This window comes from Planococcus maritimus (assembly GCF_001687625.2).
Lineage (GTDB): Bacteria > Bacillota > Bacilli > Bacillales_A > Planococcaceae > Planococcus > Planococcus maritimus.
Window position 1 is genome coordinate 2,000,681 of sequence record NZ_CP016538.2, and the last position, 57,147, is coordinate 2,057,827.

Genomic DNA, 57,147 nt, shown 5'->3' on the forward strand with positions numbered 1-57,147 from the left:
ACTGGCCCGCTGATCAAAATGGTGTCAGCGCCGAGTTCCGCTGCCGCTTGTGCCATGGCATAGCCCATTTTGCCGCTCGAAAAGTTTGTTAAAAACCTCACCGGGTCAATCCGTTCGCGCGTCGGCCCTGCCGTCACGACGACTTTCTTGCCTTTTAGCGGTTTGTTTTTCGTGAAATGTCCGGCCACCAGTTCCGTAATTTTTTCCGGTTCCTCTAAACGCCCTTTGCCGACGTAACCGCAAGCCAAAAAGCCTTCAGACGGCTCAATGAAACGGATGCCATCGTGATGAAGCCGGTCGATATTGCGTTTGACTGCCGGATGATCATACATATGGACATTCATTGCAGGCGCAACCCAAATTGGCGCAGTCGTCGCAAGCAGGACGGTCGATACCATATCATCTCCTAAGCCATTCGCCATTTTTGCGATCATGTTAGCGGTCGCGGGTGCAACGATGACGAGATCTGCCCAGTCCGCCAAATCGATATGGGCGATGACGGAAGAATCTTTCTCATCGAAAGTGTCAAAATAAACATCGTTTCTGGACATCACCTGAAACGACAAAGGCTGGACAAATTGCCTTGCCGATTCTGTCATGATGACTTTCACGTCCGCCCCTGCCTGGGACAATTTGCTGACGAGGGCGACCGCTTTGTAGACAGCGATTCCGCCGCTTACACATAATAGGATTTTTCGATTTGCCAACACCGTAAAACACCCTTTCTAAACAACAAACTCCCAAAGAACAGGTTCGCTCTGGGAGTCGTTAATTGAGATCATAAGTTAAATTTCGTCTTCGTAAATCGCGGATGCATCTTGCTGGACTGGCGTCAATACGCCTTCTGCAATCTCTTCAAGCGCTTTTCCAACCGCTTTATGAGATGTATAGGAAGCCAGTTTCTCATCGCCATGTTCGTGTAATTGGCGGGCTCTCTTGGAAGCCAAAGCTACCAACGAGTATTTTGAATCAATGCGGCTTTTTAGTTTATCAACGGATGGGTATAACATCAGGCATTCTCCTTTAGCATATCTAAGTATCTTCTTTCGACGCGTTCGCGCCTGCAATGTTCTGCGATGATGATAGCGTTGATGCGATCGCACGCATGTTCGACTTCATCGTTTTCGACGACATAATCGTACAAGTTCATCATCTCTAGCTCTTTTCTGGCGGCATGGATTCGGGAAGCGATCACTTCATCCGATTCCGTGCCACGTCCGACCAAGCGCTCTTCTAGTTCCGAGAGGCTCGGGGGGCCAGGAAGATGAACAAGCCATCCGGCACTTTATCGCGCACTTGCGCTGCCCCTTGCACTTCTATCTCGAGAAATACATCACGGCCGGCATCACGCATTTTGTTAACGTATTCGAGCGGCGTTCCGTAATAATTCCCGACATACTCGGCATATTCGAGCAATTGTCCTTGGTCGATCAGTTCTTCAAACTCATGACGGGTCTTGAAGAAATAATCGACTTCGTCCACTTCGCCTTCACGCGGTGAGCGTGTAGTCATTGAAATGGAATATTCATAATTTGTGTCCGGCTGCTGGAACAGCTCTTTTCGCACCGTGCCCTTGCCGACGCCCGAAGGCCCAGAAAGCACGATGAGCAGTCCACGATGTTTTCTCATTTTATCCCTCGCTTGCCTCATCATCATTTTCTTCAATCCGCGCAAGTGCTGTCTCGATCGACAGCGCGGAAATGACCACGTGATCGCTATCCATGACAAAGATCGACTTGGTCTTCTTGCCGCCTGTCGCATCAACGAGCAAGCCTTTGCTGCGCGCCTCTTGCATCAAGCGCTTGGAAGGCGCCGAGTCCGGCTGAATCATTGAGACGATGCGGTCCACTGACACCGCATTGCCCGATCCAATAGATATGAACTTCGGCTTTCTTTTCATCTTCCTCACCGCCATCGATGCTCAAGTTATATGTTCTCGCTTAAAACTAACTGTCTTATTATATCATATTCTTCCGTGAAAATGATAAGATGGAACAAAACGATTTGAAAGAGGGATTTTTCATGGCATTTGATGGATTATTTACGAAAGCGATGACGAGCGAATTGCAACAGCTCCTCACCGGAAGGATTTCAAAAGTTCATCAGCCTAATCAGCTCGAACTGCTCCTCCACATACGCGCACAAGGAAAAAATCATAAATTGCTCATCTCGATTCACCCGTCCTATTCACGGATTCATTTGACCAACATGACGAACGTCAATCCTTCGGAACCGCCGATGTTCTGCATGTTGCTCCGCAAGCATATCGAAGGCGGCGTCATCACCGCCGTCGAGCAGCATGGCTCTGACCGTTTGATTATCTTGCGCATCCGCGCCCGTAATGAAATCGGCGATGAGATCGAACGCGAACTCCACGTTGAGATGATGGGCCGCCATTCGAACATTATCTTAGTCGACGCCGAGCGTGACATGATTCTCGACAGCCTCAAGCATTTGCCGCCGAGCGTCAACTCCTACCGGACGATTTTACCGGGACAGGATTATAAGTTCCCACCATCTCAAGACAAACAAGATCCATTCGCAGAGGACGCCGACTTCAGCGGGCTGACCGACAAGGAAATCGTTTCACGGTTTGCGGGCTTTTCCCCGCTGACGGCAAAAGAGCTGAACTACCGTCTTGAACAAGACCCCGATAGTGCCACTGCCTTTTTGCAGGAATTCACAGCTGAGAAACCAAAAGGCTTTTACGTGGAACAGCAAGGGAAAAGCTATTTTTCCGCCACCCAATTGACGCATCTCGGACAAGACAATATGAATTTTGACAATTTGTCTGAGCTGCTCGACCGGATTTATTATGCTAAAGCTGAGCGCGACCGTGTCAAACAGCAAGCAGGTGATTTGGAACGCTGGCTGCAAAACGAAATTGCCAAACTGAAACTGAAGCTGAAAAAACTCCAAAAAGAGCAGGACCAGGCGCAAAAACGCGATCAATTGCAATTAAACGGCGAATTAATCATGGCCAATCTTCACACCATTAAAAAAGGGATGAAGCAAGCGGAAGTCGTCAATTATTATAATGAAGAAACCGTGACGATCACGCTCGACCCGCGCAAGACACCAATTGAGAACTCTCAAAAATATTACTCGCGGTACCAAAAAGCCAAGACGGCCGTCGTCAAAACACACGAGCAAATCGAGAAAACCGAAGAAGACATCCGTTACTTCGAATTGCTCATGCAGCAAGTGCAACAAGCCGGACTTTCCGACATCGAAGAAATTCGCGAAGAATTAGCGGAACAAGGCTATATGAAAGCACAGAAATCAAAGAAAAAGAAAAAACCGCAAAAACCGAATGTCGAACATTATGTGTCGAGTACCGGCATTCCGATTTCGGTTGGTAAAAACAATAAACAAAATGATTACGTGACATTCAAAGTTGCTTCGAAATCCGATACATGGCTGCATACGAAAGACATACCGGGCTCGCATGTCATCATCCATTCACAAGACCCGGATGAAGACACCGTTTTAGAAGCTGCAAGTATCGCCGCCTATTTCAGTAAAGCGCGTGAATCCGCTTCTGTCCCGGTCGATTACACAGATGTTCGCCAAGTGAAAAAGCCAAGTGGCGCGAAACCCGGATTCGTCATTTATTTTGAACAAAAAACCGTATACGTAACCCCTGATGAAGACCTTGTATTGAAACTGAAAAAATAGTTTCTTAAACACTTGCACCGGCACTTAGCCGATGCAAGTGTTTTTTAACATAATACAGTTTACATAATAATATTATTTTTTGACAAAAACCGTAAACCATTGCCGCAAGATAAAGTTAATGCTATCTTTTTATAGGACATATTTTGAGGAGGCCAATCATTGACTATATTCACGAAACGACCATATATGACGGCTGCACTGCTCGGCACAGCCGCACTCACCTTATCTGCTTGCGGAGAGGAAGAGACAAATGAAACGGAACAATCTTCAGAATGGGATCGCATTCAAGAGGAAGGTGTCTTGACCGTCGGCACATCCGGCACTCTACTGGCTACTTCCTACCGCGATGAGGAAAGCGGCGAATTGACCGGTTTTGAAGTGGAAGTGGTGCGCGAGCTTGGCGACCGCCTCGACCTTGAAATCGAATTCCGCGAACTTGGGTTTGATGAAATGTTGACGAGTGTCAGCACTGGGCAGCTCGATATGGCAGCGAATGATATCGAAGTGACAGAAGACATGACCGATCAATTCCTGTTCTCCACACCGATCAAGTATTCCTACGGCACAGCTGTCGTTCGCGAAGACGACCTGTCCGGAATCGAATCGCTCGAGGATTTGGAAGGCAAAAAAGCAGCTGGCGTGTCGACCTCCGTCTATATGCAGATTGCCCGGGACTACGGTGCAAAAGAAGTCACCTATGATAACGCGACCAATGAGATTTATTTACGCGACGTGTCGATCGGCCGCACCGACGTCATTTTGAACGATTATTATTTGTCGAAGTTCGGTGTCGCCGCCTTCCCGGAATTGAATATCACCATTCATCCAGATATTCAATACTTGCCATCTGAAGTCGGCCTGGTCGTCAATCAGGATAATGGAGCACTTCTCGAGCAAGTGAATGACACGCTTGGAGAAATGCTGTCAGACGGCACCATCAGCGAAATTTCAGCTGAATTCTTCGATGGGGCGGATGTTTCCGTCGAACCCGATATCGAAGAGGAAAATTAAAGGAGGCCCACAATTATGAGTGATATCGAATGGGGCTATTGTTCGACCCGGAGCTCGCCATCAATTCCTTGCCTTATGTGCTTGAAGGCATTTGGCTGACTCTATTGATCTCGATGGGAAGTATGCTTGGTGGACTGGTCATCGGCTTTTTCATGGCACTTGCACGCACTTCTAAACAGCCACTGCTTCATTTGCCGGCGCGCCTTTATATTTCTTTCATGCGTGGTGTGCCAATTTTGGTCATCTTGTTTTTATTGTACTTTGCACTTCCTGTCATCGGCCTCGAATTTACGGCCTTGCAGGCAGCAATGATCGGCTTTACCATCAATAGCGCCGCTTACATCGCAGAAGTGTTCCGCTCAGCTCTTGCTTCTGTCGATAAAGGCCAATGGGAATCGTCCACCGCACTTGGTCTCAGCTACTGGCAGACGATGCGGCGGATTATCCTTCCGCAGTCGGTGCGTATTGCCGTTCCGCCTTTGTCGAACGTTTACCTGGACCTCATTAAAGCCTCGTCGCTTGCTGCAATGATTACGGTTCCAGAGATTTTCCAAAAAGCGCGGATTGTCGGTGCCCGGGAATACGATTTATTGACTTTGTTGATTCTGGTCGCACTCATTTACTGGGCTATCTGCACAGTCATGACCGTGCTTCAGAACTATCTGGAAAAACGCTATGCTGAATACTTATAAAACTAAAACCGCACCGGAAATCTATCCGGTGCGGTTTTATTATTCAAAGGCCTCGTCTTCCATATACATGACTTCCCATAAATGTCCGTCCGGATCGAGGAAGCTCCAGGAATACATGAATTTATTATCCATCGGCTCGTTTGCGGAACTGCCTCCTGCTGCCATCGCTTTTTCCACCCATTCATCCACCTCTTCGCGGCTCGACGCTGACAACGCGATGATCGTCTCCGAGCTTGTCGATGTGTCGGCAATGTCTTTGTGAGTGAAGCTCTTGAAAAAGTCTTCCACCAGCAGCATGGCGTACATATTTTGTCCAATAATCATGCACGTGGCGTTATTATCCGTCATGCGTTCATCAAAATCAAAACCCATCTCGCCGAAAAACTTCATCGATCTCTCCAAATTCTTAACCGGCAAATTAACGAAAATCTGGTTCGCTTGAATGGCCATGTCTCCGCTTCCCTTCTTTTTCGTTTCTCGTTCACTCTTCTATTCGTTGAATGAACTGAAAATCCTGCCTAAGGTTTCAGTTTCTTCAACCCTCTTCCATAAAATTCGGCCATCTCTTGTTCGGGCACGAGCGCCCCCCTGTCAGCCAAACAATATGCGTCGCTTTTTCTGCATTGATGCCATGTTCTTCAGCGTAGTTTGTCGCCGCCATCATGAACGGCCCGGCAAACCCGGCTGCTGCGGACGGCTCAATTTTAATCTCTTCGCTATCTTTCAGCATGGCAAGCAGTGGAAACAATTCCTTATCCTCTATCGTCGCAATGCCCGAAATCAATTGTTCGGAACTTGTAGAGGCAAAACTTGATGCTCTGCCTACTGCCAGTCCATCCGCTTCCGTTCTGTTGTCGATACCGATGTCTTGCACGCAGATGTCGCTCTTTAAACCGGTCATAAGTCCAAGCAAAACTGCTGGTGAATGTGTAGGCTCGATGAACACCGGGTGGACATGATCGCCGAACATATGGCGCAGTCCGAATGCTATTCCGCCTGGGGCTCCCCCGACACCACAAGGCAAGTAAACGAATAATGGATGTTCCTTGTCGACAAGTATTCCCTGTTGTTTCAATTGATCTTTCAGCCGAATCGCTGCGCCGCTGTAACCTAGAAACAATTCGCGGGATTTTTCGTCATCGACAAAATAGCCATTTGGCAGCTGCAGTGTTTCTTCGCGACCTGCCGTGACCGCTTCGCTGAAATCTCCAGTGAATTCGACAACGCGTACTCCTTTACTTCGGAGCAAGGATTTTTTCCATTCTTTCGCATCCGCCGACATATAAACCGAAACCTTAAAGCCGAGTTCAGCGCTGATGATGCCGATGCTTAGCCCCAAATTCCCGGTCGAGCCGACGCCGATAGAATAGTTTCCAAAGAAGTTTTTGGCGCCGGTCGTTGCAAACCACTCATAGCTATCTTCTTGAGTAAGGTGTCTCTCTTCTAGCGCCAGGTGTTCTGCATGACGCAGCACTTCGAAAAATCCGCCACGCGCTTTGACCGACCCTGCAACCGGCAGCTCGTTGTCGCATTTAACATATAAGTTTCCGGCTAGCCCCTTACCATAATAACTTTCCAATTGCTTTTGCATGTGCGATACTTCCCGCAATTCCGACTCAATGATGCCGCCCGTTTCAATGGTCTCTGGAAATACCTTCGTCAAGAAAGGGGCAAAGCGCATCCACAATTGCTCGGCCTCTTCCAAATCATCGATTGTCACCGGCAAGCCTTGGACTTGATCCATTTCTCTGCGTTTTGGATTCAGCCAGACCACTGGCTTCAAGGCGAGCAAATCCGCTAAAAGCGGATACTTTTCAGTCCATTCATTGATTTCTTGTTGCGTAACACTCATGTCCTACCGCCTCCTTGTCGTTAGTTGTACCATACCCTTTTTCACTTTCTTTACTTAATGATAAAGCGGAAAAAACCTACGCACATCGACATGATGTGCGTAGGTTTTTTAGGAAGTCAATGCGCCGGCTTTCAGCTTTTCGTGCCATTCGCTGAGCATCGGCAAATCTTCTGCCGCAATGGCCCCGTTTTCCTCCGCTTGTTCAACGAGTGCTGAGAAATCCGTCAAGGTGTGGAACGTAAATCCGGCATCCGCTATCGCTTGCTGTGCTTGAGGCAGTCCATAAGTGAAGATTGCGGCAATACCTGCCACTTCAAAGCCGGCATCTTGCAACGCCTGTGCTGCTTGCAATACCGAACCGCCTTTGGAGATCAAGTCTTCAATGACGACCGCTTTTTGGCCTGGTTGGATTTTGCCTTCAATTAGATTCGATTGCCCGTGTCCCTTTGGCTTCGAACGCACATAAACCATCGGTAAATCCAGGCGTTCTGCGACCCAGGCGGCGTGAGGGATCCCGGCTGTCGCCGTTCCCGCGATCACTTGCGCGTCCGGATATTCGCGACGAATGGTTTCTGCGAGCCCATCTGCGATCGCTTTGCGGACAGCTGGATAAGACATTGTCAATCGATTGTCGCAATAAATTGGCGATTTAACGCCGGATGCCCACGTGAACGGATCGTTCGGGCGCAGTTCGACTGCTCCGATAGATAGTAATTGTTGTGCGATTTGTTTTTTCATGAACGACCGCTCCATTCTCCGTTGATGTAATCATAGCTCTTTTGCGGGTTTTCCGATCGAGTAATGGCTCTTCCAACAACAATGTGTGTAGAGCCTTGTATTTTCGCATCACTCGGTGTCGCAATACGCTTTTGGTCATGGGATTCAGCTGCAGCTGGCCGGATCCCCGGCGTCACACGAAGAAAATCTTCGCCGCATACTTCGCCGATCGCTTTCGCTTCATGTACCGAGCACACGACACCATCGAGCCCTGCCTGTTTCGCGAGTTTCGCGTAATGCAGAACGGAGTCTTCCAAGCTCACTGAAATTAATTGTTCTTTCTGCATTTGCTCTTCGCTCGTCGAGGTCAATTGTGTCACCGCGATTAACTTTGTCCCACTGCCGGCAAGTCCTCGTTTTGCAGCTTGCATCATGGCAAGACCGCCAGCCGCATGGACATTGACCATGTCGACGCCCAATTCAGCAATGCGGCGCATCGCCGATTCGACGGTATTTGGGATGTCGTGCAATTTTAAATCCAGGAATAAATCATGGCCATCTCGATTCAAAGTCCGAATGAGTTCTGGGCCTTCTTGATAGAACAATTCCATACCGACTTTCAAAAATAATGGTTCCGTAAACTCCGACAGAAATTCTTCCACATCGAGCTTTGACGGGAAGTCGAGTGCAATAATCGGTTTAGAGGTCATAAGCGGTGGCTCCTTCCGGTAAGTTCATGGACAGATTCATAGCCAAGTTCGTGCAATCGTTCCGGCAATTTTTCGATCAGTTCAGGACAGACGAACGGATTGACGAAATTTGCCGTTCCGACTGCTACCGCATTCGCTCCTGCCGATAAAAAGTCGATGACGTCATCCACTTCCGCGACGCCGCCCATGCCGATGATCGGCAAATCCGTATGGCGTCTCACTTCATAAACCATACGAAGAGCGACCGGTTTAATCGCAGGTCCTGACAAACCGCCGGTAATATTGGCGATCACCGGGCGTCCCGTTTTGGGGTCAAGCCGCATGCCAAGCAAGGTGTTGATCATCGTGATGCCATCTGCGCCGCCTTCTTCGACTGCTTTAGCTAGCTGGACAACATCGGTGACGTTTGGCGACAGTTTTACGTAGACCGGCACGTCCGATACGTCTTTGACCATACGCGTCAATTCTTGTGCCACTTTCGGATCCGTTCCGAATGTGATGCCGCCTTGTTTGACGTTCGGGCAGGAAATATTTAATTCCAGCGCATGGACATTCGGTGCTCTAGAAATGGTTCTTGCGACTTCTACATAATCCTCTGCCAGTGAACCGGCCACATTGGCGATGATCGGCACATCGAATTGTTCGAGCCAAGGCAATTGTTCATCGACGACTTTTTCAAGTCCAGGATTTTGCAGACCAATCGCATTGAGCATGCCGGATGAAGTTTCCGCAACGCGCGGCGTCGGATTTCCAAGGCGCATCTCAGCGGTCGTTGCTTTAATCATGATCGATCCGAGTTTCGATAAATCGTAGAGCTTTGCGTATTCCTGTCCGAATCCGAAGCAGCCGGATGCGGGCATAATAGGATTTTTTAAATCAAGGCCTGGCAATTTCACGCTTAAATCCATCATGAAATCACCACCCCTGCTGGAAATACAGGCCCGTCGGAACATACTTTAATGTAATCCGTTTCGCTTTTTGTCGTCCGGCAGACACAGGCAAAGCATGCCCCGATGCCGCAGCCCATGCGCTGTTCATAAGATAAAAACCCTTTTTTCTCTGGGTACGCCCATTGCACCGCTTCAAGCATCGGCGTTGGCCCGCAGGAATAATAGGTATCGAAATCATGTGGCAAGCCGTTCAAAATATGCGTCACAAAGCCTTCTGTCCCGTGCGAGCCGTCAACGGTCGCAATATGCGTATCGCCGAGTGCGCGAAATTTGTCTTCATAAAATACCGCTTCACGGCTTTCAAATCCGAGGATGTGGACCGTTTCCACACCTCTCGCGTTCAGTTGCAATGCCAGTTCGTACAGCGGAGGCACGCCGATTCCCCCGCCGATCAAATAAGCTTTTTCTCCAGCTTGATCAACCGGAAAGCCATGCCCGAGCGGCCCCAGGACGTCGAGTGTATCGCGCTCTGTTTTTTGGGATAATAAGTTGGTCCCGCGCCCTTCTGAACGGTAGATCATCGTGAAGCTCGACGCTTCTTTGTCGATTTTCGCTACCGATATTGGCCGGCGCAGCAGCGGTTCAAAGCTATCTGCCACACGCACATGGACAAACTGTCCCGGTTCGTTCATTTCCTCAACCAGTGTGCCCGTGACCGTGAGCTCGAAAATGTTCTTGGCGATTTCAGTTTGGGAGACAATGGCCATTTTCTCCTGTTTGATCATACACCTGCCCCCATTTCCTCTGCCTGGAAAGTCATCGATTCGATGACTCTGAGCATCGCTTCCGCTGTATCCAGCGATGTTAAGCACGGCACGCCGTTTTCGACTGATTCTCGGCGGATGCGGAAGCCGTCGCGTTCTGGCTGTTTGCCTTTGGTCAATGTGTTGATGACGATCTGTGCGTCGCCGCTTTGGATAACATCGAGTAAGGTACGTCCTTCAGCACCAATTTTCCCAACTTCCGCGACGGCAATGCCTGCTTCAGTGAACACTTGTGCCGTTCCACCAGTTGCCATTATTTGGTAGCCGATATCCCGGAAGCGCTTCGCGAGCCCAACTGCTTCCTCTTTGTCTTTATCTGCTACTGTCAGCAGTACAGTACCGTGATCTTTCACTTCCATACCAGCTGCAGCCAATCCTTTGTACAGCGCTTTTTCGAGCGTGACGTCTTTGCCCATTACTTCGCCGGTCGATTTCATCTCGGGCCCGAGCGTAATGTCGACGCGGCGCAGTTTCGCGAACGAGAATACCGGCACCTTGACGAATACGCCTTTTTTCAGCGGCGCTAAGCCTGTTGTGTAGCCTTGCTCGACAATGCTTTGTCCGAGTATTGCTTTCGTTGCGATATTCGCCATCGGAATGCCGGTGATTTTGCTGAGGAACGGCACCGTGCGGCTTGAGCGCGGGTTGACTTCGATGACGAATACTTCGCCTTTCGAGATGACGTACTGGATGTTCAATAAGCCGACGATGTTCAAGCCTTTGGCGAGCCGTGTAGTATAATCCGTCAAAGTGTCGATTTGCTGCTGCGAAATGTTTTGCGGCGGATAGACAGCAATCGAGTCACCAGAATGCACCCCTGCCCGTTCAATATGTTCCATGATTCCAGGAATCAAGACATTCTCGCCGTCGCAGATCGCATCGACTTCAATTTCTTCGCCTGTTAAATAGCGGTCGACTAGTACCGGATGTTCAGGGCTTGCTTCGACAGCGTGTTCCATGTAGTGGATCAAGTCGCTTTCGTTGTAGACGATTTCCATCGCGCGTCCTCCGAGTACATAAGACGGACGAACGAGCACCGGATAGCCGATGTCGGATGCGATGACTACCGCTTCTTGTGTCGACACGGCCGTCTTGCCGAGTGGCTGCGGGATGCCGATTTCATGAAGCGCCGCTTCGAATTTATTGCGGTTTTCCGCGCGGTCGATGTCTTCAAGCGTCGTGCCCAGAATCTTCACACCGTTTTTCTCGAGCTTATCTGCCAAATTGATCGCTGTCTGTCCGCCAAACTGGACGACAACGCCTTTTGGTTGTTCGAGGTCGACGATGTGCATGACGTCTTCAATCGTCAGCGGTTCGAAGTAGAGCTTGTCGGAAATGGAGAAGTCAGTTGACACTGTCTCCGGGTTATTGTTGATGATAATTGCCTCGTAGCCGGCTTCTTTGATCGCCCAGACGGAGTGGACAGTTGCGTAATCAAATTCGACGCCTTGTCCGATGCGGATCGGTCCAGAGCCGAGTACAATAACACTTTCTTTATCGGTGCGGATCGATTCGTTTTCATCTTCATAGCTCGCGTAGAAATAAGGCGTTTCAGATTCGAACTCTGCAGCGCAAGTGTCGACCATTTTGTAAACCGGTATCAAGCCTTGTTGTTTGCGCCATTCGTATACTTTCGCTTCTTGCGTATCCCATAGCTTGCCGATCGTTCTATCCGCAAAGCCCATGCGTTTGGCTTTTCTCGCCGTCTCATAATCAAACGGGTTTTGCTGCAAGACATCTTCAAAGCGGACAATTTTATCGAATTTCTCCAGGAAGAACAAATCGATTTGGCTCCAGTCGTGGATCGTGTCAATGGTCACACCGCGGCGCAATGCTTCGCCGATAAAGAACAATCTTTCGTCTCCCGCTTTGCGGATGCGTTTTTCAATCCATTCGTCGCTCATGTCCGTGCCGTTTTTCAGCTCCAGGTGGAATTGCCCGGTTTCCAGTGAACGCACCGCTTTTAGCATCGATTCCTCGAATGTCCGGCCCATCGCCATAACTTCGCCGGTCGCTTTCATTTGCGTGCCGAGGTTGCGTTTGGCCGCTTCAAATTTATCGAACGGCCAGCGCGGGATTTTCGAAACGACATAGTCAAGTGCTGGTTCGAAGGCGGCGTATGTCCGCCCAGTCACTGGATTCATCATTTCACCAAGCGTTAAGCCCACCGCGATTTTCGCTGCTAATTTGGCAATTGGGTAGCCCGTCGCTTTGGATGCAAGCGCAGAGGAGCGGCTGACACGCGGGTTCACTTCGATAATGTAATAGTCAAAGCTATGCGGGTCGAGCGCAAGCTGAACGTTGCAGCCGCCTTCGATTTTCAAGGCGCGGATAATTTTCAGCGACACATTGCGCAGCATTTGGTATTCACGGTCGGATAAGGTCTGGCTCGGGGCGACGACGATCGAATCGCCGGTATGAATGCCGACCGGGTCGATGTTTTCCATATTGCAGACGACGATTGCGGTATCTTCTGCATCGCGCATCACTTCGTATTCGATTTCCTTGAAGCCCGCGATTGATTTTTCCAGCAAGCATTGCGTCACGGGGCTGTATTTCAAGCCGCTCGCAACGATTTCGTGCAATTGATCGTCGTTATGGCAAATGCCGCCGCCAGTCCCACCTAGTGTAAAGGCCGGGCGGACGATGACTGGGTAGCCGATCCGTTCCACAAAGCGCTTAGCTTCTTCCATGTTATGAATGATGTCGGAATCCGGTACCGGTTCGCCGAGTTCATTCATCAAGGTACGGAACAAATCGCGGTCTTCCGCTTTATGGATAGCGTCCAGCTTAGTCCCCAAGATTTCAATATCGAGTTCTTCCAAAATTCCGGATTCATCCAGTTCGATCGCCATATTGAGGCCGGTCTGTCCGCCAAGTGTCGCAAGCAGTGCATCCGGGCGCTCTTTTCTAAGGATGCGGCTGACAAACTCCAATGTAATCGGCTCGATGTACACCTTGTCGGCGATTTCGGTATCGGTCATGATCGTCGCCGGATTAGAGTTGATCAAGATAACGCGGTAGCCCTCTTCTTTCAAGGCGAGGCAGGCTTGTGTGCCCGCATAGTCGAATTCTGCTGCTTGGCCGATAACGATTGGCCCTGAACCAATAACGAGGATGCTTTTGATATCTTGTCTTTTAGGCATGTTGTTGCTCCTTCCGTTGTGCGTGCATCATTTCCAAAAATCGGTCGAACAAATAATTCGAGTCTTCCGGGCCAGGCGAAGATTCCGGGTGGTATTGCACGGTGAAAGCTGGGTAATCGAGATGTGCTAGCCCTTCATTGGTTCCGTCGTTGAGTGCTGTATGCGTCACTTTCAGTCGTGTGCCTTGCAAGGTTTCTTCATCGACTGCGTAGCCGTGGTTTTGTGAAGTGATTTCGATCTTGCCGGTGACAAGGTCTCGCACCGGATGGTTGCCGCCGCGGTGGCCGAACTTCAGCTTGAATGTCTCAGCACCGCAAGCTCTTGCGAACAATTGGTGGCCGAGGCAAATTCCGAAAATCGGTACTTGGCCGAGCAATTCACTGACAACGTCCACACATTCCGGAACGTTTTTCGGGTCTCCCGGGCCGTTCGACAGCATAACGCCGTCCGGTCCCCAAGCGAGGATTTCCTGGGCGCTCGTGTTATGCGGCACGACAATTACATCACATTTGCGTTTGTTTAATTCACGTAAAATTCCGTGCTTCATGCCGTAATCGATTAACACGACACGCTTGCCGCGTCCCGGGCTTGGATAAGGGCGCGTAATCGACACTTGCGCCACTTGGTCTGTCGGCAAGGCCGTTTCGTTCAGCTTCTCAATCACTTGTCCCACATCCGGTTCTTCTCCGGCAGCCGTTAAGATGCCCTTAATCGATCCGTTGACGCGAATTAGCCGGGTCAGCTTGCGAGTGTCGATTCCGGCGATGCCCGGAATGCCTTTTTTCTCAAGCAATTCGCTTAAAGTCATCGTATTCCTGAAATTTGAAGGGAAATCCGCCGCTTCCCTTACGACCATGCCTTTGACGGCCGGGTCAATCGATTCAAAGTCATCGCTGTTGATGCCGTAATTGCCTTGCAGCGGGTAAGTCATCGTAACGATTTGTCCGCAATAAGATGGATCCGACAAAATTTCTTGGTAACCAGTCATGCTGGTGTTAAACACCACTTCCCCGAACGATGCCGATTGTGCGCCGAATGCTTCCCCTGCGAATACTGTGCCGTCTTCTAAGATCAAATAACGTTTCATCAGTTTTCCTCCTGCCATACGATGTCACCGCCGAAAATGGTCATCACTGGCCAGCCGGTGCAAGTTTGTCCGCCAAATGGCGTATTTGTTCCTTTGGAAAGAAAGTCTTCCGTGCGGATTTCCTGTTGTTTATTCAAATCGAGAAGCACTAGGTCTGCTACTTGCCCTCCCTCAATCGTCCCGTAAGGAAGACCGAACACATCTGCCGGCTTTTTGGTCAGCCAGCCGATCAATTGTGCCAGAGTCCATTTGCCGCTTTGGACGAACTCCGTGTAAAGCAGTGGAAACGCTGTTTCAAAGCCGACGATGCCGAATGGCGCTTTTTCCATGCCGTTCGCTTTTTCTTCCGCTGCATGAGGTGCGTGGTCTGTCGCAATGAAATCGAGTGTGCCGTCGAGTAGCCCCGCATGAAGCGCTTCGTAATCTTCTCGTGCGCGAAGCGGTGGGTTCATTTTATAGTTTGCATCGTCACCTGGAATGTCATCTTCCGTCAGTAACAGATGGTGCGGTGTCACTTCCGCCGTCACACGAACGCCAGCTCGTTTTGCATCGCGGATGACGCGGACCGATTCTTTCGTGCTGACGTGGCAGACGTGATAATGAGCGCCTGCTGCTTCAGCGAGCAGGATGTCGCGCGCGATATGGACTGATTCTGCAACGGACGGGATTCCAGGTAGTCCAAGTTCACGGCTCCTTTTGCCATCATGCATAACGCCGCCGTAGATCAAACTATTGTCTTCGCAATGTGCGACGACCGCCATATCGAGTTCGGCCGCTTCTTTCATCGTCTCAAGCATCATTGCCGCTTCCTGTATACCGACACCGTCGTCGGTGAATGCAAACGCGCCGTGTTGTTTTAGTTCTTTTAGATTGGTGCGTTCTTTGCCTGCTTCGCGGATGGTGATCGATGCATACGGCAAAACTCGGATGAGCGCATTTTTTTCGATCAAGCCATTGACGTGATCGAGATTTTCCTTCGTGTCCGGCACTGGCCGCGTGTTCGGCATGGCGCAGATAGTCGTATAGCCTCCGCGCGCTGCTGATTTTGTACCGCTCTCGATGGTTTCTTTTTTCTCTCCGCCCGGTTCACGAAGATGGACATGGACGTCCACAAATCCTGGTGCGATCATTCGGCCTTTGCCGTCGATTTCTGTTTCTCCTTGCGCTTTCAGGTGAGTACCGAGCTCTTCGATGCGGCCATCCGTAACGCGAATATTCGTTTCCTCTAGTTGTTCCCCGTTCAATATATTTACGTTCTTAATGAATAATCCCATCTCAATCTCTCCCTTTCATTGCATATTCCAGTACGGCCATTCTGACGAATACACCGTTTTCCATTTGCTTGAAGATTCTCGAACGCTGGCATTCTACGAGTGAGTCCGCGATTTCCACGCCTCGGTTAATCGGCGCCGGGTGCATAATGATGGCGTCTTTTTTCATTTTCTTCTCGCGCGCTTCTGTTAAGCCAAACTCTGTATGGTAATGTTCTTTGGAAAACAAGGCCGAGACCGCGTGGCGTTCATGCTGTACACGGAGCATCATGACGACATCCGTTTCGCCGATCACATCATCCAATTGATTCGTCGTGTCGTAGTCGCCGCTCCATTCTTCCGGACACACAAAGCTGACTTTTGCGCCGAGCTGTTTCAGTGCAGCGGCATTCGATTTGGCGACACGGCTATGAGCAATGTCCCCGACAATCGTCACGTGGACACCGTCAATGCGGCCGAATTCTTGATGGATGGTGTACAAATCAAGCAATGATTGTGTCGGGTGCTGACCCGAGCCGTCACCGCCGTTGATAACTGCGAGTTTGCAGCCTTCTAGCTGCTGGTAATACGCTTCTTCTTCGTGGCGGATGATGACCGCTTTGACACCGATTGCTTCCATCGTTTTCACCGTGTCGTAGAGCGTTTCGCCTTTTAATATGCTAGAAAAGGCCGTTTCAAACGGTAGTACTGACAACCCTAGCCGGTGTTCGGCCATTTCGAAGCTCATTTTTGTTCGTGTGCTCGGTTCGAAAAAAAGGTTGACTACCGCCCCTTCAAGTGTGGCTTTCTCTCCTTTTTCAAACTGCTCGGCACGCTTCAGCAAGTTCATGATTTTTTCGTTTTCGAGATTATCCATCGTTAACAGATTCGGCAATTGGCTCACGCCCTTTCGTTGACTGTACAAAAAAACACCTTCCCAGGGGCAGGAAGGTGTAAGGAAATAAGGGTAGACGTCCCCTATCCATAACCCTTTCCATGCCTCTCTGGACATTCCTTAAAAGGTAAGTTTATTCAGTTCCATCATCCAGTTCCTGTTTTTCAAGTCCTGGCAAGATCAAGTTCAAGATGACTCCGACGATGGCAGCTAGCGCCATGCCTTCGATGGCAAACGATTCGCTGAACTCGAGTTTCGCGCCGCCAATCCCGATGACCAAGATGACCGACGAGATGACCAAATTCCGATTGTTGCCGAAGTCGATGCCGTTATCGACAAGCATGCGAAGCCCTGATGAAGCGATGATGCCGAACAGCAGAATCGAGATGCCGCCAAGCACCGCTGTTGGAATTGTGTCGATAACTGCCATCAGCTTTCCGAAGAACGAGAACAAAATAGCGAATACGGCTGCGCCAAGGATGACATACACGCTGAACACTTTCGTGATGGCGAGGACGCCAATGTTCTCGCCGTAAGTTGTCTTCGGTGGCCCTCCAACGAGCGAGGAGATGAATGTCCCGATACCGTCACCTAAAATCGAGCGATGAAGGCCCGGGTCTTTTATGTAATTGCGGTCAACGATTTTGCCGAGGACCAGCTGGTGCCCGATATGCTCAGAGATCGTGACGATGGCGATTGGCACCATGACGAACAACAAGGTTGGCGTCACTTGGAAAGAGTAATCGATTCCCGGCAGCAAAAATTCTGGTACTTGGAACCAACTAGCAGCTGCCACTGGGGCGAAGTCGATAATGCCGATCAGTGTAGAGTAAGCGTAACCTGCAATGATACCGATCAAAATCGGCATGAGCGAGATGATGTTCTTGAAGTAAATATTGCAGATGATAGCCGTAGCGAGCGTGACAAGTGCGGCTGAGAAATGCAGCAGGCTGTATTCAGAGCCGCCATCAGCTGTCGGGATGTTCATGGCCATATCCACCGCTGTTCCAGACAATGCCAGCCCGATGACGATAATGACTGGGCCGACAACGATTGGCGGCAATAGTTTCATGAGCCATTTATAACCGGTCTTCCAAATAATCAATGACACGAGCGCGTAAACTAGCGAGACGAACATAGCGCCGATCATTGCCGATCCGATGCCGCCAGTTTCCGTGGCGATCTGTATCGGGACGATAAAGGCGAAGGATGATCCAAGATATGCTGGTACTTTGAACTGTGTGATGAGGACGAAAATGATGGTCGCGATGCCACTCGTCAATAATGCAATCGCAGGACTCAAACCGACCAGTTGCGGCACCAGAATCGTTGCGCCGAACATGGCGAACATGTGCTGCAGGCTGAGGGAAATCCATTGTCCTGTTTTGGGTTTATCGTGGATGTCTAAAATGGCATTGCTCAAGTTGTTTCTCCCCTGTCTATGTAGATTCGTTAATCGTTGATGGTGACGCGGTCGATGCTGTCGCTTTCTGTCATCTCAACCACAATCCGTTCTTCGCTCGATGTCGGGATGTTTTTTCCGACATAATCAGATCGTATAGGCAATTCGCGGTGTCCACGGTCGATTAATACCGCCAGTTGGATTTGCGACGGGCGCCCGAGGTCCATGACCGCATCCATCGCAGCACGCACCGTGCGTCCTGTGTAAAGCACATCGTCGACTAGGATGACTTTTCTGTCTTTGATGCTATGTTCGATATCAACTTGTTGGACAAGCGGCTCTTGCCCGGGGTTTTTCTGGCTCAAGTCATCGCGGTACAGTGTGATATCCAGTTCTCCAGTCAAAATGGCCTTGCCTTCGATTTGTTCAATTTTGTCTGCTAAGCGCTTGGCGATGAACGCGCCGCGCGTTTTAATGCCGACCAAGATACAGCCGTCAATTCCTTTGTTGCGCTCGATGATTTCGTGGGCGATTCGTGTAATCGCACGCCCGATTGCCTGGTCATCGAGAATAACCGCTTTTTCTGCCATGAGTTCCACTCCTTTATAATTATGCTGCAATTTCTGCATGAAAAAACCCTCCGCCAGAGAGGCGAAGGGTGCGTAAGCGCAGAAAAAAACCTTCCGGAAGACACACTTCCGGCTTTGCGAATATCCCTTTTCAGCCTCTCTGGACTGTTCTTAAAGGTGATGCGTATTCAGTTGACTGGTCTAAGTATAAAGAACAGCTCTTTCGTTTGTCAACCCCATTTAGCGGAGAGTCTCGAGCAGTTCCTCGAATTCAGCCGGCAAAGGCGCTGAAAATTCCAGGTATTCCTTTGTCCGCGGATGGATAAAGCCGATGACCGCTGCATGCAAAGCCTGGCCGCCGATATCCATCGTTTTTCTCGGGCCATATTTTGGATCCCCTACAAGCGGGAAGCCGATATAACGCATGTGTACACGAATCTGATGCGTACGGCCTGTTTCAAGACGGCATTCCACTAAAGTGAAATCCCCGAAACGCTCGAGTACGGTAAAATGAGTCACTGCGTGCTTGCCTTTGTCGACGACCGCCATTTTTTGGCGCTCTTTCGGGTCTCTCGCAATCGGCGCATCGACTGTGCCTTTATCATGGGCGATATGTCCATGGACCAGTGCAATATACTTGCGCGTCACGGATTTTTCAACCAATTGGTCCACCAATGAAGCATGGGCAAGGTCGTTTTTCGCTACCATCAACAAGCCAGACGTATCCTTGTCGATACGGTGGACAATCCCAGGACGGACGATGCCATTAATGCCCGACAAATCGGTGCAATGATACATCAAGCCGTTGACCAGTGTGCCATTGGCATGTCCTGGGGCCGGGTGGACGACCATGCCTTTCGGTTTGTTGACGACGAGTACATCTTCATCTTCATAAACGACATCAAGGTTCAGGTTTTCCGGTTCAGCGTCTAATTCTTCCAATAACGGCGGATTGATAGCGATTTCGTCTTCAAGCCGCACTTTGTAATTCGGTTTGACCGTTGCGCCATTCACTTTAATATGGCCATCTTTGACCCAATTGCTAATTTGTGAACGCGACCATTCTTCGTCGATAGCCGAAATAACTTTGTCGATTCGCTCGCCTTTTTGTTCTTCTGTAATGTGTATCGTCAATTCTTCCATTAAGACACCTTTTTCTTTTGTTGTTTTTCATCCATGATCACATAAATGACCATTAAGACGACACCAATGGTCAATGCGGCATCGGCCACATTGAAGATCGGAAAATCATAATTGATTACTGGAATCAGCACATCGACAAAATCGACGACTTCACCACGGTACATCCGGTCGATGAAATTACCGATGGCGCCCCCCAACAGCATCATTAGCGCCAGCTGAAACAGCGGCTGCCCTTTTGCATGCTTATGGAAATAATAGAGGATCGCTGCGATGACTATGACAGTGATGATAGCAAATAGCCACATTTGTCCTTCCAACATTCCCCAGGCCGCGCCGCGATTGCGGTGGGACAGCCAACCGAGAAACGGTTCGAGTACTGGAATTCGTTCACCGAGTTCCATGTTTTTAACGACCAGCCATTTGGTCCATTGATCCAACGCGATAATAAGTAGCGCAATCCCATAATAAATCACTTGTATTTCCTCCGTCATTCATCAGTCTATTCATTTTAACACAGAGCGGGCGAAAAAAGAAAAAAGTCCGAAAACCGGATAACCGGTTTTCGGACCGTTCAAACTTAAGCGTATTCGATTTCGACTACTTCCGCACAGCGCGGGCATAGTTCAGGGTGTGCTGCTGATTCGCCAACATGTTTGGAAATCGTCCAGCAACGACCGCATTTCTCGCCTTGCGCTTTTTCGACAACGACCGACACTTCATCGAGCGTTAAAGCATTTTCCGGCGCTTGTTCTTTCGCGCCTCCGAATTCGTATTCGGAAACGATGAACAACTGCGCCAGATTCGAATCGATCGCTGGCAATAAGTTTGCCAATTCTTCACTTGCATAGACCGTTACTTTCGCTTCCAGCGATTTCCCGATTGTTTTCGCTGCACGTGCTTCTTCCAAAGCTTTCAAGACATCGTCGCGGACGTCCATGAAGCGGCTCCACTTCTCTTCTAGGTCCTTGAATTCAGGACGTTCTGCGGCTTCTGGGAAGTCCGTCAACTGAACGCTTTCTTCTGAAGCGGATTCTAGGTAGGACCACATTTCATCTGCCGTATGCGGGATGATCGGCGATGCAAGTTTCACAAGTGCCATCAAGCTATCGTGCATGACCGTTTGCATCGCACGGCGATGCGGATGATCGGCACGTTCGATATAGACAACATCTTTTGCGACATCCAAGTAGAACGAGCTGAGATCATTCGCGCAATAGCTGTTTAATGCCAAGTAAACTGACGAAAATTCATAATTCTCATAGCCTTTTTTAGCTGTATCAATCAATTTATTCAATTTCATGACCATATACTGATCCATCTCGCGCATATCTTCAAATGCCACGCGGTTTGTGGATTCATCAAAATCAGCCAAGTTGCCGTGAAGGAATTTTAATGTATTGCGGATCTTGCGGTACACTTCAGATACTTGCTTGAAGTTGTCATCCGATACACGCACATCTGCTGTATAGTCGACAGACGACACCCAAAGGCGCAGGATGTCCGCTCCCATTTGGTTCATCACTTTCGCTGGCACGATCGTATTGCCGAGCGATTTACTCATTTTGCGGCCATTGCCATCTAGTGTAAAGCCGTGGCTCAAGACGCCTTTATACGGTGCGATGCCATTAATCGCGACGCTCGTTGTAAGGGATGAGTTGAACCAGCCTCGGTATTGGTCAGAGCCTTCGAGGTAAAGGTCTGCCGGATATTGCAAGTCTTCACGCTCATCAAGCACTGCCTGATGGGAAGAACCAGAATCGAACCACACGTCCATGATGTCCATTTCTTTCGTGAAGATGCCGTTCGGGCTGCTCGGATGCGTAAAGCCTGCTGGCAATAATTCTGCCGTCGTGCGCTCGAACCAGATGTTTGATCCGTGTTCACGGAACAAGTCTGCGATATGGGCAATCGTTTCTTCCGTGATAACCGGATCGCCATTTTCTGCATAGAATACAGGAATCGGGACGCCCCACACGCGCTGGCGGGAAATGTTCCAGTCTCCGCGGTCACGCAGCATATTGTACAGGCGGGTTTCGCCCCATGCCGGCGTGAATTCCGTTTCATCGATTGCTTTTAGAATCTGATCGCGGAATGCATCGATTGATACGAACCATTGCGCTGTTGCACGGTAGATGACCGGCTTTTTCGTGCGCCAGTCGTGTGGATAAGAATGCGTGATGAACGACAAGCCTTCAAGTGCGCTCGCTTCATCGAGTGCTTCGGTGATCGATTTGTTGGCTTTGTCATAAAATTCTCCCGCGAATCCAGGTGCTTCGTCTGTCATGACGCCGCGCTCATCAACTGGGCAGAGAACATCCAAACCGTATTTTTTGCCGATCAAAAAATCATCTTCCCCGTGTCCAGGAGCGGTATGGACGCAACCTGTACCAGAGTCGGTCGTGACGTGTTCGCCGAGCATAACGAGCGATGTGCGATCGTACAATGGGTGTTTCGCCTGGATATGCTCCAGTTCTTGGCCTTTTACTGTGCGGACGACTTCGTACTCTGTCCAGTCCAGTTCTTTCGCCACTTCTTCGAGTAAGTCTTTAGCGACGACGAATTTCGAACCGCCATGCGCGACTTCTACGTAATCCAAATCTGCATGTACAGAAATTCCAAGGTTCGCCGGGATCGTCCAAGGCGTCGTTGTCCAGATGACCAACTTGACGCCTTCATCCAATACGTCTTTTCCGTCAGTAACTGGGAATGACACATAAATCGATGGTGATTTTTTATCGTGATACTCGATCTCCGCCTCGGCAAGTGAAGATTCACTAGACGGGGACCAGTAGACCGGCTTCAAACCTTTATAGATATAGCCTTTGTTCGCCATTTTACCGAATACTTCGATTTGGCGTGCTTCGTAAGAAGGTTTCAACGTGACGTATGGGTTTTCCCAATCGCCGCGCACGCCAATCCGCTTGAATTGTGAGCGCTGGCTGTCGATTTGTTCGTACGCATACTCTTCACAAAGCTTGCGGAATTCCGCCAAAGACAATTCTTTGCGGTTAACGCCTTTATTGGTCAATGCTTGCTCGATCGGCAAACCGTGTGTATCCCAGCCTGGAACGTACGGGGCATGGAAGCCCATCATGCTGCGCGAACGAACAATCATGTCTTTCAATACTTTGTTCAAAGCGTGTCCCATGTGAAGGTCGCCGTTTGCGTATGGCGGCCCATCATGAAGTACGAAGAACGGACGGTCTTTTGTGCGATCCTGAACTTTTTTATAGATGTCCAGTTCTTCCCATTTTTTCTGCATTTCAGGTTCCCGGTTCGGCAAATTGCCGCGCATCGGAAACTCGGTTTTTGGCATCAATAACGTATCTTTGTAATCCATTTTCCATTCCTCCTGTAGGCATAATAAAAAGCCCCCATCCCTGGAAAGGGACGAGAAGCTCGCGGTACCACCCTTGTTGCAGCTAAATGCTGCCAACTCTACACCGTAACGTGGCGGAAACGGGCCCGGTTACTTGCGTTCACCGGTCCAGCTCAGGAGTGATTTTCCAAGACGGCACCGTGCCAGGCTTCCACCGCCCCCGGCTCGCTCGATCGGATTTCCGTTTCGTACTGTCTCCATCAATGCGTTTATAAGTATGTCGTAATTATAGAAGCAGAATCATTCTCCGTCAAGAGCGGGCTTATTCCTTCGCCGCGTTTCCTGCTTCTTTCTTTTCGAGCTGGTCGATATTTTCCGTATCCAGGTCGTATTCAAGCAAGGTGTTCCAGTCTTCCGTTTCGATCAAGTCCAGTTGGGCTTCCACTAGCATTTTGAAACGATTGCGGAAGATCTTCGACTGCTTTTTCAACTCTTCGATTTCGGTCGCGATGCGGCGTGCTTTAGCAAGCGACTCATTAACGATACGATCTGCATTTTTCTCTGCTTCCTGGACAATCAAATCCGCTTCTTTTTGTGCATTGCGGCGGACTTCTTCTGACGCTTCTTGCGCGACGAAGATGGATTTTTGCAAAGTCGTCTCAAGGTTTGTGAAATGGCCCATGCGCTCATCTGTCGATTTCATGCGCTCTTCCATTTCCGTTCTTTCTTTAATCACTTTTTCATAATCTTTCATGATTTGTTCGAGGAATTCATTAACCTCATCTTCTTGGTAACCACGGAATGCGCGGCTGAATTCTTTATTATGTATATCTAATGGTGATAAAGGCATCGTATCTCTCCTTACTCTCTGCATAGTTACACTCATTATACCTGTCATGGCGAGAAATTTCAGTATTATTCACCACATTCGAGCGTGTTTTATTTTTTCAATTCCAATTTGCCGACTTGCAGGCGAATTTTATCTTTTTTTGTACGTCCTTCAATCGCAATGATTTGCACGCGCCCAAAGCCTCTCGCTGAAATCAAATCGGATTCGTGCAATTCAAATGATACGTTCTCTTGTGCTGTCCAATTGACTTTTACTTTTCCGCCATTGATCAATGCGGCAGCTTTTTGACGGGAAATGTTATAGACCGAGCTGACGATTGTATCGAGGCGCAGCGAACTGACGGTATGCGCTTCTTCCATCCATTCCTCAATGACTGGGAGATAATTAGCTGGATCGTCCACTTCTTCGAGCTGAACTTTCACTTTCCCGGCGCTGATAAAATTGGCGCGCAAATACGGCGCGACTTCCGTCATCACAGCGAGTTGCACCGTACCATCGCCAATCCGGATGTCCCCGAATTTCCCCCGCTCCAAGCCAAGCGACATAAGCGCGCCGAGTACGTCTGGATGCTTCAAGGTGACGAACTTAACCGGATAGCGCAATTCGAACATGGTGACTTGGAAATCGCTTTCTTCCGGCACATAATACGTAGGATGCAATAAGACACGTTCTCGCTCAGCTTGCTTGAACAAGCCGGAAGCGGCCATTTTTACATCACGCGCGCCGATGAGCGATTGAACGATAAAGCGCTGGCGCGGGTCTAGGAAATCCGTTAACTTCGGTGCATACATATCTTCCACATCCCGCAGCCAGTCTGAGGCTTGCTCGATAAATTGTTGTTCGTCTTTTCTAAAATGCTGGAATATCTCTTCCACGTGCCTTCCCCTCCGGTTCTTGAAATCATGACTCTACGCAGTTTTCGCTAATGATGGTCAAACACCTTCCGCTTTTGCAAATAAAAAAGACAGAGAAATGGATTCTCCGCCTTTCAATATCAGCTGCGGCTTATACAGCTTCATGTTAGATAAGATAGTTGGCTATTGTTAGGACGCCTCGGCTTGCAAGGTTTAACATAAAAATGGCCACAATCGGTGAAATGTCGATCATGCCGATTGGTGGGATAAAGCGGCGGAAAATATCCAGATAAGGATCGGTGATACGGGAAATGGCCTGCCCGAAAGCAGATTCCTTGATACTCGGCACCCAGCTCATGAAGACGCTGATAATCAGCAAATAGAAATAAATGTTTATAGCTCCAAGTAGTATATTGATAAGAAGAATCATTCGATTTTTAGCACCTTTCTATTGTTGATCGTCGTGATAGTAATCGGAGATGGCGCCATCCACTTCGACTGTATCCGGTACACATAGGAAAATATCGGTGCCGATGCGCTGGATATCCCCTCCAAGTGCATAAACAGTGCCGCTTAGGAAGTCGATAATACGAAGGCCTTGATCTCGTTCGATACGTTGTAAATTGACCACGACGGCCTGTTTCGTTTTCAAGCTTTCCGCAATGTCCTGCGCTTCTGCATAAACACGCGGTTCCGCCAAGCTGACTTTTGATGAAGAGGCAGATGAATTCTGCAAATTAACGATATTCTGCACGGTGTTTTCCTCCAAATTCTCACGGCGTTCTTTCACTGGCTTCGGTGCTTTTGCTGCTTTCGGTGCTTTTTTCTGCGCCTGTTCGGCAGGTTCCGGTGCAGGCTTTTCGTAGCGTTGCACAGGACGCTGCTTACGCTCTTCTTGAACTGTTTCTTCCTCATACTCGTCCAAGTAAAAGAAATTTTTGAATTTATCCTTCATGCTCATCTTTCCGCCTCACTTTCCGACCCGACCAATGCGGTCCCGACGCGGACGAATGTCGCGCCTTCTTCAGCTGCAATCAGGTAGTCATTCGACATGCCCATTGACAGTTCTGTGCAAGGGGCGTGTTGCCATTTTCCGGCTACTATCTGCTGCTGGAGTTCTTTCAATCCTTTAAAAGTTGTTCTTAACTGTGCCTCGTCTTGTGTGTTCGGGGCCATGGTCATCAAGCCAACCACCTGCACTTTATCGAACTCCTTTAAAGCTTCAATAAAAGCGGGAACTTGCTCCGGTGAAAAACCGCTCTTGGAATCCTCGCCGGATACATTGACCTGGACAAAACATTTAACGGGCTTATCGGCACGTTTTTGAATCTCTTTCGCCAAGCTCATACGGTCCAGTGAATGAAGATAATCGATCAACCCAATCACTTCTTTGACTTTCCGAGACTGCAGCGTACCGATATAATGCCAGGAAACATTTCCCTTGATTTCAGCGTGTTTGAGCTGAAGTCCTTCAGGACGATTTTCTCCGAGATGTCGAATGCCTGCGTCGACGGCTTCTTGCGTTCGATCGACACCAACTTGCTTTGTAACTGCGACGATTTCAATGCCGCTATTGATTTGATTTAATGTATGGGCCATTTCTTCAAATTTCGGTTTAATCGCTTTCATATGCTCACAACTTTTCTATAGACGTTCACTTTATTGTACCAAGCTAAAGCTGATTTATCAATTCAGCCTTTCATGAAAACGATAAAGCTGCCTATTTTTCAACGAAATTATGAAGGATACGTGGCAGCTGGACCTAAAAGCCAAATAAAGATTTGTTCAAGCAAAAAAACAGCTGCCGGTTGGGCAGCTGTCTTCTTCACAATTATTAACGGCGTTTTTGTCTATTGCGCAAGAATGTCGGGATATCCAATGCGTCTTCACTTTGCTTATCCTGGCGCTGAGGCTCCTGGTTGTAATATGGAGTCTGCTCTTCACGACGCTGGGACTGTTCTTCGCGGCGTGCTTCACGGATAGAAGGAGCCGGGTTTTGCTGTTGGATTGATTGAATGCGGTTCGCGTTCAATCCAGATCCACGCGGTGCGCGTCCAGCTGGGTTCAATTGCTCTTCGTTAAAGCCAGTAGCGATAACCGTTACCACGATTTCGTCTTTCAAGTTGTCGTTGATAACCGAACCGAAGATCATGTTCACTTCTTCGTCAGAAGCAGAAGCAACAATATCGGCAGCTTCTTGTACTTCATACAAGCTCAAGTTTGATCCGCCTGTAATGTTCATCAAGACGCCTTTTGCTCCATCGACAGATACTTCAAGCAATGGGCTTGAAACAGCTTTCTTGGCAGCTTCAGCAGCGCGGTTTTCTCCTGAAGAGACACCGATACCCATCAGTGCAGAACCTTTATTTGACATGATAGTTTTCACGTCGGCAAAGTCAAGGTTGATAAGACCAGGTACTGCGATCAAATCAGAGATGCCTTGTACACCTTGGCGCAAGACATTATCCGCTTCACGGAATGCTTCAAGCATTGGTGTGTTTTTGTCAACGATTTCAAGAAGACGGTCGTTCGGGATGACGATCAATGTATCGACTGATTCTTTCATCGTCGCGATTCCACCGATTGCCTGCGTTGAACGCTTGCGGCCTTCAAATGTGAACGGGCGAGTAACTACACCTACTGTTAATGCACCAAGTTCTTTTGCAATTCCAGCAATGACAGGTGCAGCACCAGTTCCTGTGCCTCCGCCCATTCCAGCGGTAACGAATACCATATCGGCTCCGCGCAAAGCTTCTTCGATTTGTTCTTTGCTTTCTTCTGCCGCTTTTTTCCCGACATCCGGGTTAGCGCCAGCGCCAAGGCCGCGCGTCAATTTTCCGCCGATTTGCAGGCGTGTTTCCGCTTTCGACAGGTTCAAGGCTTGTGCGTCTGTGTTAACCGCGATGAATTCTACCCCTTGAACTCCGTGTTCGATCATCCGGTTGACTGCGTTGTTACCGCCGCCACCGACACCAATGACTTTAATTACGGCTAATGCATCGATATTTGTATCAAATTCCAACATTCTTTTTTCCTCCTAAGATTGCTCAGCTTTTGAACATAAGCCGGACACAATGATGATTTTATTCAAAAAAGCGATCAAACATTTTTTTGGCTTTGCTTACGACACCTTCGTTATCTTGTTTCGGTTGTTTCGGCTGCTTTTGTTTTTTCGGCTGCTGCTCCACGTACTCAGGTTTCTGTGAATGTGCAGCCGCTGAACTATGGCCGACATTTCCGTAGAACAAATCTTCCGCATAAGCGTATTGGATCAAGCCCACCGCTGTAGTATACTGCGGCTCGCGCACTCCGATGAATTCAGGTGTGAAGAGACGCACCCGTGTTTGGAGAATGCTTCTTGCCAGTTCAGGAAGGCCATCCATTTTGGCCATTCCACCTGTCAATACGACACCACCCGGCAATTCATCGACACCGAGACGGTATAACTCATCCAAAATCAATTCGAAAAGTTCTTCCATGCGAACTCCGATTATTTCAGATATGTATTTTTGGCTATATTGTTCTCTAGAATCCGAACCGATCACTGGCACTTCAAACACTTCTTCTTCTGAAGCGTCGTCAAAGAACGCGTGGCCGTGCTCGAGCTTGATTTTTTCTGCTTGCTCTGTCGGTGTTTTCAAGACGATGGACAAATCTTTCGTTACATGATCGCCTCCGACAGGAATAACTGATGCTGCACGCAAGTGGCCGTCGCGGAATACTGCGATAGATGTCGATCCACCGCCGATATCGATACAAGCCGTTCCGTGATTTTTCTCATCTTCTGTCAATGCATAGCTTCCCGCTACTAGCGGCTGCACATAAATTTCGCGAATTTCGAGGCCCGCACGTTCAACGCAGCGCAGTACATTGTGTAAGACCGTTTTCGAAGTCGTCACCATTGTACCATCCATTTCAAGACGAATGCCGATCATGCCTCTCGGATCTTTGATTTCGCCTAAATGGTCAACAACGTATTCTTCAGGGATGATATTGACAAGTTCGCGTTCTGGCGGAATCGACATAACTTGTGCCGCTTCCAAGACGCGTTCTAAGTCCTCGTCTGTGATTTCACGATTTTCGCTGTTCACTGCCACAATACCTTTAACTGGCTGTAATGCCACTTGGTTAGCCGGAATGCCCAGCACGACTTCATGGATTTCTTTGCCAATCATGCGCTCTGCCTGATCGACTGCTTTTTTAATGGACTGTACAGTTGCATCTATATCAACAATCGCACCTTTTTTGATTCCATTAGATTTGACGTTGCCGACGCCGATGACGTGCAACGATTTATTGGTCATTTCCCCGATCAGTACTTTGACAGAGGAAGACCCGATATCCAAACTTACATATAATTCTGATTGACTCAACTCGTGGCACCTCCTTATAAAACTTCTCTACATTACATTCTATTGTAAAATACACACCTTGTCTAAGTAAAATAGCGAAACTTAGAAAATTTTCCTGCAATTCGTCAATTTGCCTCACCAAGCTTCTTTTTTTCGGACCATTTCGTTAATAAAATGCGGCGAATCACCGCAATATTTTGGAACAGCCTTACACCGAATGCGAAAATTGCCGCCAAATATAAATCTACACCTAAATGAACGCCGAGAAAAGCGAGACCTGCAGCAAGCGCGATGTTGAAGAAAAATCCTGAGACAAAAACTTTATCATCATACACTTGCTGTAAATGGGCACGGATCCCACCGAAGAGTGTATCGAAGGAAGCCAGCACCGCGATCGATAAATAGCTGGTGTATTCCGCTGGTATTTGGATATCGGTCAACAAGCCAAGCGAAATGCCCAGCAGCAATCCAAGAATCGAAATCCACATACTTACTCCCCCTCCCCGGCTTCTAAATACCCCATTTGGATCTTTTCGTCAAACGCCGGCAATGTCAATTGTTCCTGTGGCTCGGAAATGGCGATTGTTAAATCGTCTATATAAAAATCTTCATGAATGGTGGAAGCCGACAAATAGCTATATAGCTTGCGTGCTTCTTCCATGCTCTTTGATGTAATGGCAATCGTCAAAGGCGGCGTCGAGATGGGGTCTGTGTTTACCGTTGTATAGCCATTAATGTCTCGGATCGCCGTCGTATTGACGACACGTTCGCCGGCGATTGCTAGTTCAATGCCATCGAATCGGTTAATTTCGTTTACTAAGCGGATCAATAAATCCGGTGGTATTTCCGTTATTTCACTTCCGAGCGCGACCGCTTCAAGCGACGGACTGACCTCGAGTTCGATCCCCGGCCCTTTGATTTGTGACAGGCCAGCGGAACGGCGCAAATCTTCTACCGTCTCTTTCAAGACTGCCTGCGGATCTTCAGTCGCTTTATCACTGTACTTGGCGAGTGTATCATCCAATAGGCCGATTTCCGATAGCAGCTCCGAATGTACTTGCTTTTCCCGTGATAATTGCTGGCGAATTTCCCAAGTGTCGCGGTAATCCCGGCTATTGTCTGTGTTTACAGTGTTGTATTGTGTGGCACTCATAAAGCCGATGACAAAAAGAATGGCCGTAAACCGGCCGGCAATGCGTTTTTTCATCGTCTTCCCCCTGTATCCATTTCCGACAAAAGTGCCGGCATTTGGATGGTTTGGCCGGGATCGAGAGTTACGGAGATATCATCGTTGAGGAGTTGATCCTGCACACCACCAGCTAATTGCATGGAAGCGGTTAAAACTTCCGGACTGCCGATCGCTTCAATAGTGAAAGGAGCGGGGTGTTGTATGCCATCAACTGCAATGACCGGTCCCGTGCAGACAATGTGAGAGTTACCATGAATTCTTTGCCCATTCACCGCAATCGCTTCTGCTCCTGAAATGTAAAGCTCATTGATTACTTGGAACACATGGCTTTCATGGACAATATATTCATTCGGGTTGGCATGGTCAATTGAGTAATCACCATCTTGAAGTGTTACGGTCAATCCTTCCCCTTTAACCGGAACAAGCCCGAGGAAGCGTCTTAGTTCTTCTGCCTCCCGGGCGTAAGCCGTATAGTTTTCTTCGCCGTCGACTACAGACCGCTCGAATTTCTGAACGGTCTCTTGCTTATCGCCAAGTTCCTCACGCAATTCTTTATTGCGTTCTTGCTGCTCGATTAATTCTTTACCGTATTGTTCTTTTTGCTCGAAAAAGCCGGCCCCTGCGAAATCATTTTCCGTTTCTCGTTGATTGGACAAGCTATAAGAATAGGCCATGATAAAGCCAAGTACCAAAAAGACCAGTGAAAAGATGATCGATTTGCTCATGCTTTTGCGCTCATTGTTCTTCGGCAATTTCAAGTTCCTCACCCGCTTCCGCCAAACCGAATACATCGTTATAGGAGCGGAAATAAATACCGACTTCCATATCGATAATGCCTTTTCGGTCTTCTAGTTGAGCGGTGACAGACGGGTAATAATTAATTTTTTCTGCCAAAGTCGATAATATGGCCTTAATCTCATTGCCGTCGTTCATGTAGATGGTGATGTAGTCCGCACGTTCCTGCTCAGTATCTAAAATAACTTGGGAGATCAGGTTTTGCACTTCTGGGTCTGTCTTGACCAATTGCTCCATCAACGCTTCCCGTTTCGCTTCGTCTTCAAAATTCGAAAAAATCGGCCCTTCCACAACGCGAATCGGCTGGTTGAGCACCACACCATTCGACAAAACAACTTGGTAGCTATTGCCTTGATCCAAATACCCCATCTCGACGTATTCCTCGATTTCAATAGCTACAGCTGTTAGCCAGTTTTTCTCAACCTTTGCTGATTCGACCCATTCGAGTGCTTCGATTTGCTCCTCGATTTCCCCGCTGTCAAATGACCACATGGAGTCGCCGATTGCCAACGTGCTTGCCTGTTGATAGCTATCGCCGTCGAACAACTCAGCACCCGTGACTTTAATATCTTGAATCTCGCTATAAGGGGACTGACTGTAGATAAGAATGAGCAGCAAAGAGACAAAGCTCGTCAGCAACGCGGCAAATTTACGGTTCGACCTTTTTCTGCGCCGTTCCCGGAGCGTTGGTATGCGTTCTTCGATGTCTATCACTTTGTCCATATCCGCCGCTCCTTCGATTTATTCGTTGGCTTCTGTATATTTTTTTGCCGCCTCGATGAATGCATCGCCTCGGACTTCAAAGCTCTCGTATTGATCCCAGCTCGCACAAGCAGGAGACAAGAGAATCGTGTCTTCTGAAGATGAGCTGCTAATTGCTTTTTCAACAGCATCGTCCATTAAGCCGGCCTTGATGACGGTCGGTACATGGCAGCTTTCTGCAAATTCAACAAAGCGCTCTGCCGTCTCGCCAAATGTCACGAGCACTTTCACTCGGTTCATATAAGGACGCAATTCCTCTAAGGAATGTTGACGCTCCAAACCGCCTGCCAATAGGATGATGTTCTCGCTGAATGCTTCCAGCGCACTTTTGGTGGCTAATGCATTCGTTGCCTTGGAATCGTTATAGAAACGACGCCCTTGCCATTCACCGACAAATTGCGAACGGTGCTTAACTCCCGTGAAAGATGTCAACACACGGATGATGGTTTCTTTCGTGCCTCCAGACAGCAAAGTGGCTGCCGTAGCCGACAAGATGTTCTCCAAATTATGTTCGCCAGCAAGCATGATGCGTTTACGTTCGATCAACGGCTCTCCTTGCCAGTAGATATACTCACTGTCAGCGCTGATGCTTTCTTCAGTTCGGCCTTTCAAAGTGAAAGGAATTCCTTGTGCTTTGACCGTCTTGGCATGGTCAACAAGTACCTGTTGATCGGCGTTATAGATGAAATAATCATCGCTTGTCTGATTTTCGGTAATTTTCTTTTTGGATCCGATATAATCCTCGAGCGATCCATGATAATCAAGATGCGCTTCGTATAAATTCGTAATGATCGAAATATGCGGACGGAAAGATTCTGTCCCTTTTAACTGGAACGACGACAGCTCTGTGACGATGACATGGTCAGCTGTTGCTTTTTCTGCCACTCCGCTTGCCACTGTGCCGATATTTCCTGCAATAAGCGGCGATTTGCCATCTTGATTGAGCATATGGAACAGTAAGGTTGTCGTTGTCGTTTTGCCGTTTGAACCGGTGATGCCGATAAACGGAGCTTCGCTAATTCGGTAGGCTAATTCAATTTCCGTCCACACTGGAATTTCTTTTTCCAGCGCTTTCTGGATCAGATGGTTGCGATATGGAATTCCTGGGTTTTTAATAACGAGTTCAAAGCCTTCATCCAACAAATCTTCAGGATGGCGCCCACAAATGACGGTGACACCCAAATTCAGGAGTTCTTGAGCTTCGGGATTTTCTTCGAACGGTTTGGAATCATTGACCGTCACGAAGGCGCCGAGTTTATGTAACAAGCGCGCAGCCGTAAAGCCGCTTTTCGCCAAACCGAGCACAAGTACTTTTTTATGATGCAATTGCGGCAATTCTTTCATTTACATAACCTCCAATAAAAGGGCAATCGCTGCGCTGATAAAGCCGACACCCCAGAATACGGTGACCACTTTCCATTCAGACCAGCCACTCAATTCAAAATGATGATGGATCGGGCTCATTTTGAAAATACGTTTTTTCCGTAGTTTAAAACTTCCTACTTGCAAGATAACCGAGGCTGTTTCAATTACGAACACCAACCCGATTAATAGCAAGAGCAATTCCTGTTTCAACAGGATCGACACCATGGCAAGTGCACCACCAAGAGCCAATGATCCTGTATCGCCCATGAATACTTTTGCTGGGTACTTATTGAAAACGAGGAATCCAATCAATCCGCCGGCTACTGCAAAAGTAAACAAAGCAATTCCCGTTTCTTCTTGAACGATCGCCAGGATACCAAATGCAATAAAAGCGATAGAAGCTGTTCCAGCGACCAGCCCATCCAGCCCGTCCGTTAAATTGACAGCGTTAGAGAAGCCGACCAGCCAGAACACGATGAATAAAACATATACCCATCCAAGTTCAATAGAAGCTTCTGTGAAGGGAATGCCAAGCGCCGTATCGAATCCGTTTGCGCGCAGCAAAAAGAACGATAAAACAGCAATGACGATTTGTGCCAGCAATTTCTGCAGAGAAGTCAGTCCCAAATTGCGTTTTAGCACGACTTTGATGAAATCATCCAAGAACCCAATCAGGCCGTAGCCAAACAAAACCATTAGTAAAATGACTACTGGAGTCGTCAGTTCTCCATCGAATGCAGCGACTAGCAAAACCGTTACGATGATGGAAATGAGAAACACCAATCCACCCATCGTCGGTGTGCCCGTTTTTTTCATATGTGATTCTGGGCCTTCTTCACGAATGCTTTGCCCAAACTTCATGCGTTTCAATAGCGGGATGAATACAGGCATCAATGCAATAGTCATGATTAATGCGATTCCAAATCCAAATAAAATTATACCTTCCATTAATAGAGCTCCTTTAAAGACGAGTACACTCGTTCATTTATTCATTTTCGTTGATAACCGGTTGATCTGCCGGTTCTTGCGGTTGTTCTGTTGGTGCTTCTGCTGGTTGTTCAGTCGCTTCTTCTGTTGAAGATTCAGCGGCTTGTTGGCCATCTGTTTCAGTTGCCTGCTCTTCTTCAGCTTTTAGCGACTGCGCCGGATAGAATACTTCCGGCGGCTGCAATTCGATGATAACAGATTCTCCGCTCTCTGGCACTGCGCCTTCTGCCACGCTTTGTGTCATGACAAAGCCTTGGCCTGCGATCTCCAGCGGCAATCCACTGAGTGCTTGGAATGCCAGAAGCTCACGTTTTGACCAACCAGTGAAGTCAGGAATAGCGGTAGTGCCGCCGGTTCTCAATATGATGTTTTCTCCAGCTACCAGCTTTTCGCCTGCTTGTGGATATTGGTCAGTTATTTGCGAATTATCACCAGCTACGACTGCATTTAATCCCTTAGCTTCTAATTGAGACACGGTTTCTTCTAAAGAAAGCCCCTGATAGTCTTCAATTTCAACTGTTTTAGCCTCTACAGAATTCTCAGGTGCGATGTTCAAATATTTCAATCCATTTTCCATGACGGAGGTAAAGATTTTGGAAACTGGGACCGATCCATATTCATCCGCAGGCAATTGAGGTTGCTGCACACCGATATAAATCAAGAGTTCCGGATCTTCTGCCGGTGCCATGCCCAAGAAAGAGAACAGGTAATTATTGCTGCCGGTCATGTATCGACCATCTTCACCAGGAACTTGCGCTGTGCCCGTCTTACCGGCTACAGAATAATCCTGTAGCGCAAAACCTTTTGCAGAGCCTACATCTGAAGTCACAGTAGATGCCATGACTTCGCGTACTTGTTTCGCCGTTTCTGCTGAAATCGGCGTACCCGCCTGTTCAGGCTCTGACTTCACCGTTACATCACCCGTATCCGGATTTTTAATCTGGTCAATGATATATGGTTTCATCATCGTGCCGTCTCCTGCAATAGCCGTCGCGGCTTGGATCATTTGGATCGGCGTAACCGTGGACCCCTGACCGTAAGAAGTAGTCAATTTATTGATTGGGTATTCATCCAAAATCTTCCCAGCCGCTTCATTCGGCAAGTCGATACCCGTTTTTTCGCCGAATCCGAATGCGTCAATATAATTCATAAAATTATCCGCACCGAGGCGCTCAAGCAAATAACCCATCGATACGTTGGACGAACGCTGGAAACCTTCGAGGAAAGTAATGCTGCCCCAACCACGCCCACTATTATGGTCGCCGATTGTCCGGTCTAGCAGTGTATAAGTTCCCGAATTGTAATAAGCGTTCGGATCCCATTTGCCTTCTTCAATAGCTGACGCTAAAGTGAATACTTTCATAGGCGAGCCAGGCTCAATCGTCAGTTCAATGCTTTCATTTAACCAGTTTTCTGATAAGCCTTCTCGCGTATTTGGATTAAATGTCGGACGCTGAGACATTCCGAGAATCTCTCCTGTGTCCGGATCTGCGATCACAGCGATCATGCGCGCTGGGTTATATTCTTCCTGAACGCTCGACATGGCATCTTCCAAAAAATTCTGCAGCGTCCGGTCCAGCGTCAGTTGAAGATTGGATCCATCAATCGCTGGCGTAATGGCTTCTTGGCTATTCGGCAAAAGATAGCCCCATTTATCGGTATCGAACTCCATTTTGCCGTTCTTGCCTGTCAGCACTTCGTCGTGAATCGATTCCAATCCCATCTTGCCTTTGGTTTTCACTTGCCCATCTTCGAGCTCTTCTTTCATGGCAAAACCAATTAAATGAGAAGCGAAAACACCGTTCGGATATAGCCGTTTAAGATCCTTGACGAACAATAAGCCCGGCAAGTCCTGTTCTTTCATTTCGAGCATCTGAGTATGGCTGATTTCACGCCCGGCTGCGCCGAACTCGACCTGATAGCGATCTTTTTCTATGCCATTCTCCAAGATGCTTTGCAATTCGTCCGTCGGCGTGCCCAATTGCTCCGATAAGTACGCTGCCGTTTTTTCGGCATCGATGACGTGATTCGGTTCTTTGGGATTTGTTGTTACCGACTCATCCAGCACCGCTACCAATTTATACGTCAAGGTATCTTCTGCGATAACCTCGCCGTTGCGGTCCAAAATCTTTCCGCGTTCTGCCGTCAGCACTTCTTCCTGGCTGTATTTGGCAGCGGCTCTTGCAGCCAATTCCTGCCCTTCAACTTTGCCCGTCGCTTGGATTGTGATTATTCTGGCCATTAAAAGGAAAAAGAGCCCTGCAAATAGTAAAAATAGCAGAAAGGCTCCTCCTTGAAAACGAAATTTCTTCTTCATTGTCCCGGCACTACCTTTACATTTCGCTCATTTAATTTTAAGCCGTAATCCTTTGCTTTCGACCAAATGCGCTCATATGAAGACAGTTCACTTACTTGCACGGACAAATCGGTATTTTGTTTCGTCGTTTCATTGATTGAATTTTCAATTGTTTGAATTTCTTGTGTGGAAGCTTGAATGGTCGACTGATTTTGCAAGACCAGCAATGCACACAGGATGCAAACTGCCAGGAAAGCCGTGTAGAGGATCTTTTCGCCTTTGGTGATGCGTTTTTTCTTTTTAGCCGGCTGTCTATTCGGACTTTGCGGAACGGCCGGCTGTTGGATGTAGGTTTGGGTTCTCGCATTCAACGCCATTAAAACACGTCCTTAGAGTTTGATTTTCTCCGCAATCCGCAACTTGGCGGAACGCGACCGATTATTATGCGCCAATTCTTCTTCCGATGGCAATATGGGTTTTCGTGTAATCAATTTCAATTTGGGTTCAAGTCCAGCCGGAATGACCGGCAAATTCGGAGGCAGTTCCGGAAGCGATGAGGCTTCTTTAAATAAGGCCTTCGTTAAGCGGTCTTCGAGCGAATGGAAGGTAATGACACTGATTCTGCCGTTAACTGCCAGTAAGTCTAGGGCATCCTGCAACGAAGTTTCAGCAGCCCCAAGTTCATCGTTCACTGCAATGCGGATTGCCTGGAACACGCGTTTGGCTGGATGTCCGCCTTTGCGTCTTGCAGGTGCCGGGATGCCGTCTTTGATGCATTCGACAAGCTGGGCCGTCGTCTCGATCGGCTCTTTTTCGCGAGCAGCTTCGATTTTCCGAGCGATTTGCTTGGAGAATTTTTCCTCCCCGTAGCGGTAAAAAATACGCACGAGGTCTTCAAAACGCCAGTCGTTTACAACATGATAAGCACTCAGCTCTGCGCTTTGATCCATGCGCATGTCGAGTGGCGCATCATGATGATAGCTGAATCCGCGTTCGGGCGTATCCAACTGGGGCGATGAAACCCCCAAATCATATAAAATGCCATCGACTTTCTCGACTCCGTGTTTTTCTAGCTCTTCTTTTAAATCCTTAAAGTTTGCATGGATGAAAGTGATCTTATGTAAATGGTTTTTCAGTTTTTCTTTTGCATGCTCGATTGCTGTTGCATCCTGATCAAAGCAGTACAGATGTCCCTGATCGGATAGCTGCTCGGCCAAGTATTCGCTATGGCCGGCACCACCGAGTGTACAATCTACATATATGCCATCAGGACGAATGTTCAGCCCATCGACAGTTTCATGCAGCAAAACTGTAGTGTGATTGAACAACCCAGTCCCCCCGTTCATTAGTTAAAAATCAAAGTCAGTTAAGTTTTCAGCAATTTCATTAAAGGATTCTTCGGATTCTTCAAAATATGCTTCCCACGCATCTTTTGCCCAAATTTCGAAACGATTGGAGACGCCGAGAATGACGCATTCTTTTTCGATCTTTGCATATGACAAAAGGTTCGCAGGTATATTGACGCGCCCCTGCTTATCAAGTTCCATTTCCTGGGCACCTGAGAAGAAAAAACGGGTAAATGCGCGTGCATCTTTTTTCGTAACTGGCATTTCTTTTAATTTTTCTTCAATTTTATTCCATTCATTCATTGGATAACCAAATAAGCACTGATCCAGGCCCCGGGTGATTACAAACTGCTCACCCAGCAAGTCACGGTATTTAGCAGGAACGATTAATCTGCCCTTAGCATCAACATTGTGTTGAAATTCGCCCATGAACATGCCTTTCACCCCACTTATTATAATTAATGTACCACATTCCCCCACATGCCACCACTTGTTTTTGAAATATTTCACTATTGTTACAGCATTTCATCTCAAAGAGTTTACTTCATAAAAAAAAAGCCTGCTCAGGCAGGCTTTTCCAAGTTAAAGAATGACAATTTTGTGGGTGTTGTCGTAGTTCATCCGCAGGTCCAATAGGTCTTCTATCAAGCCTTTGCCGTATTGATTCAAATAAGGAATCGGATTGTAAATACGCTCTTGCAACCCTGATTCTGGCAATAAAGCATTTTCGATTGCCGCAAGCTGGTTGAATTGCGTGCTATTTTGAATAGCCACTTCATCCTGAAGTTTATGCTTGAGGAAGTCAAGCTGCTTCAAATGAATCCGCAAGTTTTTCTCAGTTAATGGCGTGAGACCGGCGCTGACTGCCGTAAAGCGGCTGATCAGTTCTTCGTACTCTTCAGTCAAACCTTTCTTGACTTCGTCGATTTTCGCTTCCGTTTCTTCATCTCTAATATGCTCGTACAGTTCATTTCGTAGCTGAGGAACTTTCCGCTCAACAACCACATCTTCAAAACTCAACTGCTGCTTTTCCATCAAACTAGCCGTCCGTCTGTCGATTAAGCTAACGCTGAGACGCGGCATGACGATCGGCATCTCCATGTCCATCAGCTCAAATGCGCCTTTTAGCGCCGCCCAATAGGCAATCTCTCCTGGCCCACCAACAAAGGCCAGTACCGGAAAGACGAAATCTTGCATTAATGGCCGTGTCACTACATTATTGCTGAGGCGTTCAGGCTCGCGCTTTGCAATGTCCAAAAGTTGTTGTTGAGTAAAGCTCACTGACGTGTCTTTGACCACAAAATGGCTTCCCTCGCGCTCTAATAATAGGCGCTCGCCTTCGATCGTAAGAAACAGATGTGCCGCTTCTTCTTTGGCATCGATTCCAGCCTTATAGCCGTCCGCTTCAAGTGCTGTTTCAGCTTCCACTACCGCTTTCGCTATCGCTCCACTATTTTCGATGAGCTTCGAGAAAAAGCTTCCCTCATAGGCGCGCAATTGCTTGTCCGCAGCGTCAATATAAAGCAGACCTTGATGATCGAAGAAATGGTTGAGCAGGCTTGCGAAAAACGCCGTAAACGTATCCGCCTTTTCCAAATGACTGAACACGAGAGAGCGGATTTCCTTCGTATGGGCCGTTTCCGGCAAGCTGCGGAAGTATTCTTCTAAAAACGCCTCAATCTCTTCTGCTTTCAGTGGTGCATGCGATGCTGCGCTTTTCCCTAACTTTGCATGGGGATAATTCAGTTTCTCGATACGTCCATTTGTTTCACGGTAGATATGACAGATCTCTGCTAAATCGTGGTCTTCTCCAGCGATCCAAAAAACCGGAACGACTGGTGTCCCAAGTTTATCCGTAGCTTCTTTTGCCAATAAAATCGAGGAAATCGCTTTATGTACTGTGTACAATGGCCCCGTCAGCAATCCCGCCTGCTGGCCAGTCACTACGACTGATGCGCCCGATTCAAAATGCGCAAGGTTTTGTTTAGCTGCTTCAGATATCCCGAAAGGTTCCATATAGCTTGCGACGATGTCTGCCAGTTTTTTTCGATCGACTGGATGGTCATTTAAGCTTTCCAGTCTTTTTTCAGCCCGTTCCAAAGAAGGTTGATAGGAAAAGTAATGCATTATTTTTTGTTCTTTATTTGTATAATCAACCATCAACTTGGAGGATGGCGGTATGTATTTTTCCTCTAATTTCATGAATTTGAATCCCCTTTTCGCTTTACATTCAAAGACTACTATAACAAAAGGAGGATGGCATGAGAAAAAATCCGCTTAGCGAAATGATTGGACCGCTAAAAAGATCAGTCCAGCAAGCCACGTGGCAGCGTAAATCGCAGAGAGCGCCAAAAAACAAATCCGCCAAATCTTGCGTAAGAACTTGATCACTTCCAGTTCTTTTTGGGTCTTCCATTCCCGAATCAGCAAAATAATAGCAAACAATAAGGCCGCCATGAAGATGAATGGCTGCACTTTCACGTCGAACAGCAAATCGAGTGAGGCCGGAACCGAAAAAAACAATAGAAAGGCAGTGATATCAGCAGCGATTCCAAGCGCTTTGCGTTTTTTGGATTTATAGCTCAATGCATAGACGACTAAAAATAAGATAAAGGGGACGTAAAGCAAAACGTTCCCAGCAATAGATATCCATTTCATCAGGTTTCCTCAACAGTCTTTAGTAAATGATAAAATGCTTTAAACAAAGGCAGGTCGAGCTTCGCGGTCTGGAGGATATAGAGCATTAGGCCATCAACATCCATCGGATCCCCGGCTAGGCGATCTGCGAGCATAGACGATATTTCTGCCGGGCGCGAGGCACAATAGGCCGCGACGCGCTCAATCGGCTGCAAGCTTTCAATTTCCGGAAAAGCCAAATACATTTCGTTGTACAGATTGCGAAACAACTCATAGGCATTCGGGTCGGTAATCAACCGCCCTTTTTCGATTTTCATCAACGCTGTCAACGGATTGATGAGGCTATCCCTCAAAAGCTGCTCGAACAGGCGTGTTTCGATATCGTCTGTCCATTGCACGGTGATTTGATCCACTGCTGTGAGCGAATCGAATCGCTGCGCTTCGCCTTTTAATAAGCCTAGGCTGAGCTGCGGCAGTTTGGTGTACTTGATTTCGTGCGCGCTGACTTTGACTGCGTCGCAATCCAATACGGCAGCCGCGATTTGGCGATGTGCCAGCAATCGAGCTTTTTCTACATAAAGCATTCCTTGTTGGACAAAAATGAGCGGGTTGCTCGGCCGTCGAATTTTCAGCAACTTTAATATAGGCGGCAGTTCTTCTGAATGAATCGTGATCACTATGTAAGCATCCGGGTCCACCTGTTCAAAATCGGTGTGTACGGCAATTTGCTGTTGTTCTGTGCCACATACGAGGCCATTAGCGTTTAGTTCAGCGGCTTGTTGTTCATTTGTGATGATCAGCTGAACCTCGCCTTGTTTATTTAATAAATGCGCAAGCAACAATGCCTGGGCGTTTCCGCCGATAATTGCAAATTTCATGGAAACCCCTCCTTTTTTTCAGAGCAATCATAGATAGACGCCGCGCTGTTTGTGCGTCTGCTAAAAAAGAAGCCTGCCAATTTGGCAGACTCCACGTCTATTACTCATTATACAGGAATGATCGGATGTTTTCGATATGGCAACGGCAAATCTTTTGTCGCATAAATCGACAAGCGCTTCGATAATTCGTCGCGAAGTGCATAAGGCGCCACGATTTCATCGACGATGAGCTCTGAAGCCAACCGGTAAATATTAATTTCTTCTTTATACTCTTGATGCTTTTGCTGAACGTAAGCCAAGCGCTCTTTCGGATCTTCAATGGCTTCAATCTTATTGGAGTAAACTGCATTGACGGCCGCCTCAGGTCCCATGACGGCAATTTGCGCCGTTGGAAGCGCAATGCACACATCAGGCTCAAATGCCGGACCTGCCATAGCATATAAACCAGCGCCATAGGCTTTGCGGACAACGACCGAAATTTTCGGCACTGTGGCCGCACTCATCGCGGAGATGAATTTAGCGCCGTGGCGGATAATGCCGGCACGTTCGACTTTCGTCCCAATCATAAATCCGGGTACATCAGCCAAGAACAATAATGGGATCGAGAAGGCATCGCATAAATTGATGAACTTAGCGCCTTTGTCAGCAGAATCCCCAAACAACACGCCGCCTTTTACTTTCGGTTGGTTGGCGATGATGCCAACCACTTGGCCATCAATGCGTGCAAGACCGGTGATCAATTCCGGCGCGAATAGCTTTTTGATGTCGAAGAAGCTGTCTTCATCGATCAATTGATCAATTAATTCGTACATATCAAACGGCGCGTTCTGGTTTTCCGGAATGATTTCCTCCAGGCTGCGTCCCGCTTTTTTCGCTTTCGCTTCGGCCACTTCAGGCTTGCCGGCAAAGTTCGCCGGGAAGAATGCCATATAGCGGCGCGCTTCTGAAATCGCTTCTTCTTCTGTCGCAACTAACACATCACCGACACCACTGACGGTACAGTGCATGCGAGCCCCGCCCATCTCTTCGAGTGACACTTTTTCGCCAATGACTTTTTCAGCCATGCGCGGTGAGCCCAGATACATGGAAGCATTGCCTTCGACCATGATGACAATGTCGCAAAACGCCGGAATATATGCTCCGCCCGCTGCAGATGGTCCGAACAACAAACATACTTGCGGCACCATGCCGGACATGCGCACTTGGTTATGGAAAATGCGTCCTGCGCCGCGGCGGTTTGGGAACATCTCTAATTGATCGGTAATGCGTGCCCCTGCTGAGTCGACCAAATACAACATCGGTACTTGCATTTTTTCAGCCGTTTCCTGGATGCGAATGATTTTCTCCACTGTCCGTGAACCCCATGACCCTGCTTTAACGGTAGAATCGTTCGCCATCACACAAACGGTTTCGCCATTTACTTTACCGATCGCCGTGACGACGCCATCAGCCGGAAGATCTCCCGCTTCTACGTTCGCGAAGCGGCCGTCTTCAATATAATCACCTTCATCAAACAACAGCTGTAAGCGGTCTCTGACAAATAGTTTATTGCTTTCTTTTAATTTTTCATGGTATTTCTCTTGTCCGCCCGCGAAAATCTTGGAAAGCTTTTCTTCGAGCCGTGTATTATACCCTGTCGTTTCAGTCGTTTTCGTCATTTCTTCCACCCCTTTGGATTCAAATGCCTTATTCGCCGAGCGTTACCAATGTGTCCCCTTCGTTGACAAAGCCGCCAACTTCCACATCGATTTTTTCGACTTGCCCGCCGAATTCCGCTTCGACTGGAATCTCCATTTTCATGGATTCCAACGTCATAACGGTTTGACCCGCCGACACCGAATCCCCTTCGTTGACTGCAATGTTTAAGACCGTTCCGGCCATAGATGCTGTTAGTTGTTTCATACTGTTTTTTCCTCCTTTTGTTGTGTAAGCCACTGAGCTAATACAGCGGTCGCGTAATTTCCATTAATAAATGATTTTGATTCAATGAAGCGGTCAAAGAGCGGCAAATTGGTCTTCACGCCTTCAATTGCCGTTTCATCGAAGAATGTTCTGGATTTCTCCAGCACCTCTTCCCTTGTAGCGCCTGTCAACACCACTTTGGCAATCATCGGATCGTAAAAAGGCGTTACTTTGTTGCCTTCTTCATATCCGGTTTCGATGCGTGCCCCAGCGCCCCATTTCAAGACAGATAATGTCCCAGGAGATGGGAAGAACGTTTTTGGGTCTTCCGCATAAATTCGATATTCAATCGAATGGCCTTTTGACTGGATTGTCTCTTGCGCAGGCAAGGATTCACCCCTGGCCACAAGAATTTGCCATTCGACCAAGTCAACGCCTGTCACTTCTTCTGTAATCGGATGTTCCACTTGCAAACGCGTGTTCATTTCTAGGAAATAAAAATTGTTATTTTCATCGACAATGAACTCGACCGTTCCGGCGTTCGTGTAATCGACCGCACGTGCCGCTTGGACAGCTGCTTCGCACAGCTTGACTCTTACAGATTCCGGCAAATCCGGTGATGGCGATTCCTCGATAACTTTTTGATTGCGGCGCTGCACAGAGCAATTGCGCTCGAACAAATGAACAATATTGCCCGACTCATCACCGAAGATCTGCACTTCGATGTGACGTGCATTGGCGATGAACTTTTCTAAATAAACAATATCGTCTCCAAAATACGCCTTCGCACGATTTTTAACCGAATCGAACTGTTGAGTGAGCGCTTGCTCACTTTCACACAACACCATGCCGATGCCGCCGCCTCCCGCACTCGCTTTTAACATCAGCGGATAACCAATCTCTTTTGCTGCCAAGACAGCCGCATCAACATCTGAGACCCCTTCAGCTGTCCCTGGCACGACCGGCACGCCTGCTTGCTTCATCGTACGCCGCGAACCGAGCTTATCTCCCATTGTCTCGATGACCTCAGCTTTCGGACCGATGAAGAGGAGTCCCGCTTCTGTGACTTTGCGCGCAAAATCAGCGTTTTCCGATAATAGCCCATAACCCGGATGGATTGCATCTGCCTGGCGTGCTAGGGCTTCTTCAATGATTTTATCTGCTTGTAAATAAGACTGTGCGACCGGATTTGGACCGATCGCTGCCGCTTCTGTCGCTTCACTCACATAAGGCAGTTCCCCATCCGCCTCTGAGTGGATCGCAACGGTTTCGATGCCGAGGCGCTCGCATGTGCGAATAATTCGACGCGCAATTTCGCCCCGGTTGGCAATCAGGATTTTTTTCATGTATGAAATACCCCCTAAGTTTTCTCCCTTCTCTAGCATATACGAATTTTGTAAGCGATTTCAACTATTCAAAAAAATATTTTCCATAATGTTCCGCCTGTTAGGTTTCATTACAAGACTATTGCATCTTCTGCCATTAAAAAAAGCCTCCGAGGAGACTTATTTTTTGCTTTTGTTCAAAAATCCATCCACAGCCTGATGATGGGCTTCTTGTTCCCACAATCTAGCGCACTCACGAATCTCGTGATCGACCCGCTGTTTCAAATTCGTTTCCTGCCATTTACGAATTGCCATTGCTTTATACGCATGATGCACAGACGGCAGCACACGGTTCATTGACGCCAGGAATCGTTCGATATCCCCGTCCTCCTCGATGATGGCGCTGGCCCAGCCGTTCTCAAGCAGTTCACCCGCAGAGTAGGCACGTGCATCACTGAGCATCTTCAGTGCCGCGTCATGTTTTAAGGTTTCAAATAGATAAGTGCCGCCGCCCCAGCCGCTCGTGATGGCGAGCGTTCCTTGAATGAACCCACATTTGGCATGGCTTCTGACCAGCCGGTAATCGCAAGCCGTGGCAATCTCACAGCCCCCGCCGACTGCAGTGCCGTTAACGAGTGCGATGACCGGGACAGGAATCGTTTTGATGCGATACAAAGCTTCTCCCATGCGATTGAGCATCGGCCAAGCTTGCTGTTCGGTCTTCAGTTCATGGAACACAGACAAGTCTCCGCCTGAACAAAATGCCTGCTCACCTGTTGCGGTGATGATGACAAAACGAATGTCTTGTTCGCTTGCACGGATGGCCAGTTCTTCAAAGCCCACCATTACTTGTTCGTTGACGGCATTGCGGATATGCGGCCGGTCGATGGTAAAAGTCAGTATTCCATTATGATTTTCAATTGTATACGCCATGGTTTTGCTCACCTCAGGTTTTATTTTACCTGTTTTTCGGCAAATGAAAAAGGTTATCCGGAGCCATGGCCTCCAGATAACCTTTCTCGCAGCAAATACTGTTTTATTTGCTAGCTACTACTTCTTTGCCTTTGTATGATCCACATGCTTTGCAGACATGGTGAGCCAATTTACTTTCGCCACAGCTTGGGCACGCTACCATACCAGGTACGGAAAGCTTGAAATGCGTACGGCGTTTTCTTTTAGCGGTTTTGGATGTTCTTCTGAACGGTACAGCCATTGGTGACACCTCCTTACAATGATTCTATTCATCTGTCTGATCGAAATACTTGGCTAAATCAGCCAGTCTTGGATCCGGTTTTGATTGTGCTTCTTCCTTCTCTGCTTGAACTTCTTCGTCTGACAAATAAGACCAGTCGTTGCCGCCTTTGATGACGGTTTGTTCCGAGTCTTCCTTAAAGACCTGTATTGGGACTTCAAGGGCGATCAGCTCTTCTAAAATCGGCTGAAGATTGATAACTTCAGTCGTTACTGTGTGAACGTATTCGTTCTCGCCTTCTTCACGGCCTTTTTCAGACCAATCGAAGATTTCCACAGTGTCGATGCTGATCGGGTATTCGACATCTTCCCAAGTTCTTGCACAGGGCAGCGTTAGCGTCCCTTCAAGATGGAGCATGCACGTCATTTGTTGCGAACCAATCGTACAGTGTCCTGTGACGTGTATAGGAGATACGGCGCGAATATCACTATTGCGCTTTTTCGCCTCATCCAATTGAACATACTGGTCAATTGGCATCCCGTCGTTACGATACTTTTGTAGCTGTTGAATCGCTATTTTCATAAGTAATCACCTCAAGACAACAAAGTTGATTATATAATGTAGAACAAACGATGTCAAGAAAAAATCTTGTCACCATAATTCGCTCATCGTTATACTAGAACTAATCATACCAAAAGAAGGTGCTGTAATGAAAGCGACAGGAATCGTTGTTGAATATAACCCTTTTCATAATGGTCATTTGCATCACGCGGCAAAAGCAAAAGAACTGTCAGGCGCTGACATCGTCATAGCCGTCATGAGCGGTCAGTTTCTTCAGCGTGGCGAGCCGGCGTTTGCCGACAAATGGACGCGTACAGAAATGGCATTGTCAGCCGGCGTTGATGTGGTCATCGAACTGCCCTATGCTTTTGCAACGGCACAGGCTTCAGAGTTTGCGCGAGGTGCGATTGAATTGCTCGACGCGGCCGGATGTTCTTCTTTTTGCTTCGGGAGCGAGCAAGGCACAATCGAACCGTTTCTAAATAGCCTGAAGCTATTGAGCACAGAAAGAGAGCGCTACAACCAGATTATCCACGATAGAATCCAGACTGGAATCAGCTACCCGAAAGCGCTAAATGATGCTTACCTGACTTTGACCAAAGGCAGTGAGGGTTATGCCGATTTAACCAAACCGAACAATATTCTCGGCTATCATTATATCGAAGCCGCACATAAGCTCAGCAGCCCGATAAAACCATTGACGATCCAGCGCATCGGCGCAGGCTATCACGACCCATTAGAGCCCGGCAGCGCAATCGCCAGTGCGACCGGTATCCGCAATGCCTTCTTTGAAGGTGAAGAGCTCAACCAACTATCGCCTTATTTACCCTCGAGCAGCATTCGATTGCTTGAACGTGTTCACTTGGAGCAGCAAGGCTTTGTCGATTGGCAGAGATTTTATCCGATGCTGCGTTTTACGATTTTGCGCGAAGGGCCAAAAGCACTTTCCCGTTTTGCCGAAGTGACAGAAGGCATCGAAAATTTAATCCACGAGGCAGCAAAGCGTTCGGAAACCTTCGATATCTTCATTAACCGAGTGAAAAGCAAACGCTTTACCCGCACGCGCATTCAGCGCATGCTGACGCATATTTTCACTGGCTACACCCATCAGGAAGCTCAAGCCGCTAAACATCCGGAGTATATTCGTTTGCTCGGCATGACATCGCATGGCAGGCAGTTCTTGAACGGACAGAAAAAAGCTATCCCACTCCCTATCATCAGCCGTGCAGCTGATTTGACCGGGAATATGGGACAGCTCGATATCCGTGCCTCAACCCTTTACCTTCAAGCGATTGGCGCAGATTCCTTGAAAAAAGAATACACGACACCGCCCATTTACCTGGGTGAAAGTTCCGACAAATAATCGAGTGCCGCATCGATGTCGGTGACAGGAATGATCTTCATATCGGTACCAATTTTCTCTGCCGTCTCAACCGCTAAGTCAAAATTGCTTGGCGAGTCAGAGTCGGCCTCATCATCCGGTGCAAAAAAGATATCGATGTCCGCACGGTCTGCCGCAATGACCTTTTGGTCGATCCCACCGATGGGTCCGACCGTTCCATCACTTTCCATCGTGCCAGTACCGGCAATGTCGTATCCTTGGGTAATATCTTCGTCCAATAATTGATTCAAAATTTCCAGAGTGAACATCAGCCCTGCGGACGGACCACCGATCGTATCAGAATCAATCGTAACATTTGGAGTCGTTTCAATTTCCTTGTCTTCTACAAAAGAAATACCGATGCCGGCACGCTCAGGCTCTGTCGGCAGTGGGGCGAGTGTGACTTTTTGGGTGATGGTGCGCTCATCGCGCTCTATCACCAATTCCACTTCATCCCCCACTTTTTTTCCGCTTAGATAATCAAGAAATTCTTCCATCGAACCATAGGCCTGTCCATCAATTTCCAATAACCGGTCTCCAGGGGACAATATCCCGGCAGCAGCCCCATCTTCTAGCACATTCAAGATAAAAACACCTTTGCTCAATACTTCATACGGCTTGCCCGCCTCTTCAAAGGCTATTTGCAGCGCATTGACTTGGGAGTCGGACATAAGCTTCAATTGCCTAACATTGTATTCCTCATCACTTTCATGAGGACTTCTCACTTGTTCCGGGTCCAGCACTTTATAACCTTCCTGAAATTGAGCCATTACGTATAGTGCTGGCGTGGCATTGAACATTGTGACAGTCATCAGGCTAAGCGTGCCTGCATCGTCTTCATCACGCCCTGCCACTTCCACAAGAGGCGATAGCTCATATGCATCTCCCGGGCGTGAAATATACGCATCCAGCCGGTAGGAGCTGACAAATACGACAAGCGCCATCACTAGCACAAAAAACCATAGCTTTTTACTTTTCAACGCATATCCTCTCCTTTTTGTTCACACCACAATAAAAAGCCACGTAGTACGTGACTTATTTGAACTTTTCTATTAATGCTTTTTCCACTGCTTCCGGTACCAGTCCGGAAATTTTGCCTTGGTATTTTGCCACTTCCTTGACGATGCTCGAACTAAGGAAAGAATATTGGTTGTTGGACACCATAAACAAGGTTTCGATGTTTTCATTCAAAAAACGGTTCATGGAGGTGATTTGCATCTCGTATTCGAAATCCGACACGGCACGCAAGCCGCGGATGATCGAATTGGCTTGTACTTCTACCGCGTAGTCAATCAGCAAGCCAGCAAACGAATCCACTGTCACATTCGGAATGGACTTAGTCACTTCCGCAATCAATGCCATCCGTTCGTCTACATCAAATAATGGATTTTTCGAGGAATTGTTCATGACTACCACTTTCACTTCATCGAAAATGGACGCTGCCCGTTTAACAATGTCCAAATGGCCCATCGTAATCGGATCGAAACTTCCCGGTACTACTGCAATTTTAGTCAATGCTTTCTCCCTCTTCCCCCTGGTAGCGGTAAATTGAAATAATTGTATTTCCATATAATTCCTTTTTATATCGAATACATCCTGCTGTTTCGTCTGGCAGCTCAATATCACGCTCATGTTCGCAGACGATGATGGCTCCGCCTTCAAGAAGGCCCAGTTCTACTGCTTTTGCCATTAGGCCATACGATTTTTCCATATGATAAGGCGGATCGAGAAACAATAAACGCGCCTTTACGCCATTTTTTTTCATAGCTTTCAAGCCGCGTTCGGCATCGGCCTTGTAAACTTCCGCTGATTCTTGCAATCTGGTTTTTTCCAGATTTGCGTGGATCGTTTCCACGGCTTTTTTGTCTTTGTCGGTGAAAATGACATGATTGATACCGCGGCTCAAAGCTTCAATGCCAAGGCCGCCGCTACCGGCAAACAAGTCTACTGCTGTTCCACCGTCAAAAAATGGGCCAATCATGTTAAAAATGGATTCTTTTACTTTATCGGTTGTCGGCCTCGTTGAATTTCCCGGAACCGCTTTCAAAGGTAAGCCTTTCGCTTGCCCTGCTACTACACGCATACTATCGCCTCTAACTTTATCATTTTAGTACTGCAAGTGCTGTCCTTAATGTTAGAATGAATTCTGGAAAGGACGTGTTTTAAATGATACAACGTTTTATCGAGCTCGGAGAAGGGTACGGCGATATATATGAACTTCGCCAATTAATGGAGAGCAATAAAGAACGGTTTATGCATGGATTCGTTTTCGTTTCAAAAACGAAAGACGGCCAGCCCGTCGTTTCCGTTGCTGCTGCCTTCCGCCCAGCACAAGAAGGCAATTTCATGCCGATTTATCTATGCAGAGAAGGCATACCGGACGGCTCGAAGCGACTGGCGGTGTTCGAGGAAACAGTTAAGCAATTAGGCCATGAGCCAATTCGCATGGACGTTAAGCATTCCTCGCAATACGCGGACACCAAACTTTATTTTGGCCATCTCATTGCCATCCTCAGGCTCAACCATTATATTCCGCCGATGCAATGATCACAAGCCGATTTTATAATCGTATTCTTTTGCTTTATCCGGCTTGGCGTTTTCGTATTCCGTCTTAAGGAAAGGACGCTGGGATTCCAGCACTTTCTTGACATACGGCAGTTTGGATAGTTTTTCTTTCGTGGCTTCAATTTTTTCCTGGTCCATATAGACAACAACATATTTCAATTTGCGGGAAATGAAATGGACGTGCCCATACTTCCGCAACGATTTTGCTTGTTTGAGCTGATGCACATAGACAATCAGACCTTGGCGATCATGCATATCTATCCCTCTTTTCTAAAGTCTAGAATACCATAGGTCTAAAAAAAGCCGCAACCGAATAAACTGACAGCAAGTAGAGCGTTCCGCTATAATGTGGATACTACCAAAACAGGGGGTAATACATAATGGGTAAGAAAACGAAAATCGGCCTGGCAGCAGCCGCTGTCGGTGCCGCAGCATGGGCTGGCTCAAAAGCATTTACCGAACCGCAAAAACGGCCGCAAAAAGCCGTTCTCGATTATGGACATCCAATTGTCTTGGCCCATCGCGGCGGCAGTTCGCTCGCACCGGAACATACGATGGCTGCCTTTGACCGTGCAGCAGAACTCGGGGTCCACGGATTTGAAATCGATATCCGCATGACGAACGACGAAGAAATTTTGGTATTCCACGACGAATTCGTCGACCGCACTTCCGGGTCTGCCGGTCGCGTTGCTGAAATGACGCTCGATGAATTACGCACACTTGACCTTGGTTATCATTTCGTCGATGAGCATGGTGAACATTCCTATCGCGGAAAAGGCGAAAAAGTTGTCCTTCTGCGCGAATTGATGGAAAAATTCCCTCATATGTATATCAACATCGACATTAAAGACGCACCGGATACGTATGAGGGCAGTCTAGTGCCATCCAAGCTATGGCGCTTGATTGAATCTTTGGGTGCAGAAGACCGCGTTGTCGTCACTAGCTTCTACGACGAACAAATTGACCGTTTCAATTTATACGCACAAAACCGTGTCGCGCTTGGCGCTGGTGAAAATGAAGTGCGCAAGGCTTTCGCTTCTTTCAACAGCCAGTTCGGCCATCTATATGCACCGCGTGCGGATGTCTTGCAAATTCCGGTGAAGCATTCGGTATTCCGCCTCGATTCTGCACGGTTCATCGCCTTTTTGGACCGTTTGAATGTCCCGGTCCATTATTGGGTCATCGATGATAAGGAATCGATGGAGAAGCTGATCCACGCTGGTGCTAAAGGCATCATCACGGACCGCCCTGATATCGCTATTGAATTGATCTCGGCACTTGAGGAAACACGCTAATAAAAAAACTGCAACCCTTTGGGGTTGCAGTTTTTTTATTAGGCTGAACAAGAACAGCCGCCTCCTGTGCCGCAGCCACTTCCGCAAGAAGAATCCGATGAAAAGAATGGATTACTCGAGGGAATCTTGACCGCTTCTGACACCGACCGGCCGAGAATGAAGCTAACTTGATCCATCAAGTCTTGCAGCTCATTTTCCGCGAGCCGCAGCTCTGCCACTTTCTCGTTCAAATCCAACCGGCGTTTGTCGACTCGGATCTGCTTCATCACCCGTTTGTAATCGGGATGGTATTTGCCGAAGCGCTGCACTTCCTCGTACAGCTCCTTCAGCCTGGCGAAGTCGTGGATCTCCCTTGCCAATTGTGTATCGCTATAGACAGAGTCATAGGCATCGCGGTATGTCGCGGCCTGCTCTGATTGCAGTATCATTTCACTCAGCTCGTCCGCAGAGTCAGTTATACTAACCCATTCGTAGGTCATGATCACTTTGCATTCCTCCTCTACGCTTTCATCATATCAGATTGTTTTCCGGATTCATATACTGTTCACTTCCGAATACGGCGCTAGCCCATTCGGCAACTCGGAAGCAAATGTTGCTTTATTGGCTTTCATGTACACTCGGATCTTGTTTCAGCAAAATTTGGCTGTAGTACTTGCCGAATACACCGACACCTATCTGGTTGTACTGCGTATTTAACAAAGTTTCCCTGTGGCTCGGGGAATTGAACCAGCCATGTAAAGTCTCTGCTGCATCATAATACCGCGAAGCTGTATTGATTGCGGCCAGGTCGAACGGGATATCTGCCCCTTGCAGACGGGCTTCAAGATCTTCTACTTCCATCTCTGCGGATGTGAATTCCGTGCGCGCCATTTCTTCGCTCGTCTGCTCAGCCAATATATTGATGCCGATATTCTCCTTAACTAAGGAACGATGATGGCGAAGCCGATAGACGTTCGTCAAATCGACCAATTGTTTCGCATTGGCATCATCGATCGATCGCTGTAAAGTCGATGACGGCCTTGGCGTCACGAGTAAATCGCCAGAATACATCATATCGTAAGGCTGATGGCGGATCAGCGTCTCAGCATCCATAAACCTGACCGCTTCTAATTGTTGGTCTTCCGCGTCAATATACAATTGCGCATAAAGATCTTCAAAGCTAACTAGAATCCGTTTATCCATATCCTGCTCGCTTAAATTGAATGTATACGTATTAGTGCCGTATTTGACCGTCACTTCGTTTTCGACAATTGTGAACCTGTACAGGTCGGCTAAGGTTTGCCCAATCGTATAGGGCTCGACATCCGTAGACTCCCCAGCTGCATATATTTGGATAATACGGCCTTCTTTCACTCCAACCATGACGAAATTAGAATATGCCGTATCGTATACCCACCATTCGTAAGCGAACGCGGATGGCTCGATACGGTCTGGCTTGCCATGCTCTGCCAGCCATTCTTCCGCCGGCTCGCCGATATGGACAGAAAGCCCACTTGCTGGCCTGTCCACATCAAGGACCGGTTCCATCAAATTGTCAGCCGGCAAAGGATCCGCTGAGCGCGGCGCTTCTAATAATTCGTTCTCGCTGATTGACGGGTCCAAGTAAAACAGTCCAATTAGGACAATCGCCAAGAAAATCATGATGCGTAACAAGTCCTTCACTGAATCAGCTCCTGACACCCATTTTTCTCATTATAACAGCCGCCTGCATTCTGACACAATCTAGCCATTGCATGTACCTAAAATATGATCTATTATTAAAGAAGCATTCAGTCTTTTTTTGTTATAGAGGAGGAGATCCCATGTATTTTGAAAATACAGGACTAGAGAACATCGAAGTGGATATTACATTGCTTGAAGACATCATGAACAAGCATGGCTTAACGAAAGAAGGCCAGTGGGATTATGAGCGCGTCACATACGACCGCAAATTCATCGTCCGTGAAGGCACTTATTACTTGCGCGTGTTTGCATATGCCATCGATGGAGATGTCGATGCCAACGATGCGACTGTCCGCGTTTTGAAGCCAGTAATTGGCAAGCATTACTACCCGCACGGTATCGAATATGGTGAAGACGAGCATTTCCCGGATCACCTTTTGAAAACGGGTGCTGAAATTTTGGCTTCCATTAAACAAGAAGTTGCCGAGTTCGAAATTAAAGCATAAAATTTCCGCAGTTCAATACGAACTGCGGTTTTTTTAAACAAATGCTTTGGCAAAGAATGTTACGCAACCAATTGAAGGAGGTTTATCGTGGGCAAGTGGTTTAATAAAAAACTGGCAACCATATTGCTGGTCATCGCTATAATAGTGTTAATCTCTATATACATATTGCCGATTGCAGTCCCTTTGATCATCGCATTGCTTACCGCCATCTTCCTTGAACCTTTTGTTAAGTTTGTACAAAAAAGATTCAAATGGGACCGGAAAGGCGCAGTTATCACGGTGTTCATCCTATTCCTTGTCATTGCTTCTGGCTTGGTTTACTGGATCATTACGCAATTGGTTGGGCAAATTATACAATTTTCTAAAATGGTTCCTGAGTATACCAATTCCCTCTCTCATATGTGGGGCGAAGTAGAAGCGTTCTTTTTGCGCTCTACTGCGGAAATGCCCGTTGAAGTCGTTAATTCTTTCGAAACAGAAATGATCGCTTTCGCAGAAGGCATTCGTGACTGGATCTTAACCTTTGTCAATTACGATACGGTCACTAATTTATTGACCGGCATTCCTTCTTTTTTAGTGAGCTTCATCGTTTTTCTCATCGCCTTGTTCCTGTTCATGCTCGATTTAATGGATTTGAAAGGCATGATGTTCAACCGTATGAAAGAATCGACAGCTGAGAAAGTACGCTTCATGGTCGCCAGGCTGAATAACGTTGTTTTTGGCTTTTTAAAAGCCCAATTTCTTGTCAGTTTGATTGTCTTTGCCGTGGCCTTGATTGCCTTATTATTTATCGCACCAGAATATGCTTTGGTCATGTCGCTCGTTATTTGGGTCATCGACTTCATACCGATTCTGGGATCAATTATTGTGCTAACGCCCTGGTTCATCTATATGTTCATCGTCGGCGATGTCGTTCAAGGCACGCAATTGGCTATTTTGGCTTTAGTGCTCTTGGTCATCAGAAGAACAGTCGAACCGAAAGTGATGGGAACTCAAATCGGCCTTTCTCCTCTTGCTACATTAATTGCCATGTTTATTGGCCTTCAATTAATCGGCTTCCTTGGCTTTTTCATCGGTCCGTTACTAGTCATTCTCTTTACTTCAGCACGCGAAGCCGGCATCATCAAAATGGAATTTAAAGTTTAACCTCTATAAAAAAAGCACTGAGCAAAATTTGCTCAGTGCTTTTTATTATCCTCCGAGAATCGCTTTGAACACCGAAGTCGTGTCTCCACCTTCGTAGAACACGTAGAGCAACAAATACACCATGACACCTGTAATCGCGGTAAAGAACCAAACAACGCTTGTATATGGCCCAATCTTGCGGTGCTTGTCTAGACGGTTTTTCAAGCCCAAGTAAATGGTAACAAGCCCCATCACAGCCCCAATCGTTGCAAGCGTGATATGGAAAATCAAGAAAATCGTGTAGTAAATTTTCAGGTCATCTGGCCCACCGAATGCAGTGTTCCCAATGAATAGCGTTCGTGAAGCATAGATGATGAAAAAAGTTAAAGCAGCAGCCCCAGCGCCAAGCATCACTTTTTTATGTGCTTCGATACGGCGTTTAAGGATCAAGTTCCATCCGATCGCCACCAAGATGGCGCTCAAGACGATAAAAAATGTACTAATGGTTGGCAATAGCGGCAAATTCATTTAAGTAAACTCCTTTTGGGTCACTGCCCATTATGTCTGTAATACGCCATATCTTTACGGTCTTGCAATACTTTCGCGGTGATTTCATCGGCGTTGGCTGTTTCGTTTTTGAGCCATTCATGGAACACCAGCCAAATGAACACCGTGAATACCAATTCCTGAATGATTTTCATCGTGATGCCGCCTGTTCGTTGGTCCTCAATCAGCGACATGTTCGTAAACAACTCCGGGCCTGATAAGTTAAGCTGTGCCAGAGTCCCTGCAGGTACACATAAAGCCATCGCCTGCATCCAAGCGTCTCCATCCGAATAAGTCGCATAGAACGGCGTCGTGCTAAAAATGATTAAAGCACAAGCAGGCGTCATTAAGACGCTGAGTCCAAACAAGTACCCCAACTTTTTGAGGCCATGGAATTTATGCATACCTTCCAAGTTATTGACGACCGGCCACCAGTAGAGAAGCGCTGCCACAAACAGCAAGGTACTGACGATGCTATGAATCAACATATCCTGTTTGACAAAGTCAAAAACTAAGGGCAAATGATACACGGAGAAGAACAAGCTGAATAATAACAAGGCAATCAGCGGTTTCGTGAAAAACATGAACAGCGGATTGATTACCGGCAACTTGATGAATGCTTGCCATAGGTAAGAAGGAATCCCCATAATGATCAGCGGTGCCGCCAGCAATAACAGCAACGCCATCTGGACCATATGCATCGTTAAGGTGATGTGCCCAAGCAAATCAATCGGTGAGCCTTTCAAGAGATAAATCAAGGCCATTCCCGACACAAAGAGCGATGCCTGTTTCGTTTCAAGCGGCTCACTGCCACTGAATTTATGTCTCCACTTAATGGTAACCCCAAAATATAAAAGTGTAATCAGTACGAGAAATCCAAAATACCAGGGGCTCCATAATGCCTCGAAGCCGAAAATACTGATTGGCATTAGACCGTACCTCCTTTTTCCTTAAGTAACCTCATTATATAGGGGAAGCGTTGTCATATCAATGAACGAATCATGACATTTGCCTAAGCATACAGGTCATAGACAGAAAAAAGGGGCTGTCCCAAAAGGTCATGAAAAGTGACTTTTAGGAGCAGTCTCTTTTTTTCTAAAGAAAAGGCTGATGTCCATTTCGACGGACGCTTTCCGCGGGCACGGCCTTAGCCGCTTCCCTCGCTTCGCTCAGTCCAGGCTCTTCGGCTCGCGTCGCTCCTTCGCTTAGCTCAGTCACTGCTCCCGCTGGAGTCGACGTCTCCATTCCCATCAGCCGGCTACTCTCAGGTGCCTCAGCGATAAATCAAAAACAGACAGAGAAAAAGAATTTTTTCTCCGTGTGTTTTATTTTAGGGACTTATGAGACAGTCCCGTTTTCCAGAGTGTTGAAGAAGTCTATGATTCGTTATCAAATACGAGAAAAACCAGCTTTTTCTACATTCAACAATCAAAGATCTAACTAAGTATTTGAAGAAGCGTTCGCTCGTAAAACCTTCTGCTCAATAATGCTGCGCATTACTTTCGCAAAGATAATGTCTCCCGTAGGTCGACCTTATCTTTCCTGTGGGATTAGTAGGTTTGAGAGACCCCGCAGTAAGTGTAACGAACGA

59 protein-coding genes, 2 pseudogenes and 1 other annotated feature (1 of these 62 running past the window's edge) are annotated in these 57,147 nt (G+C 47.7%); of the genes and pseudogenes, 8 read left to right on the plus strand and 53 right to left on the minus strand.

Going from position 1 to position 57,147, the window contains the following annotated elements:
- The 4 genes and pseudogenes from coaBC to BBI11_RS10090 all read right to left on the minus strand — a co-directional run.
- Window positions 1-710, minus strand: partial view of a bifunctional phosphopantothenoylcysteine decarboxylase/phosphopantothenate--cysteine ligase CoaBC gene (gene coaBC / locus BBI11_RS10075; RefSeq protein ID WP_068462920.1) — the 5' portion only. 490 nt of this gene lie to the left of the window's left edge; 710 of the gene's 1,200 nt are visible here — the first part of the coding sequence; it begins with the start codon at window positions 708-710; the stop codon falls past the left edge of the window.
- Window positions 711-785: 75 nt separating this feature from the next.
- The gene (gene rpoZ, locus BBI11_RS10080) at window positions 786-1,010 is read right to left on the minus strand and encodes a DNA-directed RNA polymerase subunit omega (RefSeq protein ID WP_068462922.1); all 225 of its coding nucleotides are present in this window, start codon (window positions 1,008-1,010) and stop codon (window positions 786-788) included.
- A pseudogene (gene gmk, locus BBI11_RS10085) lies at window positions 1,010-1,629 on the minus strand (guanylate kinase). The gene rpoZ and the pseudogene gmk overlap by 1 nt, the downstream one beginning before the upstream one ends.
- A 1-nt stretch (window position 1,630) precedes the next feature.
- Window positions 1,631-1,900, minus strand: a complete 270-nt coding sequence (locus tag BBI11_RS10090) for an extracellular matrix/biofilm biosynthesis regulator RemA family protein (protein WP_068462924.1) — start codon at window positions 1,898-1,900, stop codon at window positions 1,631-1,633.
- A gap of 122 nt (window positions 1,901-2,022) precedes the next feature.
- On the opposite strand from BBI11_RS10090, the gene BBI11_RS10095 reads away from it, so the two are divergent.
- From BBI11_RS10095 to BBI11_RS10105, 3 genes and pseudogenes are all read left to right on the plus strand, one after another.
- Window positions 2,023-3,678, plus strand: coding sequence for an Rqc2 family fibronectin-binding protein (locus tag BBI11_RS10095; RefSeq protein WP_068462926.1), 1,656 nt, complete (start codon window positions 2,023-2,025; stop codon window positions 3,676-3,678).
- A gap of 186 nt (window positions 3,679-3,864) precedes the next feature.
- Window positions 3,865-4,689: a transporter substrate-binding domain-containing protein gene (locus BBI11_RS10100; protein WP_068462927.1), complete on the plus strand. Its 825-nt coding sequence runs from the start codon at window positions 3,865-3,867 to the stop codon at window positions 4,687-4,689.
- A 15-nt stretch (window positions 4,690-4,704) separates the two neighbouring features.
- Window positions 4,705-5,381: pseudogene (locus BBI11_RS10105) on the plus strand (amino acid ABC transporter permease).
- A gap of 39 nt (window positions 5,382-5,420) precedes the next feature.
- Here the strand turns inward: BBI11_RS10105 and BBI11_RS10110 are convergent.
- The 41 genes from BBI11_RS10110 to BBI11_RS10305 form a co-directional block, all read right to left on the minus strand.
- Window positions 5,421-5,831, minus strand: coding sequence for a VOC family protein (locus BBI11_RS10110; protein ID WP_068462930.1), 411 nt, complete (start codon window positions 5,829-5,831; stop codon window positions 5,421-5,423).
- 85 nt (window positions 5,832-5,916) lie between these two features.
- Window positions 5,917-7,233 (minus strand): D-serine ammonia-lyase, encoded by a 1,317-nt coding sequence (locus BBI11_RS10115; protein WP_083389056.1) that lies wholly within the window; start codon window positions 7,231-7,233, stop codon window positions 5,917-5,919.
- A 108-nt stretch (window positions 7,234-7,341) separates the two neighbouring features.
- Complete coding sequence (gene pyrE, locus BBI11_RS10120; protein WP_068462932.1) at window positions 7,342-7,971, minus strand: orotate phosphoribosyltransferase; 630 nt, start codon at window positions 7,969-7,971, stop codon at window positions 7,342-7,344.
- On the minus strand, window positions 7,968-8,660 hold the full coding sequence (gene pyrF, locus BBI11_RS10125) for an orotidine-5'-phosphate decarboxylase (protein WP_068462934.1): 693 nt from the start codon (window positions 8,658-8,660) through the stop codon (window positions 7,968-7,970). Before pyrF ends, pyrE begins: the two co-directional genes overlap by 4 nt.
- Window positions 8,657-9,571, minus strand: a complete 915-nt coding sequence (locus tag BBI11_RS10130; RefSeq protein ID WP_068462936.1) for a dihydroorotate dehydrogenase — start codon at window positions 9,569-9,571, stop codon at window positions 8,657-8,659. Before BBI11_RS10130 ends, pyrF begins: the two co-directional genes overlap by 4 nt.
- On the minus strand, window positions 9,568-10,335 hold the full coding sequence (locus BBI11_RS10135) for a dihydroorotate dehydrogenase electron transfer subunit (protein ID WP_068462937.1): 768 nt from the start codon (window positions 10,333-10,335) through the stop codon (window positions 9,568-9,570). Before BBI11_RS10135 ends, BBI11_RS10130 begins: the two co-directional genes overlap by 4 nt.
- Window positions 10,332-13,520 (minus strand): carbamoyl-phosphate synthase large subunit, encoded by a 3,189-nt coding sequence (carB, locus tag BBI11_RS10140; protein ID WP_068462939.1) that lies wholly within the window; start codon window positions 13,518-13,520, stop codon window positions 10,332-10,334. Before carB ends, BBI11_RS10135 begins: the two co-directional genes overlap by 4 nt.
- Window positions 13,513-14,607 carry a carbamoyl phosphate synthase small subunit gene (locus tag BBI11_RS10145; RefSeq protein ID WP_068462941.1) on the minus strand — a complete coding sequence of 365 codons (1,095 nt, stop codon included), beginning with the start codon at window positions 14,605-14,607 and terminating at the stop codon, window positions 13,513-13,515. Before BBI11_RS10145 ends, carB begins: the two co-directional genes overlap by 8 nt.
- Window positions 14,607-15,881: a dihydroorotase gene (locus BBI11_RS10150; protein ID WP_068462942.1), complete on the minus strand. Its 1,275-nt coding sequence runs from the start codon at window positions 15,879-15,881 to the stop codon at window positions 14,607-14,609. The genes BBI11_RS10145 and BBI11_RS10150 overlap by 1 nt, the downstream gene beginning before the upstream one ends.
- 1 nt (window position 15,882) lies before the next feature.
- On the minus strand, window positions 15,883-16,752 hold the full coding sequence (locus tag BBI11_RS10155) for an aspartate carbamoyltransferase catalytic subunit (RefSeq protein ID WP_068465729.1): 870 nt from the start codon (window positions 16,750-16,752) through the stop codon (window positions 15,883-15,885).
- Window positions 16,753-16,885: 133 nt separating this feature from the next.
- Window positions 16,886-18,175: a solute carrier family 23 protein gene (locus BBI11_RS10160; RefSeq protein ID WP_068462943.1), complete on the minus strand. Its 1,290-nt coding sequence runs from the start codon at window positions 18,173-18,175 to the stop codon at window positions 16,886-16,888.
- 29 nt (window positions 18,176-18,204) lie between these two features.
- Entirely contained in the window at window positions 18,205-18,744 is a 540-nt protein-coding gene (gene pyrR / locus BBI11_RS10165) for a bifunctional pyr operon transcriptional regulator/uracil phosphoribosyltransferase PyrR (RefSeq protein WP_068465731.1), read from the minus strand.
- Between the two features lie 219 nt (window positions 18,745-18,963).
- Window positions 18,964-19,866: an RluA family pseudouridine synthase gene (locus BBI11_RS10170; RefSeq protein ID WP_068462944.1), complete on the minus strand. Its 903-nt coding sequence runs from the start codon at window positions 19,864-19,866 to the stop codon at window positions 18,964-18,966.
- On the minus strand, window positions 19,866-20,357 hold the full coding sequence (gene lspA, locus BBI11_RS10175; RefSeq protein ID WP_068462945.1) for a signal peptidase II: 492 nt from the start codon (window positions 20,355-20,357) through the stop codon (window positions 19,866-19,868). The genes BBI11_RS10170 and lspA overlap by 1 nt, the downstream gene beginning before the upstream one ends.
- Window positions 20,358-20,443: 86 nt before the next feature.
- A complete protein-coding gene (gene ileS, locus BBI11_RS10180) occupies window positions 20,444-23,206 on the minus strand; it encodes an isoleucine--tRNA ligase (protein ID WP_068462946.1) in 2,763 nt (920 codons plus the stop codon).
- A 43-nt stretch (window positions 23,207-23,249) separates the two neighbouring features.
- Window positions 23,250-23,458, minus strand: a binding site (T-box leader).
- Between the two features lie 49 nt (window positions 23,459-23,507).
- Window positions 23,508-24,035 carry a DivIVA domain-containing protein gene (locus BBI11_RS10185; protein ID WP_068462952.1) on the minus strand — a complete coding sequence of 176 codons (528 nt, stop codon included), beginning with the start codon at window positions 24,033-24,035 and terminating at the stop codon, window positions 23,508-23,510.
- Window positions 24,036-24,124: 89 nt separating this feature from the next.
- Complete coding sequence (locus BBI11_RS10190) at window positions 24,125-24,910, minus strand: YlmH family RNA-binding protein (protein WP_068462954.1); 786 nt, start codon at window positions 24,908-24,910, stop codon at window positions 24,125-24,127.
- A gap of 145 nt (window positions 24,911-25,055) precedes the next feature.
- Window positions 25,056-25,319: a YggT family protein gene (locus BBI11_RS10195; protein ID WP_068462957.1), complete on the minus strand. Its 264-nt coding sequence runs from the start codon at window positions 25,317-25,319 to the stop codon at window positions 25,056-25,058.
- Window positions 25,320-25,337: 18 nt separating this feature from the next.
- Window positions 25,338-25,850, minus strand: coding sequence for a cell division protein SepF (locus BBI11_RS10200; RefSeq protein ID WP_068462959.1), 513 nt, complete (start codon window positions 25,848-25,850; stop codon window positions 25,338-25,340).
- Window positions 25,847-26,518 (minus strand): YggS family pyridoxal phosphate-dependent enzyme, encoded by a 672-nt coding sequence (locus tag BBI11_RS10205; protein WP_068462960.1) that lies wholly within the window; start codon window positions 26,516-26,518, stop codon window positions 25,847-25,849. The genes BBI11_RS10200 and BBI11_RS10205 overlap by 4 nt, the downstream gene beginning before the upstream one ends.
- A gap of 205 nt (window positions 26,519-26,723) precedes the next feature.
- Complete coding sequence (ftsZ, locus tag BBI11_RS10210) at window positions 26,724-27,914, minus strand: cell division protein FtsZ (protein ID WP_058383516.1); 1,191 nt, start codon at window positions 27,912-27,914, stop codon at window positions 26,724-26,726.
- Window positions 27,915-27,972: 58 nt separating this feature from the next.
- Window positions 27,973-29,262 (minus strand): cell division protein FtsA, encoded by a 1,290-nt coding sequence (gene ftsA / locus BBI11_RS10215; protein WP_068462961.1) that lies wholly within the window; start codon window positions 29,260-29,262, stop codon window positions 27,973-27,975.
- 104 nt (window positions 29,263-29,366) lie between these two features.
- Window positions 29,367-29,729, minus strand: coding sequence for a small basic family protein (locus tag BBI11_RS10220; protein WP_068462962.1), 363 nt, complete (start codon window positions 29,727-29,729; stop codon window positions 29,367-29,369).
- A gap of 2 nt (window positions 29,730-29,731) precedes the next feature.
- A complete protein-coding gene (locus tag BBI11_RS10225) occupies window positions 29,732-30,448 on the minus strand; it encodes a DUF881 domain-containing protein (protein WP_068462963.1) in 717 nt (238 codons plus the stop codon).
- Entirely contained in the window at window positions 30,445-31,188 is a 744-nt protein-coding gene (locus tag BBI11_RS10230; RefSeq protein WP_068462964.1) for a DUF881 domain-containing protein, read from the minus strand. The genes BBI11_RS10225 and BBI11_RS10230 overlap by 4 nt, the downstream gene beginning before the upstream one ends.
- The gene (locus tag BBI11_RS10235) at window positions 31,166-31,948 is read right to left on the minus strand and encodes a cell division protein FtsQ/DivIB (RefSeq protein ID WP_068462966.1); all 783 of its coding nucleotides are present in this window, start codon (window positions 31,946-31,948) and stop codon (window positions 31,166-31,168) included. The genes BBI11_RS10230 and BBI11_RS10235 overlap by 23 nt, the downstream gene beginning before the upstream one ends.
- Before the next feature lie 18 nt (window positions 31,949-31,966).
- Complete coding sequence (gene murD / locus BBI11_RS10240; protein WP_068462968.1) at window positions 31,967-33,331, minus strand: UDP-N-acetylmuramoyl-L-alanine--D-glutamate ligase; 1,365 nt, start codon at window positions 33,329-33,331, stop codon at window positions 31,967-31,969.
- Window positions 33,332-34,300 carry a phospho-N-acetylmuramoyl-pentapeptide-transferase gene (gene mraY, locus BBI11_RS10245; protein WP_068462969.1) on the minus strand — a complete coding sequence of 323 codons (969 nt, stop codon included), beginning with the start codon at window positions 34,298-34,300 and terminating at the stop codon, window positions 33,332-33,334. It abuts the gene before it with no gap.
- 37 nt (window positions 34,301-34,337) lie between these two features.
- A complete protein-coding gene (locus tag BBI11_RS10250) occupies window positions 34,338-36,656 on the minus strand; it encodes a penicillin-binding protein (RefSeq protein WP_068462970.1) in 2,319 nt (772 codons plus the stop codon).
- Window positions 36,653-37,012: a cell division protein FtsL gene (gene ftsL / locus BBI11_RS10255; RefSeq protein WP_068462971.1), complete on the minus strand. Its 360-nt coding sequence runs from the start codon at window positions 37,010-37,012 to the stop codon at window positions 36,653-36,655. Before ftsL ends, BBI11_RS10250 begins: the two co-directional genes overlap by 4 nt.
- Window positions 37,013-37,024: 12 nt before the next feature.
- Window positions 37,025-37,963: a 16S rRNA (cytosine(1402)-N(4))-methyltransferase RsmH gene (gene rsmH, locus BBI11_RS10260; protein WP_068462973.1), complete on the minus strand. Its 939-nt coding sequence runs from the start codon at window positions 37,961-37,963 to the stop codon at window positions 37,025-37,027.
- Between the two features lie 21 nt (window positions 37,964-37,984).
- Window positions 37,985-38,416: a division/cell wall cluster transcriptional repressor MraZ gene (mraZ, locus tag BBI11_RS10265; protein ID WP_068462976.1), complete on the minus strand. Its 432-nt coding sequence runs from the start codon at window positions 38,414-38,416 to the stop codon at window positions 37,985-37,987.
- 147 nt (window positions 38,417-38,563) lie between these two features.
- A complete protein-coding gene (bshC, locus tag BBI11_RS10270; protein ID WP_068462978.1) occupies window positions 38,564-40,183 on the minus strand; it encodes a bacillithiol biosynthesis cysteine-adding enzyme BshC in 1,620 nt (539 codons plus the stop codon).
- Window positions 40,184-40,258: 75 nt separating this feature from the next.
- On the minus strand, window positions 40,259-40,639 hold the full coding sequence (locus BBI11_RS10275) for a DUF3397 family protein (RefSeq protein ID WP_068462980.1): 381 nt from the start codon (window positions 40,637-40,639) through the stop codon (window positions 40,259-40,261).
- Window positions 40,639-41,496, minus strand: a complete 858-nt coding sequence (locus BBI11_RS10280; protein WP_068462982.1) for a ketopantoate reductase C-terminal domain-containing protein — start codon at window positions 41,494-41,496, stop codon at window positions 40,639-40,641. Before BBI11_RS10280 ends, BBI11_RS10275 begins: the two co-directional genes overlap by 1 nt.
- 107 nt (window positions 41,497-41,603) lie before the next feature.
- Complete coding sequence (locus BBI11_RS10285) at window positions 41,604-43,154, minus strand: acyl-CoA carboxylase subunit beta (RefSeq protein WP_068462985.1); 1,551 nt, start codon at window positions 43,152-43,154, stop codon at window positions 41,604-41,606.
- 28 nt (window positions 43,155-43,182) lie between these two features.
- Window positions 43,183-43,398, minus strand: a complete 216-nt coding sequence (locus BBI11_RS10290) for an acyl-CoA carboxylase biotin carboxyl carrier protein subunit (RefSeq protein WP_068462986.1) — start codon at window positions 43,396-43,398, stop codon at window positions 43,183-43,185.
- The gene (locus BBI11_RS10295) at window positions 43,395-44,744 is read right to left on the minus strand and encodes an acetyl-CoA carboxylase biotin carboxylase subunit (protein ID WP_068462988.1); all 1,350 of its coding nucleotides are present in this window, start codon (window positions 44,742-44,744) and stop codon (window positions 43,395-43,397) included. Before BBI11_RS10295 ends, BBI11_RS10290 begins: the two co-directional genes overlap by 4 nt.
- Window positions 44,745-44,903: 159 nt before the next feature.
- Window positions 44,904-45,656, minus strand: coding sequence for an enoyl-CoA hydratase/isomerase family protein (locus BBI11_RS10300; RefSeq protein WP_068462990.1), 753 nt, complete (start codon window positions 45,654-45,656; stop codon window positions 44,904-44,906).
- A gap of 103 nt (window positions 45,657-45,759) precedes the next feature.
- Window positions 45,760-45,936, minus strand: coding sequence for a 50S ribosomal protein L32 (rpmF, locus tag BBI11_RS16250; protein WP_082799159.1), 177 nt, complete (start codon window positions 45,934-45,936; stop codon window positions 45,760-45,762).
- A 24-nt stretch (window positions 45,937-45,960) separates the two neighbouring features.
- The gene (locus BBI11_RS10305) at window positions 45,961-46,497 is read right to left on the minus strand and encodes a YceD family protein (RefSeq protein WP_068462992.1); all 537 of its coding nucleotides are present in this window, start codon (window positions 46,495-46,497) and stop codon (window positions 45,961-45,963) included.
- Window positions 46,498-46,624: 127 nt separating this feature from the next.
- Between BBI11_RS10305 and BBI11_RS10310 the strand changes: the two genes are divergently transcribed.
- Window positions 46,625-47,839, plus strand: coding sequence for a nucleotidyltransferase (locus BBI11_RS10310; RefSeq protein WP_068462994.1), 1,215 nt, complete (start codon window positions 46,625-46,627; stop codon window positions 47,837-47,839).
- Here BBI11_RS10310 and BBI11_RS10315 read toward each other — a convergent pair.
- The 3 genes from BBI11_RS10315 to rsmD are packed head-to-tail and all read right to left on the minus strand — an operon-like array spanning window position 47,812 to window position 49,940.
- Complete coding sequence (locus tag BBI11_RS10315) at window positions 47,812-48,837, minus strand: SepM family pheromone-processing serine protease (RefSeq protein WP_068462996.1); 1,026 nt, start codon at window positions 48,835-48,837, stop codon at window positions 47,812-47,814. The two genes, BBI11_RS10310 and BBI11_RS10315, sit on opposite strands and share 28 nt — an antisense overlap.
- 55 nt (window positions 48,838-48,892) lie before the next feature.
- The gene (coaD, locus tag BBI11_RS10320; protein WP_068462997.1) at window positions 48,893-49,372 is read right to left on the minus strand and encodes a pantetheine-phosphate adenylyltransferase; all 480 of its coding nucleotides are present in this window, start codon (window positions 49,370-49,372) and stop codon (window positions 48,893-48,895) included.
- Window positions 49,365-49,940 carry a 16S rRNA (guanine(966)-N(2))-methyltransferase RsmD gene (gene rsmD / locus BBI11_RS10325; RefSeq protein ID WP_068462999.1) on the minus strand — a complete coding sequence of 192 codons (576 nt, stop codon included), beginning with the start codon at window positions 49,938-49,940 and terminating at the stop codon, window positions 49,365-49,367. The genes coaD and rsmD overlap by 8 nt, the downstream gene beginning before the upstream one ends.
- 83 nt (window positions 49,941-50,023) lie before the next feature.
- Here rsmD and BBI11_RS10330 point away from each other — a divergent pair, with 83 nt between their 5' ends.
- Complete coding sequence (locus tag BBI11_RS10330; protein WP_068463001.1) at window positions 50,024-50,404, plus strand: DUF7147 family protein; 381 nt, start codon at window positions 50,024-50,026, stop codon at window positions 50,402-50,404.
- Here BBI11_RS10330 and BBI11_RS10335 read toward each other — a convergent pair whose 3' ends face one another.
- Window positions 50,405-50,677 carry a YlbG family protein gene (locus tag BBI11_RS10335; RefSeq protein ID WP_068463003.1) on the minus strand — a complete coding sequence of 91 codons (273 nt, stop codon included), beginning with the start codon at window positions 50,675-50,677 and terminating at the stop codon, window positions 50,405-50,407.
- A gap of 125 nt (window positions 50,678-50,802) precedes the next feature.
- Between BBI11_RS10335 and BBI11_RS10340 the strand changes: the two genes are divergently transcribed.
- Window positions 50,803-51,717 (plus strand): glycerophosphodiester phosphodiesterase family protein, encoded by a 915-nt coding sequence (locus BBI11_RS10340; protein ID WP_068463005.1) that lies wholly within the window; start codon window positions 50,803-50,805, stop codon window positions 51,715-51,717.
- Window positions 51,718-51,755: 38 nt separating this feature from the next.
- Here BBI11_RS10340 and BBI11_RS10345 read toward each other — a convergent pair whose 3' ends face one another.
- Window positions 51,756-52,202 carry a YlbF/YmcA family competence regulator gene (locus BBI11_RS10345; RefSeq protein WP_068463007.1) on the minus strand — a complete coding sequence of 149 codons (447 nt, stop codon included), beginning with the start codon at window positions 52,200-52,202 and terminating at the stop codon, window positions 51,756-51,758.
- Between the two features lie 112 nt (window positions 52,203-52,314).
- A complete protein-coding gene (locus BBI11_RS10350) occupies window positions 52,315-53,379 on the minus strand; it encodes a CAP domain-containing protein (RefSeq protein ID WP_068463009.1) in 1,065 nt (354 codons plus the stop codon).
- A gap of 140 nt (window positions 53,380-53,519) precedes the next feature.
- Between BBI11_RS10350 and BBI11_RS10355 the strand changes: the two genes are divergently transcribed.
- Both BBI11_RS10355 and ytvI read left to right on the plus strand, forming a co-directional pair.
- Window positions 53,520-53,885 carry a YugN family protein gene (locus tag BBI11_RS10355; protein WP_068463011.1) on the plus strand — a complete coding sequence of 122 codons (366 nt, stop codon included), beginning with the start codon at window positions 53,520-53,522 and terminating at the stop codon, window positions 53,883-53,885.
- A gap of 87 nt (window positions 53,886-53,972) precedes the next feature.
- Entirely contained in the window at window positions 53,973-55,031 is a 1,059-nt protein-coding gene (gene ytvI / locus BBI11_RS10360) for a sporulation integral membrane protein YtvI (protein ID WP_068463014.1), read from the plus strand.
- 45 nt (window positions 55,032-55,076) lie between these two features.
- Here the strand turns inward: ytvI and BBI11_RS10365 are convergent, their stop codons facing one another.
- Together BBI11_RS10365 and ctaG are read right to left on the minus strand one after the other, a co-directional pair.
- Complete coding sequence (locus tag BBI11_RS10365) at window positions 55,077-55,538, minus strand: DUF420 domain-containing protein (protein WP_068463016.1); 462 nt, start codon at window positions 55,536-55,538, stop codon at window positions 55,077-55,079.
- Window positions 55,539-55,558: 20 nt separating this feature from the next.
- Window positions 55,559-56,485 carry a cytochrome c oxidase assembly factor CtaG gene (gene ctaG / locus BBI11_RS10370; protein WP_068463017.1) on the minus strand — a complete coding sequence of 309 codons (927 nt, stop codon included), beginning with the start codon at window positions 56,483-56,485 and terminating at the stop codon, window positions 55,559-55,561.
- Between the last annotated feature and the right edge of the window lie 662 nt (window positions 56,486-57,147).

Excerpts from the sequence above, each read along its gene's own strand:
- BBI11_RS10300 (WP_068462990.1), bottom strand. The coding sequence starts at position 45,656 with ATGGCGTATACAATTGAAAATCATAATGGAATACTGACTTTTACCATC.
- ftsZ (WP_058383516.1), bottom strand. The coding sequence starts at position 27,914 with ATGTTGGAATTTGATACAAATATCGATGCATTAGCCGTAATTAAAGTC.
- ileS (WP_068462946.1), bottom strand. The coding sequence starts at position 23,206 with ATGGATTACAAAGATACGTTATTGATGCCAAAAACCGAGTTTCCGATG.
- pyrF (WP_068462934.1), bottom strand. The coding sequence starts at position 8,660 with ATGACCTCTAAACCGATTATTGCACTCGACTTCCCGTCAAAGCTCGAT.
- BBI11_RS10095 (WP_068462926.1), top strand. The coding sequence starts at position 2,023 with ATGGCATTTGATGGATTATTTACGAAAGCGATGACGAGCGAATTGCAA.
- BBI11_RS10090 (WP_068462924.1), bottom strand. The coding sequence starts at position 1,900 with ATGAAAAGAAAGCCGAAGTTCATATCTATTGGATCGGGCAATGCGGTG.
- mraY (WP_068462969.1), bottom strand. The coding sequence starts at position 34,300 with ATGGAAGGTATAATTTTATTTGGATTTGGAATCGCATTAATCATGACT.
- murD (WP_068462968.1), bottom strand. The coding sequence starts at position 33,331 with ATGAAAGAATTGCCGCAATTGCATCATAAAAAAGTACTTGTGCTCGGT.
- carB (WP_068462939.1), bottom strand. The coding sequence starts at position 13,520 with ATGCCTAAAAGACAAGATATCAAAAGCATCCTCGTTATTGGTTCAGGG.
- BBI11_RS10280 (WP_068462982.1), bottom strand. The coding sequence starts at position 41,496 with ATGAAATTTGCAATTATCGGCGGAAACGCCCAGGCATTGTTGCTTGCG.
- BBI11_RS10335 (WP_068463003.1), bottom strand. The coding sequence starts at position 50,677 with ATGCATGATCGCCAAGGTCTGATTGTCTATGTGCATCAGCTCAAACAA.
- mraZ (WP_068462976.1), bottom strand. The coding sequence starts at position 38,416 with ATGTTCATGGGCGAATTTCAACACAATGTTGATGCTAAGGGCAGATTA.
- BBI11_RS10185 (WP_068462952.1), bottom strand. The coding sequence starts at position 24,035 with ATGCCTTTATCACCATTAGATATACATAATAAAGAATTCAGCCGCGCA.
- BBI11_RS10150 (WP_068462942.1), bottom strand. The coding sequence starts at position 15,881 with ATGGGATTATTCATTAAGAACGTAAATATATTGAACGGGGAACAACTA.
- BBI11_RS10110 (WP_068462930.1), bottom strand. The coding sequence starts at position 5,831 with ATGGCCATTCAAGCGAACCAGATTTTCGTTAATTTGCCGGTTAAGAAT.
- BBI11_RS10275 (WP_068462980.1), bottom strand. The coding sequence starts at position 40,639 with ATGAAATGGATATCTATTGCTGGGAACGTTTTGCTTTACGTCCCCTTT.
- BBI11_RS10365 (WP_068463016.1), bottom strand. The coding sequence starts at position 55,538 with ATGAATTTGCCGCTATTGCCAACCATTAGTACATTTTTTATCGTCTTG.
- pyrR (WP_068465731.1), bottom strand. The coding sequence starts at position 18,744 with ATGGCAGAAAAAGCGGTTATTCTCGATGACCAGGCAATCGGGCGTGCG.
- BBI11_RS10130 (WP_068462936.1), bottom strand. The coding sequence starts at position 9,571 with ATGATGGATTTAAGCGTGAAATTGCCAGGCCTTGATTTAAAAAATCCT.
- BBI11_RS10205 (WP_068462960.1), bottom strand. The coding sequence starts at position 26,518 with ATGAAAGCGATTAAACCGAAATTTGAAGAAATGGCCCATACATTAAAT.
- BBI11_RS10225 (WP_068462963.1), bottom strand. The coding sequence starts at position 30,448 with ATGAAAAAACGCATTGCCGGCCGGTTTACGGCCATTCTTTTTGTCATC.
- BBI11_RS10235 (WP_068462966.1), bottom strand. The coding sequence starts at position 31,948 with ATGGACAAAGTGATAGACATCGAAGAACGCATACCAACGCTCCGGGAA.
- BBI11_RS10100 (WP_068462927.1), top strand. The coding sequence starts at position 3,865 with ATGACGGCTGCACTGCTCGGCACAGCCGCACTCACCTTATCTGCTTGC.
- BBI11_RS10285 (WP_068462985.1), bottom strand. The coding sequence starts at position 43,154 with ATGACGAAAACGACTGAAACGACAGGGTATAATACACGGCTCGAAGAA.
- ctaG (WP_068463017.1), bottom strand. The coding sequence starts at position 56,485 with ATGCCAATCAGTATTTTCGGCTTCGAGGCATTATGGAGCCCCTGGTAT.
- BBI11_RS10250 (WP_068462970.1), bottom strand. The coding sequence starts at position 36,656 with ATGAAGAAGAAATTTCGTTTTCAAGGAGGAGCCTTTCTGCTATTTTTA.
- BBI11_RS10145 (WP_068462941.1), bottom strand. The coding sequence starts at position 14,607 with ATGAAACGTTATTTGATCTTAGAAGACGGCACAGTATTCGCAGGGGAA.
- BBI11_RS10330 (WP_068463001.1), top strand. The coding sequence starts at position 50,024 with ATGATACAACGTTTTATCGAGCTCGGAGAAGGGTACGGCGATATATAT.
- BBI11_RS10220 (WP_068462962.1), bottom strand. The coding sequence starts at position 29,729 with ATGTGGATTTCGATTCTTGGATTGCTGCTGGGCATTTCGCTTGGCTTG.
- BBI11_RS10295 (WP_068462988.1), bottom strand. The coding sequence starts at position 44,744 with ATGAAAAAAATCCTGATTGCCAACCGGGGCGAAATTGCGCGTCGAATT.
- BBI11_RS10355 (WP_068463011.1), top strand. The coding sequence starts at position 53,520 with ATGTATTTTGAAAATACAGGACTAGAGAACATCGAAGTGGATATTACA.
- BBI11_RS10200 (WP_068462959.1), bottom strand. The coding sequence starts at position 25,850 with ATGAGCATGAAGGATAAATTCAAAAATTTCTTTTACTTGGACGAGTAT.
- BBI11_RS10340 (WP_068463005.1), top strand. The coding sequence starts at position 50,803 with ATGGGTAAGAAAACGAAAATCGGCCTGGCAGCAGCCGCTGTCGGTGCC.
- BBI11_RS10195 (WP_068462957.1), bottom strand. The coding sequence starts at position 25,319 with ATGATTCTTCTTATCAATATACTACTTGGAGCTATAAACATTTATTTC.
- BBI11_RS10135 (WP_068462937.1), bottom strand. The coding sequence starts at position 10,335 with ATGATCAAACAGGAGAAAATGGCCATTGTCTCCCAAACTGAAATCGCC.
- ftsL (WP_068462971.1), bottom strand. The coding sequence starts at position 37,012 with ATGGCGTTGAATGCGAGAACCCAAACCTACATCCAACAGCCGGCCGTT.
- BBI11_RS10310 (WP_068462994.1), top strand. The coding sequence starts at position 46,625 with ATGAAAGCGACAGGAATCGTTGTTGAATATAACCCTTTTCATAATGGT.
- BBI11_RS10170 (WP_068462944.1), bottom strand. The coding sequence starts at position 19,866 with ATGGAAGAATTGACGATACACATTACAGAAGAACAAAAAGGCGAGCGA.
- rpoZ (WP_068462922.1), bottom strand. The coding sequence starts at position 1,010 with ATGTTATACCCATCCGTTGATAAACTAAAAAGCCGCATTGATTCAAAA.
- BBI11_RS10115 (WP_083389056.1), bottom strand. The coding sequence starts at position 7,233 with ATGAGTGTTACGCAACAAGAAATCAATGAATGGACTGAAAAGTATCCG.
- rsmD (WP_068462999.1), bottom strand. The coding sequence starts at position 49,940 with ATGCGTGTAGTAGCAGGGCAAGCGAAAGGCTTACCTTTGAAAGCGGTT.
- pyrE (WP_068462932.1), bottom strand. The coding sequence starts at position 7,971 with ATGAAAAAACAAATCGCACAACAATTACTATCTATCGGAGCAGTCGAA.
- BBI11_RS10290 (WP_068462986.1), bottom strand. The coding sequence starts at position 43,398 with ATGAAACAACTAACAGCATCTATGGCCGGAACGGTCTTAAACATTGCA.
- rpmF (WP_082799159.1), bottom strand. The coding sequence starts at position 45,936 with ATGGCTGTACCGTTCAGAAGAACATCCAAAACCGCTAAAAGAAAACGC.
- lspA (WP_068462945.1), bottom strand. The coding sequence starts at position 20,357 with ATGACGGAGGAAATACAAGTGATTTATTATGGGATTGCGCTACTTATT.
- BBI11_RS10305 (WP_068462992.1), bottom strand. The coding sequence starts at position 46,497 with ATGAAAATAGCGATTCAACAGCTACAAAAGTATCGTAACGACGGGATG.
- bshC (WP_068462978.1), bottom strand. The coding sequence starts at position 40,183 with ATGAAATTAGAGGAAAAATACATACCGCCATCCTCCAAGTTGATGGTT.